The sequence below is a fragment of the Parachlamydia acanthamoebae genome (assembly GCF_000875975.1).
GTDB lineage: Bacteria > Chlamydiota > Chlamydiia > Chlamydiales > Parachlamydiaceae > Parachlamydia > Parachlamydia acanthamoebae.
The window spans coordinates 57,672-115,342 of record NZ_BAWW01000002.1 but is presented as its reverse complement, the minus strand read 5'-3'; the positions used below and the strand labels follow the sequence as shown (position 1 = coordinate 115,342).

General features: G+C 37.7%; 53 protein-coding genes, 1 tRNA gene and 1 pseudogene (2 of these 55 cut by a window edge). 26 read left to right on the top strand and 29 right to left on the bottom strand.

Annotated elements, in window-relative coordinates:
* The 4 genes and pseudogenes from mgtA to AOM43_RS00710 all read left to right on the top strand — a co-directional run.
* A pseudogene (gene mgtA / locus AOM43_RS14160) lies at positions 1-847 on the top strand (magnesium-translocating P-type ATPase); it begins 1,824 nt to the left of the window's first position.
* A gap of 198 nt (positions 848-1,045) precedes the next feature.
* Positions 1,046-1,264 (top strand): carbonic anhydrase, encoded by a 219-nt coding sequence (locus AOM43_RS00720; RefSeq protein WP_059358661.1) that lies wholly within the window; start codon positions 1,046-1,048, stop codon positions 1,262-1,264.
* Between the two features lie 99 nt (positions 1,265-1,363).
* The gene (locus tag AOM43_RS00715; protein ID WP_013925027.1) at positions 1,364-1,927 is read left to right on the top strand and encodes a hypothetical protein; all 564 of its coding nucleotides are present in this window, start codon (positions 1,364-1,366) and stop codon (positions 1,925-1,927) included.
* A 19-nt stretch (positions 1,928-1,946) separates the two neighbouring features.
* A complete protein-coding gene (locus AOM43_RS00710; RefSeq protein ID WP_059358660.1) occupies positions 1,947-2,171 on the top strand; it encodes a putative signal transducing protein in 225 nt (74 codons plus the stop codon).
* A gap of 29 nt (positions 2,172-2,200) precedes the next feature.
* Here AOM43_RS00710 and AOM43_RS00705 read toward each other — a convergent pair whose 3' ends face one another.
* The 5 genes from AOM43_RS00705 to AOM43_RS00685 form a co-directional block, all read right to left on the bottom strand.
* Positions 2,201-2,698 carry a hypothetical protein gene (locus AOM43_RS00705; RefSeq protein WP_006341759.1) on the bottom strand — a complete coding sequence of 166 codons (498 nt, stop codon included), beginning with the start codon at positions 2,696-2,698 and terminating at the stop codon, positions 2,201-2,203.
* A 99-nt stretch (positions 2,699-2,797) separates the two neighbouring features.
* Positions 2,798-3,676, bottom strand: a complete 879-nt coding sequence (locus tag AOM43_RS00700) for an SDR family NAD(P)-dependent oxidoreductase (protein ID WP_013925029.1) — start codon at positions 3,674-3,676, stop codon at positions 2,798-2,800.
* A gap of 450 nt (positions 3,677-4,126) precedes the next feature.
* Positions 4,127-5,416 (bottom strand): NTP/NDP exchange transporter, encoded by a 1,290-nt coding sequence (locus AOM43_RS00695; RefSeq protein ID WP_059358659.1) that lies wholly within the window; start codon positions 5,414-5,416, stop codon positions 4,127-4,129.
* A gap of 141 nt (positions 5,417-5,557) precedes the next feature.
* Positions 5,558-5,785, bottom strand: a complete 228-nt coding sequence (locus AOM43_RS00690) for a hypothetical protein (RefSeq protein WP_059358658.1) — start codon at positions 5,783-5,785, stop codon at positions 5,558-5,560.
* 73 nt (positions 5,786-5,858) lie between these two features.
* Positions 5,859-8,504, bottom strand: coding sequence for a protein kinase domain-containing protein (locus AOM43_RS00685; protein WP_059358657.1), 2,646 nt, complete (start codon positions 8,502-8,504; stop codon positions 5,859-5,861).
* Between the two features lie 139 nt (positions 8,505-8,643).
* Here AOM43_RS00685 and AOM43_RS00680 point away from each other — a divergent pair, with 139 nt between their 5' ends.
* The 4 genes from AOM43_RS00680 (at position 8,644) to AOM43_RS00665 (ending at position 12,621) form a co-directional block, all read left to right on the top strand.
* Positions 8,644-10,020, top strand: a complete 1,377-nt coding sequence (locus tag AOM43_RS00680) for a TolC family protein (protein ID WP_013925034.1) — start codon at positions 8,644-8,646, stop codon at positions 10,018-10,020.
* On the top strand, positions 10,017-11,294 hold the full coding sequence (locus AOM43_RS00675) for a multicopper oxidase family protein (RefSeq protein WP_059358656.1): 1,278 nt from the start codon (positions 10,017-10,019) through the stop codon (positions 11,292-11,294). The genes AOM43_RS00680 and AOM43_RS00675 overlap by 4 nt, the downstream gene beginning before the upstream one ends.
* A gap of 379 nt (positions 11,295-11,673) precedes the next feature.
* Positions 11,674-12,066, top strand: coding sequence for a hypothetical protein (locus AOM43_RS00670; RefSeq protein ID WP_226987339.1), 393 nt, complete (start codon positions 11,674-11,676; stop codon positions 12,064-12,066).
* A gap of 195 nt (positions 12,067-12,261) precedes the next feature.
* On the top strand, positions 12,262-12,621 hold the full coding sequence (locus tag AOM43_RS00665) for a hypothetical protein (protein WP_006341919.1): 360 nt from the start codon (positions 12,262-12,264) through the stop codon (positions 12,619-12,621).
* Between the two features lie 126 nt (positions 12,622-12,747).
* Here AOM43_RS00665 and AOM43_RS00660 read toward each other — a convergent pair whose 3' ends face one another.
* Positions 12,748-14,733, bottom strand: coding sequence for a hypothetical protein (locus AOM43_RS00660; RefSeq protein WP_059358654.1), 1,986 nt, complete (start codon positions 14,731-14,733; stop codon positions 12,748-12,750).
* A gap of 801 nt (positions 14,734-15,534) precedes the next feature.
* On the opposite strand from AOM43_RS00660, the gene AOM43_RS00650 reads away from it, so the two are divergent.
* Positions 15,535-16,746, top strand: a complete 1,212-nt coding sequence (locus AOM43_RS00650) for a cation:proton antiporter (protein ID WP_006341923.1) — start codon at positions 15,535-15,537, stop codon at positions 16,744-16,746.
* Positions 16,747-16,861: 115 nt separating this feature from the next.
* Here AOM43_RS00650 and AOM43_RS00645 read toward each other — a convergent pair whose 3' ends face one another.
* Together AOM43_RS00645 and AOM43_RS00640 are read right to left on the bottom strand one after the other, a co-directional pair.
* The gene (locus tag AOM43_RS00645) at positions 16,862-17,833 is read right to left on the bottom strand and encodes a quinone oxidoreductase family protein (protein WP_059358653.1); all 972 of its coding nucleotides are present in this window, start codon (positions 17,831-17,833) and stop codon (positions 16,862-16,864) included.
* Between the two features lie 32 nt (positions 17,834-17,865).
* Positions 17,866-18,585 (bottom strand): MgtC/SapB family protein, encoded by a 720-nt coding sequence (locus AOM43_RS00640; RefSeq protein WP_059358652.1) that lies wholly within the window; start codon positions 18,583-18,585, stop codon positions 17,866-17,868.
* 188 nt (positions 18,586-18,773) lie between these two features.
* On the opposite strand from AOM43_RS00640, the gene AOM43_RS00635 reads away from it, so the two are divergent.
* From AOM43_RS00635 to AOM43_RS00625, 3 genes are all read left to right on the top strand, one after another.
* Positions 18,774-18,989 (top strand): hypothetical protein, encoded by a 216-nt coding sequence (locus AOM43_RS00635; protein WP_059358651.1) that lies wholly within the window; start codon positions 18,774-18,776, stop codon positions 18,987-18,989.
* A gap of 349 nt (positions 18,990-19,338) precedes the next feature.
* On the top strand, positions 19,339-19,812 hold the full coding sequence (locus tag AOM43_RS00630; protein ID WP_059358650.1) for a hypothetical protein: 474 nt from the start codon (positions 19,339-19,341) through the stop codon (positions 19,810-19,812).
* Entirely contained in the window at positions 19,772-20,212 is a 441-nt protein-coding gene (locus AOM43_RS00625; protein WP_059358649.1) for an exonuclease/endonuclease/phosphatase family protein, read from the top strand. Before AOM43_RS00630 ends, AOM43_RS00625 begins: the two co-directional genes overlap by 41 nt.
* Here AOM43_RS00625 and AOM43_RS00620 read toward each other — a convergent pair.
* The 4 genes from AOM43_RS00620 to AOM43_RS00605 all read right to left on the bottom strand — a co-directional run bounded on the left by AOM43_RS00620 (position 20,209) and on the right by AOM43_RS00605 (position 24,252).
* Positions 20,209-22,119 carry an alpha/beta hydrolase family protein gene (locus AOM43_RS00620; RefSeq protein ID WP_059358648.1) on the bottom strand — a complete coding sequence of 637 codons (1,911 nt, stop codon included), beginning with the start codon at positions 22,117-22,119 and terminating at the stop codon, positions 20,209-20,211. The genes AOM43_RS00625 and AOM43_RS00620 overlap by 4 nt on opposite strands.
* 77 nt (positions 22,120-22,196) lie before the next feature.
* On the bottom strand, positions 22,197-23,057 hold the full coding sequence (locus AOM43_RS00615) for a DUF6492 family protein (protein ID WP_059358647.1): 861 nt from the start codon (positions 23,055-23,057) through the stop codon (positions 22,197-22,199).
* 92 nt (positions 23,058-23,149) lie between these two features.
* Positions 23,150-23,533 (bottom strand): VOC family protein, encoded by a 384-nt coding sequence (locus AOM43_RS00610; RefSeq protein WP_059358646.1) that lies wholly within the window; start codon positions 23,531-23,533, stop codon positions 23,150-23,152.
* An 89-nt stretch (positions 23,534-23,622) separates the two neighbouring features.
* Positions 23,623-24,252, bottom strand: a complete 630-nt coding sequence (locus AOM43_RS00605) for an LA_2272 family surface repeat-containing protein (protein ID WP_013925044.1) — start codon at positions 24,250-24,252, stop codon at positions 23,623-23,625.
* A gap of 76 nt (positions 24,253-24,328) precedes the next feature.
* Here AOM43_RS00605 and AOM43_RS00600 point away from each other — a divergent pair, with 76 nt between their 5' ends.
* Both AOM43_RS00600 and AOM43_RS00595 read left to right on the top strand, forming a co-directional pair.
* Positions 24,329-24,742: an acyl-CoA thioesterase gene (locus AOM43_RS00600; protein ID WP_059358645.1), complete on the top strand. Its 414-nt coding sequence runs from the start codon at positions 24,329-24,331 to the stop codon at positions 24,740-24,742.
* Between the two features lie 162 nt (positions 24,743-24,904).
* A complete protein-coding gene (locus tag AOM43_RS00595) occupies positions 24,905-26,509 on the top strand; it encodes a hypothetical protein (RefSeq protein ID WP_059358644.1) in 1,605 nt (534 codons plus the stop codon).
* An 82-nt stretch (positions 26,510-26,591) separates the two neighbouring features.
* On the opposite strand, the gene AOM43_RS00590 is transcribed toward AOM43_RS00595, so the two are convergent.
* Positions 26,592-27,188 carry a hypothetical protein gene (locus tag AOM43_RS00590; RefSeq protein WP_006341936.1) on the bottom strand — a complete coding sequence of 199 codons (597 nt, stop codon included), beginning with the start codon at positions 27,186-27,188 and terminating at the stop codon, positions 26,592-26,594.
* 206 nt (positions 27,189-27,394) lie between these two features.
* Between AOM43_RS00590 and AOM43_RS00585 the strand changes: the two genes are divergently transcribed.
* Positions 27,395-29,479, top strand: a complete 2,085-nt coding sequence (locus AOM43_RS00585; RefSeq protein WP_059358643.1) for a DUF3857 domain-containing protein — start codon at positions 27,395-27,397, stop codon at positions 29,477-29,479.
* A 52-nt stretch (positions 29,480-29,531) separates the two neighbouring features.
* Here the strand turns inward: AOM43_RS00585 and AOM43_RS00580 are convergent, their stop codons facing one another.
* Positions 29,532-30,185 carry a hypothetical protein gene (locus tag AOM43_RS00580; protein WP_039376922.1) on the bottom strand — a complete coding sequence of 218 codons (654 nt, stop codon included), beginning with the start codon at positions 30,183-30,185 and terminating at the stop codon, positions 29,532-29,534.
* A gap of 160 nt (positions 30,186-30,345) precedes the next feature.
* Here AOM43_RS00580 and AOM43_RS00575 point away from each other — a divergent pair, with 160 nt between their 5' ends.
* On the top strand, positions 30,346-30,840 hold the full coding sequence (locus AOM43_RS00575) for a GNAT family N-acetyltransferase (RefSeq protein ID WP_013925049.1): 495 nt from the start codon (positions 30,346-30,348) through the stop codon (positions 30,838-30,840).
* 785 nt (positions 30,841-31,625) lie between these two features.
* On the opposite strand, the gene AOM43_RS00565 is transcribed toward AOM43_RS00575, so the two are convergent.
* Both AOM43_RS00565 and AOM43_RS00560 read right to left on the bottom strand, forming a co-directional pair.
* Positions 31,626-32,417: a hypothetical protein gene (locus tag AOM43_RS00565; protein ID WP_152618830.1), complete on the bottom strand. Its 792-nt coding sequence runs from the start codon at positions 32,415-32,417 to the stop codon at positions 31,626-31,628.
* Between the two features lie 692 nt (positions 32,418-33,109).
* A complete protein-coding gene (locus AOM43_RS00560; RefSeq protein ID WP_148265736.1) occupies positions 33,110-33,298 on the bottom strand; it encodes a hypothetical protein in 189 nt (62 codons plus the stop codon).
* Between the two features lie 292 nt (positions 33,299-33,590).
* On the opposite strand from AOM43_RS00560, the gene bioB reads away from it, so the two are divergent.
* Genes bioB through AOM43_RS00545 form a run of 3 tightly spaced genes read left to right on the top strand, consistent with a single transcriptional unit; the run spans position 33,591 to position 39,311 of the window.
* Entirely contained in the window at positions 33,591-34,592 is a 1,002-nt protein-coding gene (gene bioB / locus AOM43_RS00555) for a biotin synthase BioB (protein ID WP_013925054.1), read from the top strand.
* Positions 34,570-35,871: a metallophosphoesterase family protein gene (locus AOM43_RS00550; RefSeq protein WP_226987338.1), complete on the top strand. Its 1,302-nt coding sequence runs from the start codon at positions 34,570-34,572 to the stop codon at positions 35,869-35,871. Before bioB ends, AOM43_RS00550 begins: the two co-directional genes overlap by 23 nt.
* Positions 35,868-39,311 carry an AAA family ATPase gene (locus AOM43_RS00545; RefSeq protein ID WP_006341947.1) on the top strand — a complete coding sequence of 1,148 codons (3,444 nt, stop codon included), beginning with the start codon at positions 35,868-35,870 and terminating at the stop codon, positions 39,309-39,311. The genes AOM43_RS00550 and AOM43_RS00545 overlap by 4 nt, the downstream gene beginning before the upstream one ends.
* On the opposite strand, the gene ispE is transcribed toward AOM43_RS00545, so the two are convergent.
* The 8 genes from ispE to AOM43_RS00505 form a co-directional block, all read right to left on the bottom strand.
* A complete protein-coding gene (ispE, locus tag AOM43_RS00540) occupies positions 39,277-40,149 on the bottom strand; it encodes a 4-(cytidine 5'-diphospho)-2-C-methyl-D-erythritol kinase (protein WP_226987337.1) in 873 nt (290 codons plus the stop codon). The genes AOM43_RS00545 and ispE overlap by 35 nt on opposite strands.
* A gap of 45 nt (positions 40,150-40,194) precedes the next feature.
* Positions 40,195-40,692 carry a 50S ribosomal protein L9 gene (gene rplI / locus AOM43_RS00535; protein WP_006341949.1) on the bottom strand — a complete coding sequence of 166 codons (498 nt, stop codon included), beginning with the start codon at positions 40,690-40,692 and terminating at the stop codon, positions 40,195-40,197.
* A 26-nt stretch (positions 40,693-40,718) separates the two neighbouring features.
* The gene (rpsR, locus tag AOM43_RS00530) at positions 40,719-40,976 is read right to left on the bottom strand and encodes a 30S ribosomal protein S18 (protein ID WP_006341950.1); all 258 of its coding nucleotides are present in this window, start codon (positions 40,974-40,976) and stop codon (positions 40,719-40,721) included.
* A gap of 13 nt (positions 40,977-40,989) precedes the next feature.
* A complete protein-coding gene (rpsF, locus tag AOM43_RS00525) occupies positions 40,990-41,334 on the bottom strand; it encodes a 30S ribosomal protein S6 (protein WP_006341951.1) in 345 nt (114 codons plus the stop codon).
* Positions 41,335-41,384: 50 nt separating this feature from the next.
* Positions 41,385-41,981, bottom strand: a complete 597-nt coding sequence (gene pth, locus AOM43_RS00520) for an aminoacyl-tRNA hydrolase (RefSeq protein WP_006341952.1) — start codon at positions 41,979-41,981, stop codon at positions 41,385-41,387.
* A 10-nt stretch (positions 41,982-41,991) separates the two neighbouring features.
* Positions 41,992-42,552 (bottom strand): 50S ribosomal protein L25/general stress protein Ctc, encoded by a 561-nt coding sequence (locus AOM43_RS00515; RefSeq protein ID WP_006341953.1) that lies wholly within the window; start codon positions 42,550-42,552, stop codon positions 41,992-41,994.
* Between the two features lie 102 nt (positions 42,553-42,654).
* The gene (locus AOM43_RS00510; RefSeq protein WP_013925058.1) at positions 42,655-43,617 is read right to left on the bottom strand and encodes a ribose-phosphate diphosphokinase; all 963 of its coding nucleotides are present in this window, start codon (positions 43,615-43,617) and stop codon (positions 42,655-42,657) included.
* A gap of 27 nt (positions 43,618-43,644) precedes the next feature.
* Positions 43,645-43,716: transfer RNA gene (locus AOM43_RS00505), tRNA-Gln, on the bottom strand.
* Positions 43,717-44,007: 291 nt separating this feature from the next.
* Between AOM43_RS00505 and AOM43_RS00500 the strand changes: the two genes are divergently transcribed.
* From AOM43_RS00500 to AOM43_RS00490, 3 genes are all read left to right on the top strand, one after another.
* The gene (locus AOM43_RS00500; RefSeq protein ID WP_226987336.1) at positions 44,008-44,616 is read left to right on the top strand and encodes a hypothetical protein; all 609 of its coding nucleotides are present in this window, start codon (positions 44,008-44,010) and stop codon (positions 44,614-44,616) included.
* Between the two features lie 194 nt (positions 44,617-44,810).
* Positions 44,811-45,419 carry a hypothetical protein gene (locus AOM43_RS00495; RefSeq protein ID WP_006341957.1) on the top strand — a complete coding sequence of 203 codons (609 nt, stop codon included), beginning with the start codon at positions 44,811-44,813 and terminating at the stop codon, positions 45,417-45,419.
* A gap of 91 nt (positions 45,420-45,510) precedes the next feature.
* Entirely contained in the window at positions 45,511-46,545 is a 1,035-nt protein-coding gene (locus tag AOM43_RS00490) for a hypothetical protein (protein WP_059358640.1), read from the top strand.
* Positions 46,546-46,748: 203 nt separating this feature from the next.
* Here the strand turns inward: AOM43_RS00490 and AOM43_RS00485 are convergent, their stop codons facing one another.
* Entirely contained in the window at positions 46,749-47,645 is an 897-nt protein-coding gene (locus AOM43_RS00485; RefSeq protein WP_059358639.1) for a DUF1259 domain-containing protein, read from the bottom strand.
* Between the two features lie 178 nt (positions 47,646-47,823).
* Here AOM43_RS00485 and AOM43_RS00480 point away from each other — a divergent pair, with 178 nt between their 5' ends.
* The 3 genes from AOM43_RS00480 (at position 47,824) to AOM43_RS12890 (ending at position 49,901) form a co-directional block, all read left to right on the top strand.
* On the top strand, positions 47,824-48,633 hold the full coding sequence (locus tag AOM43_RS00480; RefSeq protein ID WP_161792746.1) for a penicillin-binding transpeptidase domain-containing protein: 810 nt from the start codon (positions 47,824-47,826) through the stop codon (positions 48,631-48,633).
* Positions 48,634-48,977: 344 nt separating this feature from the next.
* Positions 48,978-49,217, top strand: a complete 240-nt coding sequence (locus tag AOM43_RS00475; protein ID WP_059358638.1) for an alpha/beta fold hydrolase — start codon at positions 48,978-48,980, stop codon at positions 49,215-49,217.
* A gap of 102 nt (positions 49,218-49,319) precedes the next feature.
* The gene (locus tag AOM43_RS12890) at positions 49,320-49,901 is read left to right on the top strand and encodes a pentapeptide repeat-containing protein (protein WP_079978221.1); all 582 of its coding nucleotides are present in this window, start codon (positions 49,320-49,322) and stop codon (positions 49,899-49,901) included.
* Positions 49,902-49,950: 49 nt separating this feature from the next.
* Here the strand turns inward: AOM43_RS12890 and AOM43_RS13575 are convergent, their stop codons facing one another.
* The 3 genes from AOM43_RS13575 to AOM43_RS00455 form a co-directional block, all read right to left on the bottom strand.
* Positions 49,951-50,988 carry a hypothetical protein gene (locus AOM43_RS13575; protein ID WP_226987335.1) on the bottom strand — a complete coding sequence of 346 codons (1,038 nt, stop codon included), beginning with the start codon at positions 50,986-50,988 and terminating at the stop codon, positions 49,951-49,953.
* 543 nt (positions 50,989-51,531) lie between these two features.
* Positions 51,532-52,224, bottom strand: a complete 693-nt coding sequence (locus tag AOM43_RS00460; protein ID WP_006341732.1) for an SAM-dependent methyltransferase — start codon at positions 52,222-52,224, stop codon at positions 51,532-51,534.
* Positions 52,225-52,242: 18 nt separating this feature from the next.
* Positions 52,243-53,742, bottom strand: a complete 1,500-nt coding sequence (locus AOM43_RS00455) for a magnesium transporter (protein ID WP_059358636.1) — start codon at positions 53,740-53,742, stop codon at positions 52,243-52,245.
* A gap of 348 nt (positions 53,743-54,090) precedes the next feature.
* On the opposite strand from AOM43_RS00455, the gene typA reads away from it, so the two are divergent.
* Positions 54,091-55,923, top strand: a complete 1,833-nt coding sequence (gene typA, locus AOM43_RS00450) for a translational GTPase TypA (RefSeq protein ID WP_059358635.1) — start codon at positions 54,091-54,093, stop codon at positions 55,921-55,923.
* Between the two features lie 22 nt (positions 55,924-55,945).
* Here the strand turns inward: typA and AOM43_RS00445 are convergent, their stop codons facing one another.
* Positions 55,946-57,671 carry the 3' portion of a protein kinase domain-containing protein gene (locus AOM43_RS00445; RefSeq protein ID WP_059358634.1) on the bottom strand. 359 nt of this gene lie beyond the right edge of the window, so the window shows 1,726 of its 2,085 coding nt (coding positions 360-2,085); its start codon lies beyond the right edge, outside the window; its stop codon occupies positions 55,946-55,948.

The following is a 57,671-nucleotide window of genomic DNA, read 5'->3' as shown; positions in this document are numbered from 1 at the left end:
CCCTCTACAAAAATCAAGAGTGGTCTCTACCCTCAAATCAAATGGTCACACAGTGGGTTTTCTGGGGGATGGAATTAATGATGCTCCAGCCCTTCGCGAGGCTGATATTGGCATTTCAGTAGATACTGCTGTGGATATTGCCAAAGAATCTGCTGATATCATCATGCTTGAAAAAAATCTCATGTTTTTAGCAGATGGTGTAATTGAGGGACGCAAAACTTTTGGAAATATTATCAAATATATCAAAATGGCTTTAAGCTCTAATTTTGGAAACGTATTTAGTGTGCTTGGAGCTAGTGCACTGCTGCCATTTTTACCTATGCTATCCGTACAAATTTTGCTTCAAAATCTATTATATGATTTTTCTCAAACAACCATTCCTTTTGATTGTGTAGATGAGGAATTTCTCATTAAACCACGTAAATGGGATCCACAGGGCATTGCTAAATTCATGATTTTCATTGGCCCAATTAGTTCGATATTTGATTATGTGACCTTTGCTGTCATGTGGTTTGTATTTGCAGCTAATACTGTCGAAAATCAGGCTATTTTTCAAACGGGTTGGTTTATTGAAGGATTGTTATCTCAAACACTCATCGTTCATATGATCCGCACACAAAAAATCCCATTTATACAAAGCCTAGCCTCTTTTCCATTACTCTTAAGTACTGTTGTGATTATGGCTATTGGAATACTTATTCCTTATTCTTTCATTGGAACTAGCATAGGATTAACAGCATTGCCTGGTAGTTATTTTTATTGGTTAGCTGCTATTTTATTGGCCTACTGTATTTTGACTCAGCTAGTAAAAAATTGGTTCATCAAAAGATTCCACTATTGGCTTTAGGTGTTCATGTGGTAACCAAGTAAGCCAAAATCCCTAAGAACTTCGCTTGATGATCAATAAAGTAGTTTTTGACCATTCCGCTTATCATCACCGTTGACGCAATTGTTTTTACAGATCTTTTAACAGGGGATAAAGTATTACATATAGCTTCCCAGATAAGTACCCCAAACTTGAAATGGGGATTTTAGCAGTCGTGAAATGCAGGCAATGTCGCAAGCCCTAAAGTTTTTGACTGTATTGAATATAGTTGCTGTAGCCGAAGCTAAACTTATTCTTGTGATGAGCCATACTTCCTGTGGAGCCGTTAAAGCTTCTGTTGATTTTGTATGCAATCACGAGACAGCATCGGAAGCGACGGGTTGTGTAAATTTGAATTCCTTTATTCAAGAAAATTTTCTTTCAGATTGCGCAAAATGAGCTTTCACTAAATAATAATTGAAACAATTTCAAATGTAGAATAGGCTACTTTTAAATTTACTCAAAAGTTTTCCTATCTAAAGCAGTTACGAGGTGCAAATGCTTTTTTCAATGAATTTTATAAAGAAATTTTCCATTTTCATCCTTCCTTTTCTTTTCCTAATTTCATTTCCTTTGCACGCTATCCATAAAGTTTATTCGATAAAAGGCTGTTACTCCATTGTTGCAGATAGTAATAAGTGGACTTGTGAGTACACACGCTATTATACGCGAGTTGTTGGCAAACATCGGCAAATACCTTTAGAATTTCATTTTTCTTTTACGAACTCTCCAAAAAATAAAGGCGGGAAATATGAAGGGATAAGTGCCGCTGAAGATATTTTAACTGCAGAAGCGATGCGAACAACAACAGTCTTTAGCGACATTTCTTTGGCGGAAGAGCGCGAATCATTTTTTCTTTTTACTGGAAACTATTTTGATAATGCATCATCAGGATATTTCGCTTTCTATCTTTTTAAAAATCCTAATGAAAATAATGAAAAAAACCAATGGTATGAAATGCTTGTTAAATTAGGAAATGATTCAATCAATGAAAGCAAAAGAAACGCGATGTTTCAAGATACATATCAGCTCATTAAATCTGTTGTAAACATTAAAAGTTGAAGAGGGATTGCTGATAACTATGAATAATTTTGTTTGCATCTATCGGACTTTTGATATTGTTCAGGCAAATTTGATCAAATCCCATTTCGAAAATGAAGATATCCTTTGCGTTCTAAAATCAAACGATGCAAGTAGGATTCTTCCTCATCTTGGTTTTAGCCAGGGGGGAATAGAAATTTTGATCCATGAGCAACATTTAGAAGATGGTCTAAAAATTCTACAAGAGATTACCATTAAGCTTTAATAATACAGGGTCGACATGGCCCTTCTATTCTAATCTTTTGGACTCTCATTTTTATCCTTTTCTAAACAGATCTTAATCATTCCTTCGTAAAAAACGGTCAAATCTTTAAAAGCCCCTCTGCTTTTTTTATAAGTACTAAAATTTTTCAGTACAAAAATTTCGATCATGTTGATCATTTTTGACATAGGAATAGAATAATTTTCTGCAAGCGACCTCACATATTGTCCTTTTGGCATCATCCCTATTGAAAATTCTTTCGAGGCATGCACGATATAAGACCGGACAACATGCTTAGCAAAGCTTTGTTTATTAACAAAGATCACTTGCCTCTCTCCATTAACAATGGCCTGAAATTTTAATGCAAAGCCAAATAAAGACATCGCCTTAGCCATCAAACCTGTATGAATTTTGAAAGAAGCTCCCTTTAAAACTAATTTATTGGGATCGCCGTTTTCGTGATAAAAAGGAATGTCATAATTCGAACTAATAATATACGCCCTGCCATTTGAAATTTCTACGCTTCTCATATTGTCTTACGAAATTGTAGTTTTAAATCGGTCAAATATAATATTTCTGAAGAAATTTCACTATCTCAAAATGATTGAAGTAAAAGGCTGCCGAATGATTCAAGAATAATGTGCACTATCCCCTGCAGTCACATCGTAGGTAGCTCCAGATACCATGCGAGCAGCATCCGAGGCTAAGAAGACGACAACTGGAGCAACATCTTCTGGCTCAATCCAAGGAACTCCAAGTGGAGTTTTATTGGCCAAGATTTTTTTAGCAATATTTTCATCAGCAAAGCTGCCCGTCGGCTCTTTTCCAGCATCTTCCAAGATTTGCGTGTACCTTTCCTCATGCCGTGTCAGAGGTGTATTAATTAAGCCGGGAACAACAGCGTTCACTGTAATTCCATACTCGCCCAATTCTTCTGCCGCGGATTTCATAAGTCCAATGATCCCCCATTTAGAGGCTGAATAAGCTGCTCCGTACTTTGTTCCATGTCGACCTTGTGTAGATGTCGTGACAATAATCCGTCCGCCTCCTCTTTTAATTAGATAAGGAGCAAAAGTGCGAATGACATTTGCTGTACCCGTCAAATTCACATCAATATGCGTCTGCCAATCTCGATCATCCATTTCAAGCAAAGGCCTAAATTCTTGAATACCCGCATTTGCAAAAACGATATCCACACCCCCAAATTCTTTTTCTATATGCAAAACAGCTTCTTTAAGAGCTGATAAATTTCTTTGATCAAGCTCCATACTCAGCCAACGGCTTCCCTCTTTTTTAACCTCTAAACCCGTCTCAATCAAATCTTGTGGAGTGGAAGCATCGACTCCGGAACGTGGACAAACCGACCCGCAAATGTCGATTCCAATCACATGTGCCCCTTCTCGAGCAAAAGCAACCGCCGTTGCACGACCAATTCCACGGGCAGCTCCAGTGACAACAGCAACTTTCCCATTTAAACACTTTCCAAAGCCTAGAATTGGCCTAACCATATGCATTCCTTACGCGAATCAAGAGTTAATAATTAAATGTTTTTTTTCATCTTAGGATGTAACAAAGATATTTCTCAATCGAATAAGAAAAGCTTTTGGGCAACATGACTTCATTCACATCTCAGGTTGTGAATTTTATAGGCACTCAACCAAGTTTGGTCTAAAAGTTAAAAAAAATTAAGTAGCTTTCAAACTTCAATCTTTTTCCTGAATCTCTTTTTGTTGATTCTTCAACAAGTCAATCTGAAGCTTCTTCATCTTCTAGAGATTTTTTAGTCCTTAGGTCATCACACAAATAATCACACATCTCTAGATCAGTACCCCATGCTGAAGCAGTAGAAGTAACTGCGCAACGAAGCTTAAACTTTCACAAAAAGAAAGGGAAGGATGCAAGAAAGCCCCTCCAAAAACCAAAGAAAAGAAGATTGAAGTCTAACAAGAACTGTCACCTTATTTTTCGAAATACCCTTTTTCGGCTTGATTGGCCAAACGCCAGCCGAGCCAGCCAGAAGCTGCAGCTAACCCAGCCCAGATCAACCCAAATCCCGCGACATTGACACCTAAAGCTCGAAATCCATTAATGGATAGCAGAGATAAAACGTCCCCCGCCCGCCAAACAACCGTATCCACCGCATTTTTCCCCTTATAGCGTAAATCACGCGGAACAAGTGTATAAAGCGTTTCACGTGCGGGCTGGATCATTCCATGCGCAAGCGCACGAGTCAAAATCAAAACGAACGCCAAATAGGGCATTGTACCAAAAATCGGCGCATAAGGATTGACTAGAGCCATGATTAAACAAGCACAAACAACGATGACTGTCCAGATGGCAAACACAGCCCCTGCTCCATAACTCACCAATAACCAACGCGTGGTTGTCAGCTGCACAACCACCTGAATGATATTTGACGAGAGGTCCATATTACTAGCAAACCGAGTCTGAGCAACCGCATCATTTGGAAAAGCCGCTCCTGAGTAATCTGTAATCAAAGCATAAGCAACTGTTCCGATAGCATCGTTTAAAAGCATCATAAGTGCCATGTACCCGATGAAAGGATTGGTAAAAATTTGCTTTAAACCATCGAGCATCCCCCCACCCACAGCGGCCTCACTAGCCACTTCATTTCTATGAAAGCCAAATTGATGCGCCCAATTCCCTAAAATAATCACACATAGAACAGCTATAAGCAGTAATCCCGCTGAAACAGCAAGTAACAAAGGCAGCCTTATGACCTCTACAAGAGTACGCGTAATCATTGGACCAACCACAGCTCCAAGCGTTCCACCTAAAGCGATAATAGGAAACAAGCGCCGGGCTTGAGCATCACTCCAAATGTCTGTCATAAAGCTCCAAAATACCGATACCACAAACAAATTGAATACACTGACCCAAACAAAAAAAATGAGCCCAAAAAACTGAGCTGAAAGCCAGGCTTGATGACCAAATAAGGGAATAAAAAGGAGCTGGCAAGCAATGAAAAATAGATTAACTACTGGCATGATCACACGGCGCGGCCAACGAGAAACTAACCAGGCAAATAATGGAGTTAATAGAAGCATCACGATAAAAGTCGCAGCAAAAAACCCTGGTAATTGAGCCGAGCCCACTTCTGCCGCCAGCTGATCTCGTAATGGGCGCATGATGTAATAAGAGCCTAGCACGCAAAAATAATAGATAAAGGAGAGAATAACCCCATACCACTCTTCAATTTTTATTTTTCTATCGAGATCATTTTTCATTACTAACCTGTCAATGGAAATGGATGAAGCGTTAACGTTCCTTTATCAAAAATGTCATATGGTTAACATGGAAAAATAAAAAAGAATGATAAAAAAAAGGCAAACTTCCCAGTTTGCCTCTCTGAACAGAGATTATTTGTGCTAAATCTTTGTACCTAGATTTGACAAATTTCTACGTCCTGCTTTGCCTGTTGCTTCGTCCGCAACCCCTTGAGCTGCTTGTTGACGAAGTGCTTCTTCTTGTTGTGTCTGTATTTGTTGAGCAAGTGCTTGTTGGGTGGTCGTAGTTGCTGTACTGGCAGGATTAACGTTTTGAGCTGATTGCGAAGACTGTACAGAACTTGCATTATTATTTATGGGAGATGTCATAATGCCTCCTAATTAAGAGGTTATCCTTTTTTAAAATAACATATTTTGATTTAAATTTCAATTAAAAAATTTACTAAAAAATTCCCTTTCCCATCCATGTTTCTCTCTCTAATACCCTATATCTTTGCTCTTTTTTTGCATCCTGAACACACTGAAAAAAAAGAATATAATCACGATAAATTTGTCTTTTTTCCCATAAAGACATCTCTTCACGGATTTTTGAAACCCCAGAAGGGACGTCTTCTCTCATATGGCGCAAACAGCTCATTAAAAAAGGATAATCGGCATGTGTTTCATTAAAATGCTGTTGAAGAAGCTCTTCCGCTAAATCCCATTGCCTATCCTGAAAGTAAGCTCGAATTTTTAGGTGAATCAATTTTAATTGATGCTCAGGTTGTAATTCATGTCTTTTGATCAATGACTTAGCTGTCTTAATCACAACATTGGTTTGCCGCAACAGCAGAAGTTCATTAAGAATATGAAAAACAGGTCGCAAATGCTGAATCGACAATTTCCAGGGGAGTTCTGATAAAAATGAGAGGCGGATATCCTCTTTACGATGAATGTTTATCGCCTCTTTTATCCATCTCAAATGTGCAATCGCTTGAACACCTAAAAATTGCTGCGATAGCATTTCTATTTTTTCCCGAGCACATTCCCAAAAACCTAATTCAATCAATGCCATGAGACCTTGTTCGAAGAGCGGCAGCAGGGTGTAAGCCGAGCTTATTAATGCAATTAGAATTTCATCAACTTGTTGCGGTTTGGCAAGTAAGAAGGCTAAATGGATAGCTAGAGACTGGTATTGATATGCGTCATCCGCCTCTGCTAACTCAGTTTCTTCGATAAAATAAAGGGGTTTTAAGCGATGCTTTAATGATCTGAAGAGATTTTTAAATTTTAATAATCGCTCTGTTGGAAGACAGATTAGAGCGATTAAGATAAACTGACCATGCTTTTGAGCATCAAAAATAGTCTCATGGATGCGGTCTTCCAAATGTTGTTGTAAAATGGCAATCAGAGGGTGATGCGAAAAAGCTGTTAATCCCTTTGTAAAAGCCTGCATTTCTTTTTCTAGATCATTAAGCCATTGATAAACAAGGGTATGCCCTAAGTATCCCAAAGGTGCAGCAGATGTCGCCAGCAACTTCTCAAATATCCTTAAAGCTTCCTTAACTTTTGAACTTTCATGATTTTTTGCTTCTTCCAAAAGCGTAATTCCGGCCATAAAACTCGCTTCATTTCCTATCTCAGAATTGGTATCTACGCTCTTATATTTTTCCAAGGCAGCTTGATACTGATGATGAGCTAAAAAATAATTTCCTAAGCCTAATGGATCCTCTGCAAAATATTTGCAATCCACAAAAAGTTTGATCTCATCAATAAAATCAGTGGAAGACAAATATAACCCCATGTGGGTGCCCTTTTGAGGTACATAATGTGCATGGGAGAGAAGAAGTCTATCATTCACATAAAGACATAAGCTTTCCTTAGTATTTTCTATGCGAAATTGATAAGTGACTTCTCTCTTGAGAGAGACCTCTGGATTTTTAAAAACAAGCTTAGGTAAATGCCAGAGCTCAACTGACTTATTCTGGTCATCACAAGAGATCCAGATGAAGTCGCAAGTATTGAAATTTTCTTTTTTAGGAGCTGCTATTCCAAGCAAAAAACCGATTCCATCCGAATCTTCATTGAGCTGAATCTGAGCTTCTAATTTGCTTTCCGTAAATAAAGGCTGAGAAATCACCAAGGATTTTACATGCCCAGCGATCGAAATTTCCTCTTTAATATCCCATACACTTGTTTCCATATCTGCAATTTGAATCCATCCTGGGCGCATCTGCAAATACATTTCGAGTGCTTCAATGATTTCTTCGACAGACTGGTATCTTTTCTCAGGGCTTTCAGCAAGACATTTCATGGCCATCTGGGATAATAGAGGTGGAATGTGCCGATTTACAGAAACGTACACAGGATCTACAAGACTCTCTTTGTACATGTTTTGGTAATATTCATGGAGATTTTCTCTATGAAATGGATAACGTAGAGTCAAAATCTCATAGAGAATTAACCCTAAAGCATAAACCTCACTTTGAATAGAAGGGGATCCTCCTAAAGCAACCTCAGGAGCTAGATAAATGATTGTTCCAGCAATAGTCTTTGTTTTTTTATGTGAAGACTTGATTTGTTTTGTCGAAATTGCCAATCCCCAATCGAAAACGCGTACATCTCCAAAAACTCCGATCAACACATTGGATGGTTTTAAATCGCAATGAAGAATCTCTTTTGAATAGGCATAGGCGACAGCTTGACAAATTTTAAGAAAATAGTGAACGAATGTGGTTACACTATGTTTGGCATTTAGCGGAAGTCCGTCGATCTCTCTTTGTTGAGCACTTTTTATCAATTCTTTAAGTGTTTCACCTTCAATATAAGGCATGGTGTAATAGACTTGATCCTTTTCATCCACAATCGAATAAATGCTAATAATAGAAGAATGGGAAAGCTCCGAAGTAAGGTGCGCCTCGTTTAAAAATTGCTTATAATAATGTGTATTTTTACTGGTTTTAAAAAGACGTTTTAGAGCAACTTTGCGTTTGTTAACAGGATCGTAAACAAGAAAAATGTCCCCTTTTTCTCCTTGATTAATGCTTTTTAGCACCTGATAGGGGCCAATTTGAAATTGGACTTCCTCTGTGTTAGGTTCTAAAACCATAAATTCCTTATAATAGATAATTTTGCAACCTGCTTGCAATATATAAAAGTTTTTTAAATTTTCTAATAGTTCCCTTTACAAAATTGTGCTCTCTTTGTATGGATTACCCCATAAACAGAAACGCATGGAGTTAATCTGAGTGGCAAGCTTTTGTTGCAATCTTATTCCTATAGCCATTTTATGCCTCGTTTTTGGCTGCCAAAAAATACAACGATCAGATGATGTGTTTGTTTCATCTGCACTCGAAAGACGTCTCGATAAAATTGTGACTTGGAATCACAAAAGGGATCATGCCAGTCAAATTGAAGAAAACATTCAGAAGCTTCTCCAGGAAGAATTAACCGTTGATGTAGCTGTACAAATAGCTTTGTTCAATAATCCTAACATCCAGGCAACGTTTGAAGAAATTGGCATTTCGACTGCAGACCTAATAGAAGCAGGATTATTTTCTAACCCCTTTTTTGATCTTTTCGTCCGCTATCCTGATAAAAGAAAATTTGTGCCAGATATTGAATATTCCGTCACAGCGAGCTTTATCGATCTCTTTCTCATTCCCCTGCGAGTAAAGGTAGCAAAAGTCGAGCTCGAACAAACTACGTTAAGAGTGACTAACGACATTTTAGATTTAGCTTTTGATGTGGAACAAACCTATTACGAGTTGCAAGCCTTTCAACAGGATCTCAAGTATACTTTATTGATTGTTGAATTGCTGTCCATTCAAAATGAAATTACCCTCCGTCAGAGAAATGTTTATAATATTAATCGTCTTGATTTCCAACTCATACAAAATCATTTCTTAGAATCAAAGCTAGAATTTGCCAGGGTTCAGAACGAAGTCATTCGATTAAGGGAGAAATTAAATCGATTGCTCGGTTTTTTTGAAGAACCGCAATGGACCATATCTACTGATCCTCCCCCTATCAATTGTAAAGGCTATCCAATTGGACAATTGGAAAGCACAGCTTTTAGTGAAAGGCTGGATCTACAAATGGCCCGCTTTGAAGTTCTGCGCTTATGCCAAAAATTAGGCATTAAACAATGGTGGGTGTATACAAACGGTCGAATCGGAATTTGTGGTGAAAGGGATCCTGACGGTCTAGATACACTTGGCCCGGCTTTCTCGGGGGAAATCCCCTTATTCAATTATGGACAAGCGGCACGGATGCGTCTTCAAGCAGAATTGCGACAGGCCCAAGACAGATTAGCTAGCTTAGAAATTCAGATTCTATCTGAAGTCCGCGAAGCACATAAACTAATCTTCAATAACTTAAAAATTATTGAAGATTACAGAAATCGGATAATCCCCACACAAAATCAAATCCTAGTCTCTTCAGAAGAACTCTATAACGTTATGGGGCTTGGCATTGATCGCCTCCTAGAAAATAAACGACAACAAATACTCGCATTTCGCCACTACATCCTCGCATTACGCAATTATTGGATGGCAAGAGTTCAGCTTGATAGAGCTTTAGGGGGCAAACTCTACAAAATTTCGAACTGCGGTGATACCAAATGAAAACCCATCTCATTTTTTTCACTTTCCTGTTCATTCATTCATTATGCGCTCAGTCTGTTATCACACCCAATGTCGCCACTTTACCTTGGATAATGGATGGAGATGTCAAAGTTTTTCATTTGATCGCCGAACCCATACGCAGAGAATTTGCTCCGGGATTTTGGGTTAACTGCTGGGGATATAATGGATCAAGCCCAGGCCCTACCATCGAAGCTACAGAAGGAGAAAAAGTTCGAATTTATGTAACGAATAGGCTTAATGAACCTACAACAGTCCATTGGCATGGCATTATCCTTCCAAATGGAATGGATGGGGTGACAGGACTCAACCAAAACGCAATTCAGCCTGGCCAAACTTTCAAATATGAGTTCACACTCATACAAAATGGAACCTTTATGTACCATCCCCATTATGATGAGATGACTCAAATCGCTCTTGGTATGATGGGATTTTTTATTATCCATCCAAAAGTACAGGAAGAACCTTCTGTCGATCGCGATTTTGCTATTTTTTTACACGAATGGCGGATTCCAATGGGAACAATGACTCCTATTCCTTTTGAAATGCTAGATTTTAACATTTTTACCTTCAATAGTGTGCTTTATCCAATGACTGAATCTTTGGTGGTAAAAACTGGAGATCGAGTGCGAATTCGCCTAGCAAATGTCATGATGAATAGTCATCCCATTCACCTGCATGGACATGAATTTACAGTCACAAGAAAAGGAGCTAAAAGATTGCCCCTCTCCGCTCAGTACACTGAAAATACTGTTAACGTAGCCCCCGGAGAAACACGAGATATAGAATTTATTGCCGACAATCCTGGAGATTGGGCCTTTCACTGTCACAAATCTCATCACATCATGAATCAGATGCAGCATGACCTTCCAAATTTAACTGGAATTAATAAACGAGGAATTGAAGAACGTATTCGAAAATTTTTCCCAGATTTTATGGGGCTCATGAACATTAATGGCATGGGAGAGATGTTTGAGATGCAAGGCGCTCATCACATGAAGTCTCCCGCTAATATCTCACCGATAGGAAATCCAGGTCCTTTTGGCGTAATTGAAATGGGTGGTATGTTCACAATCTTTAAAGTAAGAAACCATCTCACAAGCTATTTAGTTCCGGATTGGTATCAACATCCACCTCATACAACAGCTGAAGCTGTGCATGCCGATGAAATCCCTCCTCAACTCCGCGAAATGGAAAGATCCGAAAATTGGATGCAAAGCAATCCTAGTGGGAGCATGAGAGGACAGATGCATTGAAATACTTGGCCCCCCAATTGAGCTTGCATATAATAATAGTATTTCAATTGGGCAACGTCAGATCAACTTCTAAAAAAAACTTTATTTTTTGAGAACTTAACGCAATGATATATTCTGCCAACATTGTTACTAATGATAAAAGTTTCAGCTTTTCCATCTACCACACAAAGTTTGCCATAAGGCAAATTCAAAGCTCCAACTCTTTCAGTTTGGGGTAATAACTTTCTTTCATTAACTTTGTCTATTGAAAACAACTAAAAAAATATTTGTTATTCATTTTATGAGCTTTCTCATTTATGGTCCCACAATAAAAATTTGATCCTTCTACTTTATCTGGAAACGTATTTTTGCTTGACTCGATCAACAAATGCAGCTAAGAATGAGCTCAAACATCAAAAATAATTTAAATTTTAGGAGAGAATTCATGTACGATGTAACATTAGTTCATGCACCAGCCCCCATTAATCGAACAAGTGGTTGGGAAACAGTGAGAAGGACTGCGACTGAAACAATCAAAGTCATAATAGCTGTAGCTGCTGGTTCATTTGCTGGTATAGGGAGTGCAGCAGGCTCACTTTACGGCTGCGGAATAGCCACTTTTTTTATAACAAATGGATCAAATCTAATGCTCGCAGGTCCTGCAACAGCTATACACTCAATAGCCTATAATACCATTATAGGGGGCTTAATGACTACTGCATATACAGTACCACTGGTGTTAGGCTCTGTTGTGGCATTTAAAGTTGGTAAAGAAGTTTATAATTCTTTTTAACATTTTTTTTCTTGCAGTTGAGATAGTGAAAAGTTTTTTTTGTTCTCTATATTTCATAAACTTTTTCACTATGGTCTGCAATAAAATTTGATCCCTGTGCTTTATCTGGAAACGTATTTTTGCTTGACTCGATCAACAAATGCAGCTAAGAATTAGCTTAAATGCCTATGATTATTTAAATTTAGGGGAAAGTTTATGTATGATGCCACTCTAGTCCACGCACCAACGCCCTTTATTCAAACAAGCAACTGGAAAACCGTAAGAAAAATTGCATCTGAAACAATTAAAATCACAGCAGCCATAGCTGCTGGTTCATTTGTTGGTTTAGCGAGCGCAGTAACTTCTTTCTCTTACGCTGGAATAACAGCCTTTACAGTACAAGCAATCGTCACTGGAACAAATCTAATCATTTTCGGGCCAACAAAAGCTGTTGAGTCGACGGCTTTCAAAATATTCGGCATGAGTTTAATGACGTCTGTATGTACATTAGCTCCACTGGTAGCTGGTACTTTTGCGGCTGTTAAAGCGGGTTTAAGCGTTTATAAAAAATTGTGAAATCCCCCTTCTTGCACTTGGAAAGACCTTAATCTCTGCCTATCTTACAATACGCATTTCTTTGGCCTGCAAATAAAATCTCACCTCTGTCGCTATATCTAAAGCTATCGAAAAAAATTTGAAAACCTATCGTACAATAAAAAAGTGTATCCGGCATTTCTTTTGACCAACATCATTTTTAGGATCGCGAATCGTTACAATCGATCCAGTTACAGACTCGATATAACTTCCATCAGGAAAGATCTTTTTCAGTACTCCTGAAGGTAATTCAACGTGAAAGCGTTGAGATGGTAGCACAGGAAATTCAATGAACTGATCTCTTGCATTTGCAATGAATTCCTCAACCATTTCCTGTTCTTGAGGACGTCTTGTGAGAGCTCTATGGTAAGAAATCCATGCTGGATCATACTTAAAAGAAGGATTGAAAACGTTTTCCTTTTCGATCTTGTGCTCAAACGTTACTGTAGCTCGAAAAGTTTGCGCCCTTGAAAACAAGCCATGTTCAACCTGGCAAAGCAAGGCGATAGCGGGTTCATAGATTTGAGGAGCTTTTTCTCGCGGATAGCGCATGCCAAATAACCATAACACTTCATTAGCAGCCCAAGCAAAATTATGAACGATAAGACTTTCCTCATTGAGAATCGGGTGACTTTTTGTCTGATCAAACCAATCTGTCACACGGGAAGCAACACGAAAAGAGGAGGATTCTTCCAATTGCTGACGGATTGATTTTTCCGAAATAACAGGAGCAGGGGCAGTAATCTCCGTGGATTTTTCTTTAAACATTTTTGAGCTTGTACCAGAAACTTCAAATTCTTGAGTCTCTTCATGTTCTGGAACAACAAAAGAAGTTTGCCTTAACTTTTTCTTTTTCTTTTTTTGAGGAGGCTTTGCCGTGGAAGCAGATTGTTTGGAAGGAGATTTTGGCTTTTGAAAAGATCTTTGAGCATCTGCTTCCCATTTCTGAATTTTTGATAAAAGTGAATAATTAAGGTCATTTTGGCTAATAAAATCTTTGCTAGAAACAAATGTCTCAGCACATACAACAGGCAAAGGCAAATTTGGATGTATTTTTTGATATTGCACAGTTTTTTCATACATCGCTGTGTACCATTGATCTAGTACAGGTGCAATTGGTTTGGCACACTCGAAGATTTCTTTAGCCATCCTTCCGAATTTTTGATTTCCAAAAAGATCAAAGACGATATCATCCACTTTAAAAGTGTTTGCATCCCAATCAAATAATTTTAAATATTCCCTCAGAACCTGTTCTTCAATTTTGGAATTTTCAAAAAATGCAGTTATCTGTTCATTAAGATCGTTCATATCATCGATCACTTCAGCTCTTTTACCCATTAATTCCTGAATGATGCAAATGGACAAGAAGGCATGTAAATAATGTTTAAAATTGTGATCAGATGATTCTGCCTTCTTTTGAATGACTTCTTTAAATAACTCATCATTTTTTTCCCTTTTAGGATTATGGAAGCAAAATTGAAGAAAAAGGAAAAAAGAATAATCTTCAATCGATAACAAATGTTCATTTATATATAGATCAATTTTTACATTTGAATCACCAATTAATATCAGTTTAAGATTGGTAGGGCTCTTTTTCATTAATTCGTTAATTTTTTCAGAAATAGCCGCTATCTGATAAAAGCTACGTGCATATAAACGCTTATTCGCGATTCTATTCAAAAGTTCATATAGCAAAAAGTATTCAGCTTCTTGAATGTTCTCTAACTTTTTATCAAGAATGACATTTAAAGCTTTTGCCTCATTTCCAAAAAAATCCCTGCTTATGGATCGCTCTTTTTTTTCAATCAGAGCTTGAATTTTTTTCATGGTTCGATAGGCTTCTTTGTCCTTATCTGAATCAACATATTCCACTATAGCCGTTGTGAATTTTTTTCTGGCTTGCTCATCAACACTATAAATGGGAGCTTTCTGAAGAATACATAAATATTTTTCTAGAATTTCGCCTTTTGATAAAGCGGGTTTGTCAGAACTTGGAACAACTCCATTTTCGGTATAGACCCAACCTTTATTGGAAACCAAGTTAAGTTCAATTGACCATTTATTAAAATGGCTTAAACATGAAATAGGAAACATTTTCTACCCATAGTAAAATACATAAATTAATTTATTATACATTAAGGCAGAAAAAATATTAAGAACAAATTATCTAACAAACAATTTTTATATGTTTTTTAATTTCAAGATACCGAGATAATTCAGATAAATCTTCAACTACTAATCCATATAATAAAAACGTCCTTTCTGAAGAATACCTATTATTTAACATTTCAGAAGTTGGATTAGTGAAATAATTTCGAATCTCTCCCTCCAAAATAAATTGGCACTTTTCGATGACTTTTTTACTTTTGACATTAGCTTTATTGCAGCCAATTTCAACTCGGTCACATCTCATAAAATCAAAAGCAACACTTGTTAAAATTTTAGTAATTAACGTTGCAATATCCAATAGCCAATTTCAAAACATTTTTTATTTCTCGTTTTTGATGAATGCAAACTTTTGCAGAAATAGTTTGCGTCACTTGTACCTCTTTAAAAATGTTACATCTGCTTCAACTCATTTTGAAGCAGATCGGAAGCCATCTCCTATTTAAGAAAAGAATGTTCTTGGTATTTCATATGAACATTTTGCATCTCTAAGTTAAGATGCCAAATTGTTGTAAAAAAGGTTTTAGCCAATTTTTTTTATTTTTTTCGAACAAAGATTAGCTTTTCATTATCGTGATACCTTTAGGAATTAGTCACTTTTAGCCTTTAGAACCTTTTTCATTGCTTTTTGAGAAAAAATCTGTTTACTTGTGTCTAAGTGGCAACCTAGTGAGAACGTAGGATTTGTGCTAGATTTTTCCACTAAAATAAATGAACATAAAGTGGCATATGGAAGCACACACATTCTTAATTCAGCTTGTTTTAATCTTGTTTTCAGCTCGGTTGTTTGGTGAGGTTGCAGCCTACTTTCAGATTCCTTCAGTCATTGGCGAATTAGTCGCCGGTATTATCATCGGTCCAAGTGTTTTGGGATTAATTGAGATCAGCAATCCTATTCACCTCTTGGCTCAGATCGGTATAATCCTGCTTCTTTTTGAAGTTGGCATTGAAACTGATATCGGTCATTTATCTTCAGCAGGCGTAAAAGCCCTCATTGTTGCTGTGGGAGGTGTCGTTTTACCTTTTATACTGGGCTTTTTAATTAGCTACTACTCATTCGCTTTCTCCCTTTTGGCGAGTCTCTTCATTGCTAGCACTCTTACAGCTACGAGTATCGGGATTACTTTGAGAGTTCTGCGAGACTTAAAAAAGCAAAATAGCCAGGAAGCCCAGATCATCATCGGAGCTGCTGTTCTTGATGATATCATCGGAATCGTTTTGCTCGCGATGCTTTATGAATTTTCAGTCAGTGGAGAAATCAACTTACTGAGCACAGGGAAGGTCTTACTCTTCATTATCCTCTTTTTCTTTATCTCCCCCATATTGGCTAAAGCCGTTTCACAAATTATCAGAAAGTGGGATGAAAAAAGTGACATTCCGGGTCTTTTACCTACAACAATCGTTTCTCTCATCCTCTTATTTGCTTGGACAGCTCATTATTTAGGAGCTCCAGAGCTTCTTGGCGGATTTGCAGCTGGACTAGCCTTGTCTAGACAATTTTTTTTCCCATTTGCTGCGTTTTTACACGAGTCTAAAGAATTTAGTCATCGCGTTGAAAAGCAGATGAGACCTATTGTGCATTTATTCACCCCCATTTTCTTTGTGGCAATCGGTCTATCTTTAGACCTTAAAGCTGTAAACTGGCAGTCCATGTACATTTGGGCATTAACCGGTTCTTTGGTATTGGTTGCAGTCATCGGGAAGTTATTTTCTGCGTTTTTTCTCAAAGGAGAAAAACGGATCATGCAGTTTATCATTGGAACTGCCATGATTCCCCGCGGTGAAGTTGGCTTGATTTTTGCGAATGTCGGGCTTAATGCGGGTGTCTTAAAGAGCGACGTGTACGCAGCTATCATTCTCGTGATTACGATTACGACATTATTAGCCCCATTTTCTTTAAGATGGCTTTACAACTACTCTGAAAAAAGCACCGCTAATTAAAAACCTAATTTAGACTTTTAAATATTATCAAGCTAAAGCACACAAATGGGGATATTCGCTAGAAAATCCCTCATTTTTTTCACTGCATATGTGTTTTGCCATCGCGCGGATGCACTTATGCTTTGATCTTCAAAACAATTTTTCCTATTGTTTGACGATTTTCCAGCAATCGATGAGCTTCCGCAACCTGATCTAAAGGAATCACTTTGTCAATTGTCAGCTTTAACCATCCTTCTTGAATCCCTTTGATGACTGAGTGAGCTCGTTGAAGCATTTCATCTCGCGTAAGTAAATAATTCGGAAGACTACCTCCTGAGACTGTCAACGAACGAACCATTAGTGCATTTGGGGGAATAGGTTCTGCAGGACCACTTGCTGCCCCATAAATAACGATATGACCACGCAAAGCCGCGGCCTCTAAATTTCCCTTAAACGTTGTTTTTCCTACCCCATCAATGATGAGATCGGCCCCATGACCATCTGTTAAACGTTTAGTTTCTACCGCAAAATCTTTTTCATTATACAGAATAACGTCTGTAGCTCCAGCTTGGCGGGCAGCTTTTGCCTTTTCTTCAGTCGAAACAGTCCCAATGACTCGCGCTCCTAAATGACGTGCCCACTGAACCAGAAGCAGTCCCATTCCACCTGCTGCTGCATGGATAAGCACCACGTCTCCCTGCTTTGGCTTGCGAAATTCATGCAACAGATAATGGGCTGTCATGCCTTGCAAAGGGAATGCAGCACCTTGCTCTAAAGAAAAACTGCTGGGTAAAGGAATCAAACTTTTTGCATTAATAATACTTGCTTCAGCGTAAGCCCCAGGTTGATGCACATAAGCAACATGATCACCAACTTTGAAGTCTTCAACCCCTTCTCCTACTGCCTCAATAATTCCTGAAGCTTCAGAACCAGGAATATATGGAAGCGTTCTTGGATACGTTCCTCTTCGTTGGTAGATTTCCACAAAATTAACTCCAGCATAGGCTAATCGAACGAGCACCTGTCCTTTTCCAGGTTTACCTATGTCTGCATCTTGATAGCTTAAAACTTCAGGATCCCCATACTGACTGACAACAATAGCTTTCATCTCTTATTCCTTTGATTATTTTAGTTCATTTTTTACGAGCTGCTACCACTTTGTATATCGACTTTATCGCTTTCATAGGTTTCGATTTTTTCTATGCCAGGTAAATTTTTTAGAGCTTCTAAAATTACAATAGATTCAGAACCCAAATTAGAATAAAAAAATAAATGAATCACTTCTTTATCTTTTAAAATTTCCACCTGCAAATTGGCTAAACGCAAAGCCGATTTTTGTAAAATCTCATCTAAAGCAATAAGTGAAATTTTCGGTGCAATAGCAAATCTGATTTCGCTAATAAATTTTTTCTTAAAGAAAATTTTCTCAAGGGGTTTGATTCCAGCCAAGACAATAAAGATCATGATCGTCATTCCAACCCCTGCGAGGTAGAGCCCACCCCCGATAGAAAGACCTACGGCTGCAACAGCCCATAAACTAGCAGCTGTTGTAAGTCCTCTTATGGCATTTTTCCAAAACAGAATTGTTCCTGCTCCAAGAAATCCAATTCCACTTGCAACCTGAGCTGAGATACGCGACGGATCAAGGACAACAAGTTCTTTTTGTAAAATTCCATTAAAACCATATTGTGAAACGATCATAAATAATGTGGAGCCCATACACACCAACATATGGGTTCTTAAACCTGCAAACCAGCTTCCCCTCTCTCTTTCTAAGCCGATCATGCCGCCCAAAATTGCGGCAAGAAATAACCTTAAAAGAATCTCCACATCAGAAAGCATTAATTGCTGATTAAACATGTATCTTCCCCACCATATTGGCTAAATTCAGGATACTAATCTCAAAAAATATTTATGCTCAATAAAAATATGAATTATCACAATGTTTTTTTGATATCGTTAGTTTTTTGTATTTAACTGATATAATCATAAAAAAATCATCCAAAAATTAAATAATATTATAATAAAGGCTTACTATAGGAGGTTCGATGAGCTCTTCTTCCGATTTTTACATCTTAGGCATGAATATTGGAGCTGATCAAAGGGATTACACTTTTCTTCATCATACTATCCCGACCTCGAGAAATGATACAGTTGGCTCTCTAGCTGATGAATATCAAAAAAATATTGAGCAAATGGAAGGCTTACCTCCTGAGTCTAATGAGTTGGATAGGCTAGCCCAAAAAAAACAAGCCATTGAATAAAAACTTTTTTATCTTCTTGAGCAAGAAAGAAGTCCACAGTTTGACCCACAAAATCCCCTTATTGCAGAGCTGGTTTTTAATAAGGGCTTAGACATCCTTGAAGCTCGCATTAACAATCCTAAATTCGAAGAATTAATCAAAAATCACGAACCAAAACTCCATGAAGCCTTAAAGAAAAGAGTCAAGAACAGAGGGAGCCAAACAATTTAAAGAAATATTCCCTAAACTATATCGCCATTTATCAACTCATCACAAAGACCAACTTCCAAAACCATTTAAAATTCCCATCTATGTTAAGTTAGCTAACCTCTTTTTAAGCATTTTTCCCAAGAGAACGGAAAAAAAACCAGTGAATGACTTTCTTACCCCTCTGGAAAAACAGTTTCAGAAAATTAAAAATCGATTATCCGAAAGTTTTTTCCAAAAAGTGATCACTCAACCTAATCGACCTGCAGTCATCTCCCTTCAAGAAGTTCAATCTTCGAATCCGCACGTCCTGGATATTTTGCAACAAGGCAAATATACAATCATGCGCGCCTCTGAAAATTCTGACACAGCCATTGCCATTGAGACCCAACACTTTGAAGAATGCAAACCGCTTAATCTTTCTGCATATGCACAACAGCTAGACGATAATGTCGCAGTGTATGCTAAAAATAAAGAAACGAAAGAAGCATTTATTTTTCTTTCTGTCCACATCCCTGGCTACGAACTTGAATTTCCACGGGAAAATTTGAAAGATCATATCACAAGCTCTGAAAATAAGTTGGAATCGGTTTTCGATGTGGTTAACGCCCTCCAAATGTGTATTTCAAATACTTAAAGAAAAGTATCCAGATGCCAATGTGATTATTCAAGGAGATTTCAATACGTATCCTGAATACTTTAATTCGGATCTCAATCCTGAAATTTCAGAAAAAATAGAACGTCTAAATATATTTTCTCACTTAGAGCAAAAACAAGATCTCGAGGTATATCGAACAGATAAGCCAACCGAGCTCAATCGACAAGCTCAAGAGCTACAAGAACGGGAACTCGATTATGTACTGGTAAGCAAAAGTTTAAAGGGTCGAGTTCATATGTTTGAACCCGATGATCAAGAACTTAGTCTAGCAAACCTTGCGGAAGATACAGTCCACTTTGATCCAATGCTCCTTTTTTCAGATCACAGACCATTGTGGACAAAAATTTCAGGCAAAAAAGACAACAAAGAAAACTCTTAGGAGTTTTCTTCCTCAAAAATAGATTTCTTTAAGTATTCATCTAAAAACTCTAAAATAATTTTGGAAGAGGAAATCTTATTTTGTTTCTTTGTAAAACCATGCCCTTCATCTTGATAAATTTCGTAGCGATAGGGCGTCCCATTTTTACTAACAGCTTCGACAATTTGATCAGATTCTGCTTGCAGAACTCTGGGATCATTAGCCCCCTGTATTACCAAAAGAGGTTTAGTGATATTTTTTGCATGAAAGAGAGGTGAAATACTTTCAAGATAAGCCGTATCTTTTTCCGGATCACCAATTTTTTGATAGAGGCTCTCCCTTTGATATTCCCACCAAGCGGGAATTTTTTTCAGAGTGCTGATCCAATTTGACAATCCAAACAGATCCACGCCAACAGCCATCTCTGAGGGACGAAACGCAAGGGCGGCAAGAGTCATATAGCCTCCGTAGCTTCCTCCAATCATTCCAATCTTATCGGCATCGACATAACCTGTTGAAATAAGAAATTTCTTAGCCCAGATACAATCATCTAAATCGGCTTCACCATGTTTACGATCTGCAGCCTCATAAAATGTTTTACCATATCCGCTGCTCCCTCGATTATTAACAGCTATTACAGCATAACCATGGTTAACAAGATATTGAATGAGAGAACTGTATCCGACACAAGATTGCCCACCTGGCCCACCATGAACCCATATTAACGCAGGAATCTTTTGGCCTCTCTCAATGATTTTGGGTTTGTAATAGAGCGCCGGGATCATTAATCCATCGTAAGAAGGATATCGAATAACTTCACCCTTTACGAGATTTCTTTGATCGATATCGAGACTTAAAGAATCTGTAAATGGGTGAATGGATCCATCAGGCAAATGACAAACATATAAATTATTTGGTGAATCGCAATTATTCACTCCGAATAACATCCATTTTTCACTGCTTGAAATCTTGGCTAGCGTGATATTGCCTTCTGGCATTCCTGAAAATTGAACGGGTTTTTGTGCTTCCTGATCATAGACTTTTAAGACAGCGCATCCATCCTCATTTACAATCGTTACACGATATTTCCCATAATGAGAAAAGTAACAAGATTTGATATCCCAATCATACTTTTCCAGGATTTCAATATGTCCTGATTCGAGAGCATACGCGCAAAGAAAGTAGAACTCATCATTTTCATTTGTCATAAAGTAAAGGGTTTTAGAATCTAGACTAAATCCAGCACCTATTAAACAGAAATCCTCTGCATGAGGCATTATCGCCTTGAGCCCTTTAGTCGCTACATCATGTAAAAAAAGTTGATAGTTGTTATTTTTAATGATCTTTCGAACAATAATAGAGCGTTTATCCGGAGAAATACAATCGACCTCAAACCCTTGTTCATTTTTAAAGAGCAGTTTTGATGTAAAATCTTCTATCTCCATTTCATACAGATCCATATATTTAGGATCTCGATGGTTGGACAAAAAGAAAAAGCTGTTTAAGTCCTGGCTCCATCCCATAAACTCAGCTTTAGCTCCTGAATAAGGAGTTAAATCTCGCGAAGACTGCGCATTCTCCCACAAAAAAATGTGGTTAAGCTCATTGCCGGCTCCATCAGAGGTATAAAGAAATCGATCATCTTTAGGAAAGGTCGAAACGACAAAAATAGCACTGTCATCAGATGCTGTTAAGGACTTTAACTCCCCTTTGGGATTTTGAATGTCCTTAGAGTAAATATTAAAAATGCCGGTTTCATCACTTGAGAAGATCACTTTTGAATCATCAAAGGAGATCACTCCTCCTACATAGTTTTTTGTATTTAAGAATTGCTCAATACTATAGTGCTTAAAAGGACTATCCTCGGAAAATCCCGTTGCGAACTGACACGCAGAAAGAAAAATTAAAACAAATGTCACCCATTTCATAAACAATCCTTCGTGATTTTTCAGGAAATAATAGCTAAATTATTTTATTTTTGCAATTGGATGAAAATAAACTCTTACTAAATTCTTGACCATGCATGACAAGATACGTAGTGATAACCTTGTGCTTTATACTGAGATAAATGCTTCAAATTCGAAACATTTTTCCATTTCAAATGCCGCAACTTGACTTGATTCGTTCTAGAGAAAACAAAATTAAAATAGATCTCAAATTCGGATGCTCCAGACGCAAGTGTATAATCCTCACTCACGCATCGACAAAAAGCCTGCCATAAAGGCATTTTGTGATAGTTTTCAACGGCTGTGAATAATTCCTGCAAGACAGGTGCTTGAAAAAGCATGTGATGGGAAATTCCTGAATGTTCAGGATATAAACGTCTTAGCCCAGGAAGAAAACGATCGGCATGCTCAAAATAAGTTTTGTGATATTCCGTTCCAGGATTATACAATCCTCCAAAATCGGCTCTCAAAAACTCAACTGGATTTAAAAAAATGGTGTCTGAATCCAAAATTAATATGTTTGAGGAAATATCGGGAATCACAAACGCTGCGTAGTATTTCAACATCTGTTGATAATACCAACCCAACCTCGCAGGATCTTGTAGATAATACTGAGAAGCATTGGTATCTCCTTTTAAAAGATGAAATGCAATCTCAGCTTTATTGAAGGGAAAGTTTGCTTCATCAAACCACTCAGCCTGATCGGTTAAAGGATGCGAAGAAACAACAATGATACGTCGAATTTGAGCACAGTTTGCTTTGAGACCCGCAATGCAAAAATTCAGAATTTCTAAATCTTTCGCAGTACAGGGAATGACCACATCAATAGCTTCGTCTGTAAAAGAGTATTGTTGAGCAGGCAAGGAGCCCTGAATCAAATGGAAAAAAATAAAAATAAAAACATGGATAAAACGCTGCATGATGTCCAAAATTCCCGTCGCAAATTAATCAACACAGCTTTTAACACATTCGTAGGAATATTAGAAAATAGAAAAATTTTCTGAAAAGCATTTCAATTCAGGTAATTAGACATTTCGACTAAATTCAAATCGGGATCACGGATATAAACGGACAAGATTTTACCTCTAGCCCCAGTACGCTCAACAGGCCCTTCAATGATTTTAATATGATGCTTTTGTAAGTGCTCAATGATATCGACTAAGGGAGTTTTGACTATCAGACAAATATCCAATGAACCGGGAAGAGGATGGGCAGCTTTTGGTTCAAATTCCTTACCCATCTCGTGAAGATTGAACTTTTGCGCTCCACATAAAATTGCTTTTCGATTGTTTCCAAACGTGACTTCTTGCATACCTAGAATGGCACAATAAAAATGAAGACTTGCTTCAATCGACTTGACTGTCAATACAACATGATCGATTCCAACATAGTCCATGATGAGGTCCTTAGAAAAAAGGGGGCTATCATTGCACGCCCCCTGTATATTTATCCAAAAATAGTTTTTTTTGAAAATGATTTTATCAATTAAAAATTCACATTTAAGATGGGGAGAACTTTGACATAGCGTCGGTTTGTTTGAATATTCAAAATCCCAATCTGAACCCCTTTAAGAGAGTTTGTATAATTGACGATTCCCAATTGTAAGCCTTCAACATTGCGAGAAAAATTGAAAAAACCAAATTGAACGCCATGAATTTCACGGGCGACATTAATCCATCCAAGTTCAATCCCTCGTAGGTTTTGTCCAACGACATTGATAAGACCTTCTTGAATACCGTAAAAATCTCCTTTTACTTGATTGAACAACGCACGCTGGAAACCGTAGAAATCGCCTTTGACTAAATTGACAAAACCTAATTGTGCTCCAGCAAAATCCTTTTGAACAAAGTTCATTGCACCAATTTCAAGCCCTTTGACATCTCCATGGCAAAAATTCAACAGTCCGAGATCTAATCCCGTTACCCCCGCATTTTCTCCAAAAATTAGATTTAATCTCACACCCTTTACACAAGCTTCTTTCGGAGATGTTTGAATGGGCGAAAACAACGAAACAGAAAGAGGAACTGAGCATGCGCAGGTATCCGATTCGTCCGCAGACACATTTGTAAAACTAAAAAACAGGCAAGTTGCAAATACTATAATAATTTGTTTCATTTTATCTTCCTAAATGAATTATAAGGAGGAAACATTGTGATGCAGAGATAAACTACTTGTCAATCGGAAACATTTTATGAAAAAACAAGTTTACACATACCCCATTACGATTAAAGAAGTTTACCTTGACCTTTATGGTCATGTGAATAACGCCACCTATTTGACGCTTTTTGAAGAAGCTCGTTGGGATTTAAGCAATCAAAATGGCTATGGCGTGGAAAAAATTAAAGAAACAGGCCAGGATCCGGTTATCCTTGAAGTCACCATGCGTTTTCTAAAAGAACTTCGTCTAAGAGAGAAAATTAACATTGAAACATCAGTCGTTTCCTATGAAAAGAAAATAGGCAAACTTTTACAAAAAATGGTTCGAGAAAGTGAAATTTGTTGCACAGCCGAATTTACAATTGGCCTTTTTGATCTCAAAGAACGTAAACTCATCCCTCCTACACCCGAATGGCTAAAAGTGATCGGATACTCGGTCGAAACATAAAAATCATTTATTTTCATTTTTAATAAATGTAACAACACCTGTTTTTAATTTTTATTATCTATTCCATCTCATTTGCATATAATTCCGCAAAACAATTAATTATGTTTTTAATAAAAGAACTGATAAAATTTCTGTTTGAAACAAAAAAACAAAAGGAAATTTATGCAAATTATAAATTCTAATATTTTAAAAGGCGGGAATGAAGCAACCCCTTTAATTTCTTCTTCCTCTCCTTCACAATCACCTTCTCTGGCTATTTTCATAGAGACACAAGAAATAATCAAAAAAACCAAAAATTCTTCTTTGGATACACATCAACTCGTCTTGTCTTGTAATAAAACAGAACAAGAATGGTTAACATATTTTCAAGGAACAAACATCATTTTAAATCGCTCCGTTCAAGAAATTGGTCTCTATTTAATTCACTCATGGAAAGAGAAAAATCCCGAACAAGCGCTTCAACTTCTTCAATATGTCGCAAGAATTCAAAATGACTCAGCCGAAATCCTACTTAATTTGTTTGTCCAACTCTCGGATTCAACACCGAAAACTTCTCAAAATCTTAAAATTCGTTGCGAAATCTTACGTCAATTTGTACAAGAATGTGAAATTACAGATGAAGCAACAAAAGCGGTTTTAAGTAATCTACTCAAGCAAATTGATGAAGATCTGCAATTCATCAAAAAATCAAAAGAAAATTATAGCAACGCAGAATATATTGATTTACTCCAAGAATTTGAAAAATTCGAAATAAATAAAGACTATGCTTTAGAAATAATTAGCAAAAATAAAAAAGCATATACACAAAGATTAATAGAACAAGCACAGGACATCTCACAAGACCTCAAATTAGTAGATAAAATTGGCACTCCAGAAGGTAGAGAATATTTGCTTAATGCTATTTGTAAAAGAATGACTTACACAGAATTTTTAGAAGCACCGGCCTTAGAATTTGTTAACTATTGCATTAAATATTATACGCCTTCCTTATTTAGAGAATGCTTAGTATTCTTAAATAAATTCGAATCTCGACAAGTAGATAATTTAGAAATTAAACTACTAAATAAAATTAGTGAAATGTCCTTTTCAACTGCTGCAAGCTTAAATGAACGCCTTGGGCTCTATGTAAATGAGACTTATACAGAAACGTTACTTGCTTCGATTATATCTTCAAAAGAAAAAATCTTAAAAAAAGTATCTACCCAAAAAGAATCACAACAAAATATCAATTTAGATCCTCTCTTAAAAGCTTTCGTTCATGTCACTAAATTGTGCTTCAACAATCTTGAGAATTCACCCACTTTAAATTTGTGTTCTGAAATTTTTCTTGCAAAAATCAATTTTCAAAAAAATGAAAATGCAAAAAATCCTCTGAATGCACAGGATGCTAACATTGTTTGGAAAAGCGCATTTTTAGCTGTTTGCAGACAAAAATCAATGTTTCCTGATCCAAACAAAATTTTTGATGCGCTTTGGTTTAAATTTTTAGATTCTGATAAGAATAGAACTAATATAGATAAAGGGGAATTTCTATTAGAAATTTTTAAGGATTTAGAAAAAGATGATTTCTACATTGAAATAGTTTGCAAACACTTAAAAACTTTTATTGATTATTTACCTAAAAATTCTAAACTCCCCGAAAGCACCATAAATTACCTTAAATGTGCATATGAATATATTTCAGAGCCTACATCGCCAAAATTAAAAGCAATGACTTCTTCTCTTATGAAAAAGATCCAGAATTGCGTGAGATCTCGAAGCAAGTAAACCAACAATAAATAAAAAAGGCTCACGAAAGTGAGCCTTTTTTATTGACATATCTAAACTCGTTAAACGCGAGCTGATGAATTTAGTGTCTTGGTCTATATTGACCAGATTCCCACATAATTTCATCGAAATTTTTAGCTATCCAGGCAGAATGCCCATATTTCTTTTGAACATCAAAGTGTTCTTCAAATGAAGAATAAACAGGCAAATAAGCTTCTCGAGGATAAAACCCTTGTTTAATTCCTTTCGTCACGATTTCAGAAGCTTTTAAAGAATTGCAATATTCCACATATTCCACTTCTCTTACATAAGAAGATTTATTAATTTTTCCTGATGCTGCCAAATTATCTAAACGCTTTAATTCGCGTGTTGCAACTGCATTGTGCAATTCAAAAATAACAGATCCAATAATCTCACCTGCATCTTTGCGATTTCCACAGTTAACAAAGATTGTGCGATTATCTAGTCCCCAAAAAGCTCCGAAATCAGCTTCTAAAGACTTATTAACTTCGATTCTAATCGGACCATCTTTTAAAGCTGTGTTGATTAATTCACACGCTTCTGGAAGTTGGCGGATTGTTGTAAGAACTGGGCGTAATTGCGGATCGCAACTAATGGATGCCTGTAATGGTTGAAAAATACAAAACAATGAAACAACAGAAATTAATAATCTAAACATTAGACCTCCAATTATTATTAATTCATCAAGCATAAGTAATTAATAGATTAAATAATAGCGTAAAGTTTTTATTAATAAAGACCTAGAAAAATAAATATTTTTTTTAGATTTCAGAGTGGGTTTAAGGCCCCTTTTATTGAAAATTCTTCTTTCAAAAAAAATTATGGATAAGAGATAATCGAAATAATTTTTTTTGAGGAAATCACATGTTAAAAAAACGACTCGTTACAATTATTTTTTTTATTCTTTCAATTTCGACCTTCTCTTTTGGTGTAGAATTTGCCCCCAATTGTTCAATTGACATACAGCCAAACTGGGTCAAAGAAATCCCTCTTGAAAATGGGGAGATCCTTGAAAAGGGACAAAATTTTGAGCTTGTACTGAAAGACCAGCAAATACACCTTGATGAGGAAACTCGCTTTACACACTTTGCAAAACGTCTTTTAAATCAAAATGGCGTGCAGCAACATTCTCAAATTGAAATAGAATTTGATCCTTCTTTTGAGTCACTTGTCCTACATAAAATTCATGTGCATCGAAACCAAGTGACTTCAGATCGCATTTCTTCTTGTCACATGGAAGTTATCCAGCAGGAACAAGAATTAGATTTTCAGCTTTATAACGGCCGAAAAAAATGGGTCATTTTTCTTGAAGATGTACAGCCAGGCGACATCATTGAATATGCCTACTCGAAAAAAGGAAAAAATCCTATTTTCAAAGGCATTGCCGATGGAACCATATGGCTAGAGCATGAAGAACCTATTTTATACAGCTATTTTCGGATGATTGATGGCAGTCAACGCTCTTTATTTTTCAAAACGCAAAATACATCTTTAACACCGACTCTTCTAACTTTTCCTGAGCACCAAGAATGGACATGGGAATTGAAAAATATTGTACCAACCCAATTCGATCCTTTATGCCCCCATTGGTTTTTGGCAGAACCTGTTATACAAATTAGCGAGTCAAAAAATTGGGCAGAAGTGGCGCAATGGGGAACCAAAATTTTTGAGGTTCTAGAGGCCCCTTCCCAAGAGATCAAAGAACTAGTGGATAACTGGAACAACCAACCGATCTCTTCAGAAGAAAAAATCTTGAAAGCCATTCGATTTGTTCAAGATGAAGTGCGCTATTTAGGGTTTGAAAGAGGAATTCATACACATATGCCCACTCAACCAAATATCGTTTTTAAACGTCGTTTTGGAGATTGCAAGGATAAAACATTACTACTTAAAACCTTCTTAGAACTAATGAATGTAGAATCTTATCCTGTCTTAATCAATTCCGGAATCCGAGACCATCTCTCTGATTGGCATCCGAGCCCTCTCATGTTTGACCACGTGATTCTTCAAGTGTGCTTAAATGAAAAAAAATATTACGTGGATTCTACACATCTTTTTGAAGGGGGAAATCTCGAAAAACTACAGTGCAATTTATTTCAAAAAGGGCTCATCCTTAACGAGAAAACCACTGATCTTACAGATTTTCCAAAACTTTCCCCTGCGCCTCTTATTGTCACATCAACCACTTTTGAACTCGCCAATTCTAAAGATACCGTCATTTGCAAAATAAAAAAGGATTTCAAAGATTTTGAAGCCAATTATATGCGTAATCTCTGCACCCAAAATAAGCCTAAAGAATTTGAAAAATTCCTTTGCGATTTATATGCGAAAAAATACGGTCAGCTAGAGGTCATGGAACCTTTAAAAATTCAAGATGATAGAGAAAATAATCAAGTATCCCTCGAAATGGCATTTGAAATCTCTAATCTTTGGAATCTCGACGATGAAGAAACAGTAAAATCTTTCAAATTTTCCCCGGTTTATATTTCGGACTCCTGCGAACTGAATTTTTCTCTGATGCGCAAATCTCCTCTTTATTTGGATTATCCCTGTTATACCGTAGAAGATTTCTATTTCATTAATCCTGAGCAAGAATGGACTCAAGAATCCTCTCAAAATAAGTATGAAAGTGATGAAATATCCTTCTTTACCGAAGTGGCACCCAACAAGCATCAGCTGCACGTGCATTTTGAGATGTCGACGAAGAAGGACCACGTCCCTTTTGAATCGTTGAAAAACCATCGATCCATTTTAAAGAAAATTGAAGATCAACTTTTTTTATCTCTCTCGTTGCCAACGGAAGTCGCTTTAAAGAATGCTGAAATCTCAGACGGAACTTACACGCTTTTCAAATGCCTTTTTGTCTTTATATCGCTGGCAAATCTAGGTTGGTATTTTACTAGAGAATATCGAAAACGCAAAATAGGTGCCCTCGTAAATCAAGGGTAAATGGAGGAAATGCTGGAAAGCTTCAAAGGAGACTTTCCAGCTAATGAAACAATTAGTCTTGTGCCTCATCTAGAAGCATATTTCCCCATTTTAAACGCAATCCCAACTTATCTCCATTTGCACGAATAATTTGAACTAAACTGATTCCCCCTCTTTTATTTTCTAAATCAGGTGCAATCCTGATAGGTTGCGCTTCATGATAAATGACATCTGTCTCTAGTACTTCCTGCACACAAGTCGAACGAATTTTTAAAATTTCCCCTTCTTCTAAACCTTTACACTTAAAAAAATACGTCGTTGGAAATACACCTAAAAGTTCCGCCTCAATTGAGAAAGTCTTTTCCTTACTCTTTTTGCGAATCGGTTTCGGAATATAAGAAGCTTCAGTAAGAATAGACCCATTAGGATGACACACACGACATTTTACCCGCTCTCCTCGAGCTATTCCGTCTAGATTAAGACCGTACCCCTCTAATTTTCCTTCTCCATCAATCGAAATCATTCCCTTTTCATCAATTTGGATTTTTTCTAGGAATTGATAAACATGTGGGTCCAACTGCAATCCCCGAGCAAAAGATACGGCGAGATCCTCATTGATAGGAAAACCGTCCATAATCATCATATGTTTGGCTGCACCCGCTGACCTTTGCTGAGAAGTCGTCGCAACAATCTTTGCGAAAGGCATAATCTTTTCGATGTTTTCCATACCATTGCAGACTCCTGTAAGAAAAAAAACAATCCCATATATTATCTTGATAAAATTTTTCATGATCCTCTCTCTTTTATTCGTTTTCTCTAAAAAAATATTTCAAAAATACCAAACGTGGGAGATGATAAAATTAGTTTGAAAAAAAATAAAGGAATATATGAAAAAATTTTACTTATGGTTTCTCATATTACTGAGCATGAGTGTTGCCATCTCCGCACAAGATGTAAAAACCTGCACATATCAGATTGTCAAAGAAGAACATGATAATCCCTACGTGTCTCAAAAAATTTTGCAAGGATTGCAAAACCACATGCATCCTTTCTTTAAAGAAAAAAAATCACAATTTTTTATGGTTTATGCCCGTGATGCAAATGCGGAAGTCATAGGGGGCCTTTCTGGAGATATTTTAGGATCCAGCGCATGCATTGATTACATGTGGGTGGATGAAAAATATCGATGTCAAGGTATTGGCACACGTTTATTAAAAGAGTTGGAAGCTTATGCCAAAGCAAAAAATTGTACGCACGTGCAACTGTTTACCTACGATTTTCAGGCAAAAAAATTTTATCAAAAGCTAGGATTTCAGTGCGTTAGCTCCATTTCAAATTGGGTAGAAAATTATGAGCTTAATTTTTTTAAAAAAAAGATCTAGATACAATAAAGAGCCACTGCTCGATCAAGTGCAATGTTGATAAACCTAAAACCATTAAGAATCGTCTTTATCTGAGTGTTAAAAAAATTTTATTTGTGGAAGCATAATAACAACATGATCTAGCAAGGTCTTTAAAAAAGCTTCCAAAATCAAACTCTTCGTGTGTTGATGACGTAATTTTAGAAGCTAGAATGAGAGATTTTCTGTTTCTAGATTTTTATCTTTAAGAAGGATCGGATGATTTTACTAATTAATTCCCCATTCGCAAAGACTTTTGAAATGATCCCAGATGATTTGCTTTTTCTATCCACATCATCAAGATGAAGTGAACGATAAAAATCTGCATTGTCTTGTGTCTTTAAATTCGCTCGATCATCAATAAAACGCATGGAAAGCTTTAAGCGCCCATTGAGCTATCCAAAATTTTCGTTCTTTCTTTACTTTCTTTAGCACAGACAATAGATTTGACCTTGCACCTTTGGAGCAGGTCAACAATATAAGCTAAGAAAAATACGCATTCATTTTTCTATAATAAAAGCAAATAATGCAAGCGCATAACACACCTATGTGCATGTGCACATAAGATTTTCAAAAATGTAGTGCTCCCAGACCCCCTAGCTGCTCCCTTAGGCATAGGAGCATAACTAGTTATGACTAATAATAAATTTATTATGTCAACAGAAAGACGAAGATTTTGATTGAGAAGAAAAACTAATCCAGACATTCTGGAGCTCAAATTGTAAGGAAAATATCGAGTAGAAACAAATCATTTCACAAAGTTATTTCTATTCTGGAAGCATATCCAATATTTCCAAGACGCTAAAAATTTCTTTTCGATTAAACTTACCTTCCTGAACTAATTCAAGTATTCGTTTTTGAATAGCCATGAAGGCTGAAATATCAAACTCCATATTCGTTGCTTTGCTTCCGAAGTTTCCCCAATCCTCTTTTGCTTCCTCAAAATAGTCTAATCGAAACCCCGTAAATGGCCTACACGGAATTAAAGGAACTCGGCCAGTTTGGTGAATGACAAATTTTTCTAATACCGGATCTTCAGAAAGATTTTCGGGATATTGTAATGTTTCTAAAGCTTCTGCCTCTTTTACATTCAACCCTCCTTGTTTAAGAAAGCAGATAGCTGAATAACAGTCTTTAAATGCTATGCCCAATTGAATGATTACAGCTAAGAATTTCATGAATGCAAAACCAACAGATCTCCCCTCCTCCATTCCTTCTATTGTGATCGGTTCAGTGATTGTAATACAACGTTCACCACGAATAGGTAGTCTTGCATTATATGCATTTACATCATCTTGTGTGACATCTGGCAATATGCTTTTGACAATCGACAAAACAGAACACGATTTACTCATAACCAGATGCTTTACAAAAGTCGCTAATATTTTAGGTAACACAGATAAACGTTTGTTCCATAATATCCTTCTTTTGTTTTGCAACATTCTTTTATAAATTAAAGGGGATGTATGAAATGCCTTTCTAACATAGTTGAACACCATGTTATTAGGGTCATCCTCTAAATGGTGGAGCAACCCATTTTTAAAGGATATATTAAACATTTTGCAGCTATTGACAATGGCACATCTATCTCTGAAAGGAAGTAGATGAAAAAATATGATCCATAAGTTCAAAAGGAAATTTCAGCAGGTTATTTTGTTTAAATTGTCTACATTTAAGTGCGCTATTAGAACGAGAATTGGTAAGACTGAGATGAGCGGGCATCAAAAGTTTATTTACTCTACTAGCAATCAAAATGCAGGTGCTTCCTAAGATTCTGTCATATATAACGGTGGAACTATAACCAGAGCAATTGCAAAAGACAGAATATCTTCCGCTCTTTCTCTAAAATCTGTTCGATTACTTTCTTGGCAGTTAAGCATTTGCTAATCCAGGTTTAAGAATGACATCATTTGGACCTTTCATTTTCTAGCCATTAAAAAATAAGCCGGATCAATGTTTTGATAAAACCTTAATATTGGACAAATCGAATAAATACAATTTAATTTTTTGTTGAAAATAAACCCCGCTTCAAATTTTTAGGTTAGACCTGCTCCAAAAGCTCAATTTATTGACATGCTATAATAAAAAAACAGTTAATACCTCTAATTGGAGGAAGACATGAATATCGATAATCATTCTTCATTGGGTGGGAAATACACTATCAAAATAGGGTAAAAACAGCTCTAGGTAATATAGGCATTGCGAAATTGTCAATACCTTTGCAAAACCTTAGTTTAGAAAATCATATTCATCATCGGCCTGCTCTCCGGTAATTTGTTTCTTCTTTAGAAGTGACTTCTTTTTTCGCAGCAATTTCATTCTTTTTGTTTTGGAAAACATTAGTGATTTTTTCCACTTTTACATCTTTTTGGAAATTCTTTTTTATGATTATCTTCATCGGGATTCCATAATGAATTAGGGCATTTTTATTACCAACCATGTTCATATTAAAATTCCTTTTTTATTGATTTATTTAAATACTCTTAGTTTGATCAACTGTATTTTAATGCACATTCATTTTGCATTTCATGACTGATTCGTACGACTCTAATAAGGGACAAATCATCAATGGCCTTTTGGGATACGGCGCATCTTGCTTCAACTTTGGCATCCGAATTATATGTCATAAAAATAAAATAAAGGCTATTCCATGGCAATCATGAAGCCTTCGGAAATTGGTTGAGTGAATCTCTGCGATTCAGTACGATTTTATCCTTATCAAGGAGCAATCTATGCCATATCCAATTCGTCATAACTGGTCTCGTGAAGAAATTTCATCGATTTATCATTCCCCTCTACTAGACCTTATTTTTGAAGCAGCTTCTGTCCACAGAAAATTTCATGCTTCAAGAGAAATTCAATTGTGTACACTTTTATCCATCAAAACGGGCGGTTGCCCTGAAAACTGTTCTTATTGTCCTCAATCTGCCCGTTATAATACAGATGTTAAAGCAGAAGCCCTCATGCAGCTGGAAGAAGTCTTAGATGCAGCAAAAAATGCAAAAAATGCCGGCAGCACCCGTTTTTGTATGGGAGCAGCTTGGAGACAAGTGCGAAATAGTCCCGACTTTGAACGTGTTCTGGTTATGGTGAGAGAGGTCTCACAACTAGGCTTAGAAGTTTGCTGCTGTCTTGGCATGCTAACGGAAGAACAAGCTAAAAAATTAAAGGAAGCTGGACTTCACTCTTACAATCACAATGTCGATTCAGGTGAAGAATTTTATCCGAGCATTATCACATCCCGCACTTATCAAGATCGCCTGAACACATTAGAAAATGTCAGAAAAGCCGATCTTTCAGTTTGTTGTGGGGGCATTATTGGATTAGGTGAAAAATCCGAAGATCGGATTAGCATGCTCCACACCTTAGCGACTTTACCTACACATCCAGATTCTGTACCGATTAACATGTTAGTCTCAGTGAAAGGAACCCCGCTTCAAAATCAAGCCCCAATCCCCGTTTGGGAAATGTTACGCATGGTCGCGACAGCCCGGCTGATTATGCCACAATCCATGGTTCGCTTATCTGCTGGGCGACTTTCTTTGTCAGATGCTGAGCAAGCTTTGTGTTTCATGGCTGGTGCAAACTCAATTTTTACTGGCGATAAGCTTTTAACCACACCTAACCCCGATTTTGATCGCGATCAAATCATGCTTAAAACACTGGGTTTAGTCAGCAAACCCGCCGAAAAATCCGAAGAAGAAGAAACATGTGAGTGTACCACTCATGCCTAACTCCGTGCGCTTGCTTTGCTTAGCAGATTTGCATCTAGGTCGCAGCTCTCCTCCTCTTCCGGAAGGCTTGACGGCGACACAATTTACATCTCGAGCGGCTTGGGAAGCGATTGTACACTATGCTGTGTCTCCTGAAAATAAAATTGACGCGGTATTGCTTTGTGGGGATGCTGTAGATCAAGATGACCTCTTTTTTGAGACTTTTCACGTTTTTGAAAAGGGTATCAGAGCACTAATTGATGCCAAAATTCCCCTTATCGCCGTGACAGGAAACCATGATGCCTCTGTTTTTCGAAAACTAGCCCAAACCATATCGTCCCCTTTCTTTCATTTATTAGGCAAAGACGGAAAATGGGAATCGCTTCTTCTCACTTTAAATTGCCGCAATATTCGATTTGATGGATGGTCTTTTCCTGAAAATCATGTGTCTTATAATCCCCTACAACGCTATCACAATGACTTGCCCTCGATAAGTTCGACAGACCCTGTCATCGGCCTCTTACATTGTGACTGCCCAGGAACAGCTTTAAGTCGATACGCTCCTGTAAAAGTGCAGGATTTTGATGGATTGCCTCCATTAGCTTGGGCTTTAGGACATATTCATAAACCGACTACTCTTTATCAAAATCCCTTAGTTTTTTATTGTGGTTCTCCTCAAGGTTTAGATGCGAGTGAAAATGGTGACCATGGAGCTCATCTTTTAGAAATTTTGCCAAATCATGAAATCAAAAAAAATTTCATTTCTTTTGCCAAAATTCGTTGGGAAAATATCCAATTATCCATTTCTCAAACGGACATAGATAACTTTGAAGAAAGACTCATACGTGAATTTTCTGCATTGCATGCATCCTTTGAAAACCACTCTCCGTTTTTGCAAGCTGTAGGATGTCGTTTGACTTTGATAGGCAGTCATTCCGCTTATAGGCAAATCCCCACCCTGATCGAAAAAATGCAAAACCGCGTCCTTTTTTCCATCAACTCGGTGGAGTATTTCATTGAACATACGCAAAATTACACACAGCCCTCTTATGATTTAAAACAGTTAAGTGAACTTTCTGATCCAGCGGGTCTACTGGCCAAGCAGTTGCTTGCACTAGAAAATAGCTTGCCAGATGTTCAGTCAATTTTGCAAATGACACGAGCACGCCTTTCTTCTGCGCAAGAAAAGTATGCATACTTTTCCCAGTTCGAAGTTTCCGATGAGCAAATAAAAGCATGGTTATTGCAATCTGGCTATCAAGCCCTCGATCTTCTGCTCAGTCAAAAGGAAAAAGAATGAAGCTAAAATATCTCGATATTCGACGCATGCCGGGTTTTCTTCATCAAGGCCTACGCTACAAGCAAGAAGATTTAGCAAAGTCTAATTTGCATGTCGTGATTGGAGCTAATGGTGTTGGTAAAACAACGACCTGTAAAGCCATTCGAGCTCTGTTATGGCCCTCTCTTTCTCACTTAGAGCCAACCTCCTTGCATAGCATTTGGATTACAGAAGGAGAAAAAATAGAGCTTTCCTTAGAAGGAAAACATTGGAAATGTACACCCGCCAATCCTGAGCTACAAAAACAATTACCTCCACCTTCCTATGCTTCTTGCTATACATTAACGATTGAAGATCTTCTGTCTTCGGCTTCTGATCAAGACTTTGCTGCAGAGATCGCAAAACAGGCTCGTGGAGGCTATGACCTTAGCCATGTTCGTAATCATCCTTTTTTCACGATTGGACGCTTCAAAGGCAAATCAGATAAACAAGATCTTGATCTAGCTCTAAAGAATCTGCGTTTAGCAAAAGAGCAACAACGATCTCTTAAACAAGACGAAGAGTCCCTTTTTACAATTGAGAAAGAGATTGAGGCAGCGAGTCATTCTCAGAGCTTACTTCCCCTCTTAGAAGATGCATTGCGCTGGAAAGAACTTGATGAAGGGATGCAGGCTTTATCTATGCAAATACGTGGTTATCCCGCTCAACTTGAAAAATTTCGAGAAAATGATCAGGAGATCTATCAACAGCTTCGCATGCAAAAGCAAGAATATGGCCTACGTCTTAACAAAATTGAAAAAGAGATGACCAAAGAACAAGAAGTGCTTAAAGGGCTTCCTTTTTCACATCTTTCTTTACCTTCTCCACAAACTTTAGAGAACATTCAAGCCTTACTCGATCAGCTAAAAGAAGTCCAAGATGACAAAAATCATGTTAAACAAGCTTTGACCCAGGCAAACCAATCTTTAAGTAAGTATCGAGCTTTTATTCATTTATCCCATACGGATACTTTTACTTTGGAAGAACTCTCGCGGGCTCAACAATGGACGCAAGATTATGAGGTGCTTAAACAAAAACGAGAGATTATACAAACCCGTATACATATCCTTGAAAATTCCTCTACGGTCATCTATCCTCCTGAAACACTACGCGAAGGCACAGCCCTTTTAAATTTGTGGAAGGCCACACGTACCTACAGTCCAAATCAACATTGGGTAGCCTGCTTATTTACCTTACTTTTAAGTTTGTTTTTTCTGATCATACCGTCTTTGTCTAACTTTCCTTGGGAATGGGCTCTCATGGGGTCTTCATGTGGATTAATGACTCTTTTTCTATGGTTATGGAATCATCCTTACGATATTGTTAAGCAAGCCAAAGAAAAAGTTCAAAATCAATACAAAGCCCTGCAGCTTCCGCTTCCACATGCATGGAGCGATGAAGATGTTGCACACACACTAAATGCAATCGAAAGCCATTGGGGACAAGCTCTTCGTCATCAGGAAGATACTGGTCTTCGTCAAGAATTATCCTTTCATGCTGAAAGCTTAGAAAAGCAATGGGACCATCTGTGTGCAGCATTGGAACTTTATCCCATGGAGCAAGAACGTATTTCATATCCGATTCTTTATGACTCGATTAAGAATGTGATTCTTTTACAAACGAGTATTGAAAATCATGAGCAAAAACTTGCATTGCATGTCGATGAAGAAAAAACCATTCTCAAAAAGCTATGCGCATTTTTTCATGTTTTTACCGAACAAGAATTAACCCATCATGCGCGCGCTTGGCAGCTATTTTTAGATGTTTGTCATCAATTCGAACAAATTCGTACTTGTCAAAGTCATCTCTCCCATTTACAAGAGCAATTTGATCATCTTAAGCAAGATCTGAATGTTTTGCAAGAAAACATAGACGCCTTGTACAAACGCTGTGAATGTACCTCCGAAGAGATTTTGTTAGAATGCTTACATCTATTTTCTGCTTACCATCAATTGCGTCAAACCTACCAACACAAACAAATTGAAGCAGAAGTCTTAAAGCAACGGTTAGCACAACATCCAAATCTTTTAAATCTTTCACATGTTGAGCTCCAAAATTTGAAAAATACCTCTTTGCTCATGGCAAAAGGCATAGAACGATGGATGGAGAAAAAAACCGCAATCAAACAAGCTCTTCAGTTCGCTGAAAATGCTTATCAACTCGAAGATGCACATACACAAGTGCTGGAAAAACAAGCAAAGTTTGAACGTGTATTTGAAGAATTTGGGCTAGCGATTGCTGGTCAGACCCTTCTAGATAAAATTGAAAAGGACTATCAAAGAGAGAGCCAACCCGAAGTCTTTTCGATCGCCAATGAGTGGTTTTCGCGCTTTACAAAAGCACATTTTTCCTTAATTATTCCTGAGCAAACGACAAATGGATTTGAATTTTTAGCTTACGACACAAAGTCTTGCGAAATCAAAAAACTCCATGAACTTTCTCGAGGAACACAATCTCAGCTCATCTTGGCTGTTAGATTAGCGTTTAATCTCTTCATTGAAAAAGAGAAAAAACCCTTACCCTTTTTCTTAGATGAAACCCTCAGTGGGTCAGACACGGAACGTTTTTATGAAATAGCAAGATCTCTCTGTGAAATCGCTGCTGCAGGCAGACAGATTTTTTATTTTACCTGCCGTGAAGCCGATATGCACGCTTGGGAACAGGTTGTAAAAGATCACAAAGGTTTAACTTTCAATCGGATTGATCTTTCATCGATGCAACCATTAGAAAAAATAGTCCCCAGCATGATCCCTATGCAAACTCGACAGCCATTGCCAGAAGAAACTCTTGTAGATTATGCGGCCTTTTTTACAATCCCCCAAATCATTCCGCATCTAGGGAAGGGACATGTGCATGTTTATCATCTTTTAGAGGAAGCCGAAGAGCTTTATTATTTGCAACATTTGCACATCCAAACGTACGGCCAATTGAAGCAACAGATGGAGTTAGGTAAAATCCAACGTTCTTTTGGAAATGAAAAGACTTGGAAAAAAATTGCCTCAAAGGGACTCATCCTAGAGCAATTTTTCGCATGCTGGAATGTGGGAAGAGGAAAAGCTATTGATGCCGAAATTCTAACGCGTTGTGGAGTGAGTGATAAATACCTTGAGCCCATCTTAGCCATCGCAGATCAAACTCATTACAACAGTTCTAAACTGCTTGAAATCTTAGCAGCAAAACAAGATGAGCGATTAAAAGGTTTTCGTCTGCAAACATTGTCTAGGCTAAAAGAAGTACTTATCGAGGAAGGATATGTGGATACACGAGAACCCCTTTCATTAGAAAGTTTTCAAATCGAGCTTCTGCAAATTGCAGGCCCCTCCATTCAAGCAGGGATTCTCACTCCTCAGGAAACAATACAGTTTATCAACCAACTTGGGGACAGAATTAAAGCGTATACCAATTTTCTGCAGAGCGATTAACAAAGCTTGTCTGGCAACTAAAGAGGTCTGTCGGAAGTTCTTTTTCAGATTGACCCAAACAAAAAAATGCAGAACCACTCCCAGACATCAGAACAGATTTAAATCCTGATCGCTGCAATTGCCGCTTTAAATCTTCCAGCTGAGGCAAACAGCCGAAGGCGGGTTTCTCGAGATCATTCACCAAAAGAGGAATCTGATTGGGATACATAAACGAATGGAGCAATCGTTCGGAATTCTCTTTGCAAGTATCATTCAAATCCAATTGACCGTAGATCCTAGCTGTCTCCAATCCCTCTGTAGGTTTAACAATTGTAACGGATTCATTTTGAAAAGGAGGGAGTGCTTGCACAATCTCTCCGCGCCCTGTACAAAAGGCTGTTCCTTTAGAAAAAAAGAAAGGGATATCCGAACCTATTTTTCCACTTGCTTGCATCAGTTGAAATGTCGATAATGTTTGGCCAGTGAGTTGGTTGAGAGCCCATAGCGTGGTAGCGGCATTGCTACTCCCTCCTCCCAAACCAGCTTGATGAGGGATTTTTTTTTCCAAATGCACTCGAATTCCAACGGACAAACCACTTATTTCACGAAACAGCTTGGCTGCTTTTAAAACTAAATTTGATCCATCTGTAGGGATGGAAGGGTCGGTACACGTTAGCTCATCTTGATCCGCAAGCGCAACATGCAAGGTGTCGGCTAACTTAATGGTTTGCATGAGGGTTGCCAAACGGTGATATCCATCATCTTGACGCGAAAGAATCTGTAAGAAAAGATTGATTTTAGCTGGAGAATAGAGGGTGAGCATGCCAGAAACTCCAAGGAGAGAAAATGAATAAACCACAAAGATCACATTGCTGTGCTCTTTGTGGTAAAAATAATCGCGTAATTATTCGCTTTTTTCTGCGCTTTCAGCCTCTGCTGCCTGACGGCTAGCTTCTTCTGAAATCACTTTCAACGTAAACGATCCTGTCACACCTTCTTTTAATTTCACTGGAATTGTGTAAACTCCAATTTCTTTAATAGGATGCTTTAGACCAATAGAACGCTTCTCTAATTCAACTTGCTGAGTAGAAAGTAAATGAGCAATATCTGCAATTGACACGGAACCATACATATGTCCATCATGGTCAACTTTCACAATAGATGTCAAAGTGACTTCAGCCAATTGAGCTGCAATTTTTTCTGATTCAGATCTGTCCACAGCAGCTTTTTTCTCACGTTCTTCTTGTAAACGTGCTCGCATTCTAAGAGAACGCTTATCTGCAGGAACTGCAACGCCTTGAGGCAAAAGGAAATTACGTGCGTATCCAGGCTTAACTGATACGAGATCTCCGCTTCGTCCAAGATTTTCTACATCTTCAATTAATAGCAATTTGTGTGCCATGAGACTTATCTCCTAATCTGTTAATCTTATACTTCAGCCACAAACGGCAACAAAGCGATATGACGTGCTCGCTTAATGGCTTCTGCTAAACGTTTTTGGTGATAGGCTGAGACACCAGTAATACGACGTGGCAAAATTTTACCTCGCTCGGTAATGAACTTGCTGAGGGTACTCACATCTTTGTAATCAATTTCTGTGATCCCAGCAGCAGTAAAAGGACATGTTTTACGCTTACGCGCACGCTGATCTCTTGGATGTGCACGCTTTGTGTTTCTTGTTGACATACTTAAATACTCCTTACTGTGCTTCAACCAAAGATTTAAACTCAATTTTTTCCATTACTTTATCTGTGCGTAGAGTAATGAAACGGATCAGATCTTCGTTTAAATGATAATCATGCCAAAGTTCGGAAATAGCGGCAGGATCGACACTAAAATAAAGTAAATAATAGTACCCTTCGCGGTGTCCATCGATTTGGTAGGCCAATCGACGTCTTCCTTGGTCGTGAACTTTAAGGATTTCTCCCCCATGTTCAGTGATTCCATTTTGAATCTTTTCAAGGGCTTTCTTGCGTGCCTCATCGCTTAGTGTCGCGCTGATGACATACATCCCCTCGTATAAATGCTTTTGTTTTTCACTCATTGCTTATTCTCCCGGCCATGTGTGATGGCCTCATAAAGTTAGTGAAATGCCTAAGAACTCTTATTGACGACATTCATGGCTGCTGCCAGGTCTTGCGTCAGTAATCTCTCTAAAATGTTAGCCCCTTGTTGTAAGAAGGAGGCTAAATGAGGCATCTCATTTTGTGAAAAGTTATCTAATACATAATCTGCTAGGTCATCCAGTGAACTTTCTCGATCTGGACGGCCAATTCCCATTCGCAAACGTGCAAATTGGGTAGTTCCTAAGTGGCTAATAATGCTTTTAAGTCCGTTATGCCCACCTGCACTCCCCTGCGATCTTAAGCGTATAGCTCCAAAGGAAAGATCGGCATCATCCACAACAACCGTCATAGATGAAATGGGAATCTTGTAAAAATCGACATAACGTTTAACAGCTTGCCCGCTTTCATTCATAAAGGTGGCAGGCAGCAAAAGATGAACTTCTCCTGAGTGAAATTTCTTTTTTGCTACCGTTCCCTTAAATTTACTATCTGGTGCAAGTGTAAATCCAAACTGCTGAGCATAGGCTTGAAGGACGAGAAACCCAATGTTATGTCGAGTCATCTCATATTTCTTGCCAGGATTTCCCAGTCCTACAAAGAGGTGTTGTTTGGATACTTCTTCCAAAATTCAATCCTTAACGTTTAACGATGGCAACAGCAACTTCACTCAAATTCATCAAAGGACGGAGTGTATTTGCGATTTCCAAATCAGAAAGACGTCTTGATTCGCCGAGGGACAAAGTTGAAATGTCAATCGGGAATGAAGCTGGAATATCTTTTGGCAAGCAGCGTACTTTCAATGAACGGATAACCTGACGTGGAACGCCACCTAATTTAATTCCTGGGCAATCAGCAACGCCTACGATTTCGATTGGCACTTTCACATTGACAGGTGTTCCATCAATTAATTCTTCAAAATCCAAGTGAATCACATCATAATTTGTGACGTTGTATTGGATTTCTTTAACAATGACTCGTCTTTCAGCACCATTTTCATCTTCAAGAATAAAAATTGTTGTTGAAAGATGGCCTGGCTCAACTTTACGGAGAGCTGCTGTAAACATGATACTGTCTACTGAAAGTTCTTCACCAGAACTTCCTTTTTTATAAATAACCGCAGGAATTTTTCCTTCGCGACGTAGCTTATTGACGTTACATCTTTTTTCAACATTTCGTTTAAAAGCTTTGAGTTTCATGGATCCTCCAAAAACCTAAGTTAAGTGAAAAGCAGACAGGGTTCACATGTAAATTTCTGAGCCTGCTGCAAGCAAAGCGCTAAGTTTAGCTATCGCTCAATGCTACGCTTCGTTAATTTCGTATAGGGAAGAGATGGACTGCCGTGATAAAATACAGCTGATTGCCTGACCTAAGAGACTTGCGACAGATACGATTTTGATTTTAGTCGATTGACTAAGTCGATCTGTGTAAGGAATTGTATTACTTACGAGCACCGTTTCAATGGGACTTTTTTCAATTCTTGCAACGGCATTTCCAACAAATAAACCGTGCGTAACTGCAGCAAAAATCCGACGGGCTCCCTTCTCTTGGCACGCTTTCGCAGCTGACACTAGCGTTCCAGCGGTGGAACACATATCATCAGCGAGAAGTACATCTTTTCCTTCGACATCCCCAAATAGAGTTGCAATTTGCACATCTGATACACTCGTCCGGTGTTTACTTGCTATTGCTAAATCCACTCCGAGTTGATGTGCATAATCTCTTGCGAGTTTAACACTTCCCACATCAGGGGCTACAACAGCAAAATTGCTTGGCATCAGATCATTGAAGGCTTCTCCTAGACGGAGACGCGCTTGCAAATTGTCAACAGGAATATCAAAAAAACCTTGAAGTTGCCCTGCATGCAAGTCCATCGTTAAGATTCTTGTTGCTCCGGCATCTACTAAGAGATTGGCCACCAACTTAGCTGTAATCGGAACACGGGGTTTATCTTTGCGATCTTGCCGGCAATACCCATAATAAGGGATGACGGCTGCTATGCTATGGGCTGACGCTCGTTTAAGAGCATCAATCATTATAAGAAGCTCCATCAAGTAGTTGTTTGGGTCGAGAGCAATCGGTTGAATAACAAACGTGTCTCGTCCACGCACATTTTCCAAAATTTGAACGGAAATTTCTCCATCTGGAAAACGCTCTAACTGAACTTGACCTAGCTTAACTCCCAGATAGTCGGCCACTTGTTGAGCTAATGTCGGATGTGATGACCCGGAAAACAAAAGCAAGTGTGATGACGGACTGGGCATTTAACTATTCCAGTATTTAAGTCGTAATTGGGGTGGAAGGATTCGAACCCTCGCATGGCGGTACCAAAAACCGCTGCCTTACCGCTTGGCGACACCCCAGTAATGTCGTACACGCTTAATTTAAAGATGAGATCTTATACTGAAATCGATTTTTTGTGCAATACCTAAATGAAAAAAAAGAAAATTTATGTATTTTTTTTCTGCAAAATCCTCTCGACAATGATGAAAGCTAATGCTTTTCTTCATTTAGCATTTTACCTCTTTGAGTCATTATATGCATATTCCGATCTTTCATGATTTGTGAATCTATAATCACTAAAAAATCGCGGTAAAATGTTTTTTTTCGCACAATCTTTCTTATCACAAAAACACACAGGCAAAAAGGTATCTATGGATCCCATCGGAATAGCAACAGATCAAATAAAAAAAATAAATGAATCTATAACACCATCTTCGCATCATTCTGAAGTAACCTCTTTAGCCCAAAATATATTTTCAAAGTACCCTTTGGGCTCTATGGTGACAAAATTAACTTCAACTTTTGAAATCAAACAGACCTGGCTGTATAATGAATGGTCGCCGGAATGTCAGTTTTCAAAATATATTCGACCAACATTCCCGAAACGAGCCGATCTCAGCCCTAAAAATGAAAATCCAAACATTGCATTGATTGAATCCATTTTTCAATCTGTAAGAGGTCAATTTCAGCTCTGGAAATCTGAAAGAGAAGAAGCCAGGTGGAGAAAAGTCGAGATAAATGCCTTGGAAATCGATTGGATGCTAAAAAATGTTGAAATCCTTTTTCCAAGTGAAGAACAGTTTCAGGTTTCTGAATTAAGAGGTATAGTTCTGTGGAAGAATCCATCTCCTACAGCCCTCAAAAGATACCAACTTTATGAAGGAAACCACCGAATTTCAGCCTGGAAAACTTCTCAAATCCCAAAAAGACTACCAGCGACTATTTTTATAGGCAAACCCAAAAAAGAGATTTCTCATTAACTCTTGCGCCCCTTTGGAAACCCAATTGGAAATCATTGGATCGCAGAAATCTTATAACCTCATCTTGATTACAAAACATGCGAACCAGTATTATTCTTCGGCATGTAAAAAATAGCCTTTCTAAAAAGCAATGATGACTACTCTATTCAGGCTATCTTTCAGATCTATTAACCCCTTTGTACGCAGAGACTCACATGATTGACCGTTTTGATTTCTTTAATTATCAAGATAAGTCACGCATCCTGCGTTGGGCTGATTTTCACAATCAAGGGGTCTATGCCTTATTTGGGGGAAAGCGCGTTGTCTTTTTTCATGATTTAAATGGTGATGAAAAATATAAATACGCCACCTCCCGATCTCTGGGCTTAGCTATCGCGATCAGTTTGATTTCACTTCCGATTTTACTAGTCACCATTCCGATTAAAATATTTAGTTTAGAAAATACACAAGCTATCACTCATTTAAAGAAATTAAAACAGCAACAGCTAGTCATGCAAAAGCTGAAAAGAACAATAGCCGCGACAAAAATCCAGAGAGCTTTTAGAAAACACATAGCACATAAACAAGCTCAAAAACCAGCCAACTGGAAACTTGGGAACTTCATGGGCTTTGTACGACCTTATTTGCCAACTTGGAATAGTAGCGTTCGATTTGCCCAAGAAATGGTTGTAAAAGGTGCTACAGAGATGTTTGTGATTGGAAGCTGCCAAATCCTTGGATGCGATCCAAGCGAAGTTAAGATGCTTAACAAAACCGAAAATTTCTGTGCGAAACTAAATAATCCTGTCCCCGGCTGCTTTTAATTGATTCAACCAAATGCATTAAAAGATTGCCAATTAATCAATCTAATAGATAAACTTATGCGGATTATTTCATGAATTTACCAAGTGTTTTATGAACAGATTAGATACAGCCTCTTATTATCTTTCTTACACAGATTTTGTACCTATAATCAGCATTCCTTCTGGCATCGTGCACTTAATCTGTGCCATTCGAGATCGCGCATTCGGAACTCCCCCCTCAAAATCGAACGACCCAATTAACATTTTCAGCTTAACAAGACGCAAGTTGGATAACTGGTCTCATGTCACAAAAGGTGTGTTGGCACTCATTCCCTTCTTAGGCAATTTTATTCTTGTATGCAAATGGTTAAAAAGACAAGACGACTTTTCAAATGTTTCACTATTTCTTAATGGCCATAATGCATTCTTAAAACACTTTCCTAAAAAATTATTTAGTGACAAAGATTTTTTGCACGCTCTAATCCAAATAAAGCCCTTTTGTTTCAATGAAATTTTTAAGCGAGTTCCAGATCATATCAAAAATGATAAATCTTTTATTCTAAGTTTGATCAATGATAAGCATATCAGCTTTCACGAATATGGAGTTTTACCAAATTTATTAAAAGAAGACAGAGACATCGTGGAAGCCCTCATTGCAAAGGATCCAGACTGTTATCAATATTTTCAAAAATTGCCAAAAACTTTTCAAAATGACTTAGACATTATTAAAAAAATCTTTGCCATCGCTAAAAAACGTGATAGTTCCTATCCCGCTTTTATCAAACATGTTCCGAATAAGAATATTCTTAAAGAAAATGAGGAATTATATATAACTGCTGTTAGCCATGGGATTTTCAAATTTAAAGAACTCGATACCGCTCGTCAATATCTTTTGCAGTATGGAATAGCTGCAGTTTTACATGACCATCATCAATGGCATCATCTTCCTGAACACCTTAAAAAGAATAAAATTTTATTGGAACAGCTTATATGGTTTGCTATTTGCAATACGAGCGTTTCGTGGGAAGCGACGACTAATGAGCCTTGGTTTAAACAATTTTGGAATAAAGAGGCAGCACCGCCACCTAATCGGCAAGAAGCGAAACATATGCTTGAGCCCAAAATGCAATTGTTGCTCACTAACTAGAGAATAAATCTTTAATTATGTTTAATAGTGGTAAGGCTATAGAGCAAAGCAACAGAAAAAAATGCTTAAGCTCGATTTGTTGAACACCACGTCTCGCAACCCCAAACAAAATAAAATCATGCATTAGGGTGATCGAAATTTTTTTTCACAAACCATACGATTCGCCAGAGTTTCTCATGAGTCAACTTCACATTTTCTTTATATCACTTTGTTAACTTTAAAGCCTCTTTAACAGTGTTTGCGAGATTTTTGGCATTTCCTCGTCCCCAATAATGAAGAAATATCATTCTAGGATGCTCCAACGTCATGTGTTGATGAATGGCAACAATATTGATATCACCTTTCCTCAGAGCTTTCAGAACAGATTGTAATTCATTTTCTAAAACGGCAAAATCACCATCTATAATGGCATTTTCGTTCGTTCCAGCAAAAGCTGCCCACGTATTAACCCCCATATCACCGCCGAGAATAACATCACCCATTTTCACTGATCTTCCAAAAACAAATTTTGCCATTCCATCTTTACTTTGTCCTTTCGTGTCGAAAATTTTCTCTAAGCTTGAAATGTCGATGGAATTCTGGCTAGAAATGTGGACACCTCCAAAATTTTTTGATGGATAACTATTTTTTATTCTGATGTCTTTAACCACATCTAACGCCTTTTTTACACCACCAGCTAAATGAGCAAGAGGCCCTTCTCCCCCAATATGCATGAAATAAACTTTAGGTGTATCGTAGAAGAAGTGATTGTGAAGAGCTGTAACATCGATATTGCTGTTCAAAAAAACAGTCATCACTGGATTGACTTCATCTTGAAAGAGAACAAAATCCCCCATCACCATAAATTTGTTCTCTCCAACAGAAGTGAAAGCTGACCAAGAAGTTAATCCCATAAATGGATCTAATTGAGTGTTGTCCACGGAGATCTTAATATCATTTCTTGGAAAAATGGCTTTGAAAACTTTTTCTTTTTCATTATATGTACCCTTTAATCTTGTCAACGATTCATATTTATCTTTAGATAACTGGGAATTACTGTAGAGATTGGAAAAACCAAAAATACCAATTGCAAGACAGATTAAATATTTCAGCTTATTCATCAAACTGACTCCATTGACTAGTTATTTTAATTTCATCGATTTGCAAACTAAAAATAAAGATTACATTCTGTGGTATACAGCAAAACTTAATACAACGCCAGGCATTGTATAAAAAACTAATTCCCTAGCTTACAAAGCATTTATTCCATTAGAATCCTTGCAAAAAATGAGGTTTTCAATGGATCGTCGATTATTTTCAAGATTAATAATTTATTTTCTACTCTTTTTTCCTAGCATGAATGTTTTTTCAACTGAGGAAAACTTTCTTCTCATTAACGGCACCACCAGTAAAATCGTGCACGAACTAGGCCCTCACATCCATGAACGCGTCACGCCTTGCTCTACTTTTAAAATTGTTTTGAGCTTGATGGGATACGATGCAGGAATCTTAAAGGATGAAAAAACACCTATTTGGTTTTTTCAAGAAGGTTACGATGACTTCTTAACATCATGGAAAGAACCACAGAGCCCACACTCTTGGATGAAAAGCTCTTGTGTCTGGTACTCTAGGGTATTAGCGACAAAACTTGAAATCGAAAATATTCACCATTATTTAGCCATGTTAGAATATGGGAATCAAGACATGTCAGGAGGACTGACAAAAGCATGGATAAGCTCTTCTTTGAAAATTTCCCCTAAAGAACAGGTTGATTTTATTCAAAAAATGGTTCAAGAAAAGCTTTCCATTTCAAACAGTGCCATACAGATGACTAAAGTGCTCTTATTTGTCAGCGAATTACCTGAAGGATGGAAGTTATTTGGAAAAACAGGATGGGGTTCTATCGTTGAACAAAATCAAAAAATTTCAGAAGTTGGTTGGTTTATTGGATGGGCCGAAAAAGATCAGATCTTTTTCCCGTTCGCCTACAGCATTCGCGATGAGAAAATAAATCTTGCTCAAAGAATACCAAGAGTTAAACAGCTCTTAGCTGAATCTAATGCAGTGTATAAATCCAACAAAGATACTGCGCTTCATATAATGCCATAAAATATTTAGATAGGGGTATTTAAAGGGCTTTTGTCCTTTTACCCCTTTTCTTACCACTAACCACATGAAACGTGGCCCCATTGTCGTTCTTATGCCTCAATTCGATATAGAAAATGCTCCGACTCCACACTTGCAACAATCAATTGGTCGGGAGCTGGCGACTGGTCATGGCGTGAAGAACTTTGGGCTTTTTTACAACAATTGCTTTTCGACAACCCAGAATGCCTCCACCATACCAAACTCAGTAACTGTAGCATATGTGTAGATCAAATCAACTCGCGAGAACGTTATGACATACATATGGAAGCCATTGCATATAATCCAACTCCCGATCAATATTTTTTATGGATGACCTTCAAGTATCATGCAGATGCTCTGCTTTTTACCAAAAAATTCACACACTATTTTTAGTTGTTGCAGGAGCTGAGGATACGATCATACACTCAAGGGATGCTTTTTTCATAAAAGCAAAGAATGCAGATGCTAAAATCACGTACCTGCGTGTTGAAGGGATGGATCACTATGTACGTAAAAGACCCGACATCATCAACCAATCCTTTGAATGGCTTAAGAATCAATTATAAGCTCTACTAAGCCGCCACGCATTGACCTATTCATTGAATTTTGGGGAAAATTCCTATACAATAGTTGCATTCATAAACTTGCAGTTAAAACGGCTGGGACAAATGATAGAATCTTTCAAAGCACCTATTGAGAAACAGATTTTTAAGTCTGAAGATTATTCAAAAAAGTCGTTTGAGTATCATACTTTTATCAATTGTTCGTTTAATAACTGCAATTTTTCAGAAAGTCTCCTGCGGAATGCAAAATTTTGTTCCTGCACTTTTACCGGATGTAATTTTAGCCTTGTAAAGCTGGATGGAAGCCGTATGCAAGATGTTCAATTTATCGATTGTAAAATCGTCGGAGCCGAATTTTTTAAATGTGAAAGAGCTTTCTTTTCGACATGTTTTAAAAATTGTCTATTGCACTATTGCAATTTTTCTGACCTTAATATGAAAAATACAGCCTTTACGGAAAGTAAGCTAAAAGAAAACTATTTTACTAATGCGTCTTTAAATGGTGCCGATTTTAGTGAAACCGATCTTTCAGGAACGATTTTTCACAACTGCGATCTTAGTAAAGCAGACTTTTCGAGTGCAAAGTGTTACGACATTGATCCTCGTACTAACAAAATCAAAAAAGCAAAATTTTCTCTTCCTGAAGTCGTTGGATTACTAAGAGGCCTCGATATTATAATCGTTTAGAAGTTTTTCAAATTCTACCTGAATAAGCTGTCCAGGTGGAAATTGAGAATCATCCTTCAAGTCCCGAGTGTTTCAAAATGACACGGTCCCTTTGATCGATTAAAACGTCTCTCGAAAGCTTATCTACAACTGAAATTGCATCGTCAATATCTGAGCCAATTAAAAGATGGTTTTTTAAACTTGTATCTTTTTGACAAAGACGTCCGTAACTATTTGCATCCGCATAAAAATTCACTTCAAGCCTAATGTTAGCGGGTTTACTCACTTCCATCCAACGAATAAACGTTTCCATTGCATGGGAAGATTTCACGGATGGAACACTTAAATTGCTCACTTGATAAGCCGTTGATAACAACGCTTTCTTTTGCGCTTTTAATTCTCGTATCTGCCGACCCATTTCAGCAAATTTTGAAGCGATGTAAACAGCACCACTCACCCCTCCAAGAGCTACAACCGCGGAAACTCCTGTCATAGCCTTGTCTTTTCTTCGCAATCCTTCAGCTGTTCCAATTCCTCCAACAACAACAGCGATGACTGAAAGAATCACTAAACCCAAAGCTGATTTTTTTTGAGAACTCTTAAGTGATTGAATTTCCTTCTTAATTTGGCCTATTGTTTTTAATGATGATAAGACTTGTCCTTCATTTGAGGTATATCGAAGATCGATCAAGTTTAGACAAATTTTCCCATCCCACATCAGGTACTGCTTTTGTAATTCACTAAATAACCGCACCATCAGACTGAATTCGCCAAATAAGTCGCCCGAAGCAAATATACTCACTTTGATCTCTTTCGATGTATTGGCCTCTCTAAGCTGATTGTATACCATTGTCAGAACTTTATCTATCACACGATTCTCATAGCCTCTGCGAAGATTCGGCTGGTCCATTCTAGAAAACGAATCACATGAGCATTCAGCCAAAGTGCCCATCCAAGGATGTGTAAACATGAAGGAACAGTTACCCATCACGTGGTCTGAGTTTTCACATCCTTTAGCTCGCCAAAGCATTTCCTTATACTTTCCTGCTAAAATAGAATTAAACACACTTTGGCAGGCACTTAATAAAACAGGGTCTTGATTTGTCACGATGTCCGAATGTAAGCAAGACATATTGTGTTTTTTTACATGCCAAATCAAATTAGAATTCGGTCTGTGAAATGGCCGAACTGCCCGATTAAAGTCAGAGATTGGATTTGCAAGGCCTTGCTGTATCCCCATCATTACCTCATTGTTTTTATTTTAAGTAATAATGACAGCTTATTCAAAATCTTCTATTTTTTATATTATTTTTTTTCCAATGGGTAATGAGGTGTTTTTTGAAAATGCTAAAAACTTTTGTTCCCCACTTTATCGCCTATCTAGATGCCAATTATTGAAATCCTCAAACAACAATTGTCACATGAAAAAAAACAGCTATTTTTAAACGTTTAGTCAAATTAACCATATTGCCAGGTATCACACTGGACAGGAATGCGACAGACCGCCTTGGTGGTACTGCTCTACATGTATTTTGTAAAAATACTTTTGATTTTGATACAGGAGAAAAATTAGTCACACAAAACAATACTCACATGAAAAGTCATGAGGGAAAAACACCAAAATGATTGTCATAGAAAATAAATCCGATTTTTATTTCGAATTTTTTACTTCTTGAATGTAAACAATCCCCTCACCCCATGTAAAAGGTACAGAAAGAGTCCTATGAAGATTAAAACCAGAAGAGTAATCGCTTAATGGATAGCTTACTGTCATAATTTTTGTACCTGATGGCAATTGCTTGAATTTTTTTATGAGTTTTTTAATTAAAGAATCCTCCAAGCAAGTGCCATAGAGATAAAAAACTGTTCCACCAGAAAAATCGGATTTTGACATGTCCTCACAACGAAAGTCGATAGCTTCAAGATCACATCGCTTTCTTACCTTCTCAGCTTTTTGAATAAAGGAGGGAACAAAATCAATCCCTACCACGCGGCATTGATAAAAGCAATGCAGCCAAAAACACCCTCGTCCTCGCCCGCACCCAAGTTCATACACCACATCTTTTGGAGTTATTTGACAAGCCTCGGCGATTTTTGCCAGACTCGTTAAAGGGGTCTCTCCGTAAGCATGCACGTTCTTCTCGCCATGACGAATTAAAAATTTTTTGCTAATGGCAAAAGGATTTTGCCAAAGGTACTCTCTCAAGAGTAGAAGATCGCACTGACAGAATTGCCGGTTCTTGTAAAAGCGCCTAACAATGGCACAAAATTCTTTGAAATTGCGGTATTTAACTTTAAAATTTAACTTCAGAAGTTGCCAATAGGTATCTGAATCTTCATCCATGCCAGTCTCTCTCTAGACTTAAAATAAAGACTCATTTGTGGCATAATAAAAGTGAGAATACAAGATATTTGTGACTCTTGCAACGAGGAAAAACATCAAGGTTGATAACACATCGTTAAAAGCTGTCACAATAGGTCCAGAAGCCACAGCCGGATCAACACCGACGCGCACAAAGAAGAAGGGAGATAATGTCCCCAATACCGTTGCAGTCAAGCATGCTCCCAAAACTCCAAAGCTGACGGTCATACAAAGCATAAAGGGATCTGTTCCGAGATCATGAAATCCAAAATGATGCAGCATATAAACAACAGTTCCGCAAAGCAAACCGAAGATGGATCCAATCAGAAGCCCAATTCCAATCTCATTGCTAATTGCTTCACCACGTGTCCCGGGCGACAATTCCCCTGTCGACATCCCTCGAACCAAAATTGTACTACACTGAATCCCCACATTTCCAGACATTCCCGTAATAAGAGGCACAAAAAACGGCACGAATGCAAACCAAATCCGATCATTAAAATGGGACATTGCTGTAGCTGTTACTAATCCTGCGCAAAGCGTCACTAACAACCAAGGTGCACGCCACATAAAGCGTTTGAAAACGGGTTCATGCTCGCTCACACTTTCGGCGGTTCCCGCTATGCTAGCGATGGTTTCATCGGCAATATCTTCCATTGCTTCGACAACATTGTAATAAGTGATCACACCAACTAAGTGGTTATCCTGATTCACAACGGGCAATGCTGGGATCTTATATCTTTCTACAAGGTCAACAACCTCATCGCGGGGTGTATCGACTGTCACTTTATGGAGAACAGGCCCCATGATTTGTCTAAGCTGAACTTCATCGGGATTAATAATCAAATTCCTGCCCGGAACAAAGCCCGCTAACTCGCCGGTATCATTCAAAACAAAAATGCTGCGTGAAAATTCAATTCCTGGATTATTCCGAATACAAACGGCGACCTCTCCAATTGTTGTATTCATATGAAAAGCAAAAAACTCATTGCTCATCAAACGTCCAGCACTATGACGATCGTGTTTTTGTAGTTCTCGTATCCGTGCGGCTTTTTTGGAATCCAGAAGATCCAAAATTCTACGAATACGGCGATCTGACATATCGTCTAATATCCAAACAGCCTCATCGGGAGGCATACCAGAGACTAATTGCAAAATTTCTTCATCATCAATTTCCCGAAAAATAATCGATCGCGTGCTACTGCCCGTATTAATCATAAAAATGATCTTGGCAGCTACATCTGGCAAATTTTCGTAAACAACCACGCGTGCATGGGGAGGGAGGCGACTTACTGCATAAGCTAAGTCAATAGGATCATGCTCGCTCGCAATTTTAGCGACATCGTGCAGGAGAACTTGAGCAGTTTCTTTATGAAAAGCTCTTTCCAATTTTTCATTCAATACGTCGTCTAAATGGCTGACTTTAGTATCGAGAAGATACCCCTGGGGATAATAAGGCGCACCTGTTTTATGCTCTTGGTCATGATTCTCTCTATTCATCTAAACCTCCATAAAACAATCAACTTATGCACCTTACTTAATCTGAACTAACGGCTCAACTTCTTGAGTGAAGAGAAGGGGTCAATTTGAAAAAGTTCAGATTTTTAAACTCTGGACAAGAGGAGCTTAGCCTTTTTCTTTTCTTTTTTCAAGAAAATTAATTGTTGAAAAAGTAATTTAGTTAATTCTTGATTTAAATGTTATATAAAGATATTCTAAACAATCCAAAGAAATTATTTTTAAGTTCCTATCCTCTTTCATGCGGCTTGATAAGATTTGAAGTTTTGAAAAAAATCAATTCACACGCTGAACAGGATAGATTCAAAAACATTCAACCCATAGAGATTCATGTTTTCACCAGAAAAAATTCGAAATATCGCAATTATTGCCCACATTGACCACGGAAAAACAACATTGTTGGACAGCCTGCTTCGGCAATCTAATATTTTCCGTGAAAATCAGCATGTCCCTGATCGTGTTATGGACAGTTATGATCAAGAAAAAGAACGTGGTATCACGATCTTTGCAAAACACACTTCCCTATATTTCTTGGATGACGAGACTAAAGAAGAATATAAAATCAACGTGATTGACACTCCTGGTCACGCGGACTTTTCTGGTGAAGTTGAGCGTATCCTCGGAATGGTTAACTCTGTGCTTTTACTTGTAGATGCGCAAGATGGTCCCATGCCACAGACACGCTTTGTGCTTTCAAAATCTCTTAAAATGGGACTTCGCCCCATCGTTGTCTTGAACAAAATTGACCGTCCACACGCAAATCCAGACGGTGTTCTAGACAAAACTTTTGATCTTTTTACAGAACTTGGCGCAACTGATGACCAACTCGATTTCCGTTATTGCTACGCTTCCGGTCTCTCAGGTTTTGCGATGCACCATCTCAGTGAAAAAAGCACAGACATGAAGCCTCTTTTTGAGCTGATTGTATCTGCAGTGCCAGCACCTCAGGGCAAATTAGACAATCCATTTTTAATGCATGCTGCGACCATTTCTTACGATGACTATGTGGGAAGACAAGCTTGTGGACGTATCCTAGATGGAACAATTCATAAAGGTGATTCCATTATTCACATTGATGAGCATGGTACAGAATCCCGTTGCACAGTTACACGTATTGAAGGCTATTTAGGCCTAGAAAAGATTGAAATGAATGAAGCTGGTGTAGGCGACATCGTATGTATTTCAGGTATCCCTGAAATCACTATTGGCGATACATTATGCGATCCTAAAAAAATTGTGCGCCTTCCAAGAATTAAATTGGACGAGCCAACTGTTTCTGTTGACTTCACTGTTAACAATAGCCCGTTCGTTGGACAAGATGGAAAGCATGTCACCATGAATAAAATCCGTCAACGTCTAGAAAAAGAGAAAAAAGCAAACATCTCCTTGCGTATTACAGAATCGCAAGACGAACAAGATAAAATTACAGTTGCTGGACGTGGCGAACTTCATCTTTCCGTTCTAATTGAAGCGATGCGTCGTGAAGATTTTGAATTTAGCGTTTCAAAACCACAAGTTATTATTAAAGAAATCGATGGTGTCAAACACGAACCAATAGAAAGAGTCCATATCGAAGTACCCGAAGAATATTCTGGAACTGTGATTGAAGAACTTTCCAAACGTCGTGGTGAAATGCAACATTTACACACTAATGAGCATGGCATTACTTCGATTGAGTTTTTAATTCCTATGCGCGGTTTGATGGGCTATCGCAATGACTTTTTGACAGTGACACGTGGACTCGGCATTTTGACGTCTGTGTTTGAAGATTTTGCTCCATGGAAAGGTGCGATTCCAAGTAGACACCGTGGTGTTTTAATTTCTATTTGTCCTGGTAAAACAAACGGCTACGCTTGCTTTAACCTACAAGATCGGGGAGTTCTCTTTACAAGCCCAGGCGACGACGTTTACGAAGGGATGGTTGTCGGTGAAAATAGCCGTGAAAACGACCTCGTCGTTAACGTGATCAAAGGAAAGCAGCTAACAAACGTGCGAGCTTCTGGCAGCGATGAAAACATCATTCTGACACCTGCACGCCGCTTTACTCTTGAGCAAGCCATCGACTATATCCAAGATGACGAACTCATCGAAGTTACACCTCATTTTATTCGCATGCGTAAACGTTTGCTAACAGAAAACGAACGCAAAAGAAAAGGTAAATAAGCCACAAAAGCTCCCGGCTTCACTAAAGCTGGGAGCTTTTTTTAAATTCATCTAATCTATCTTTTACCTCTGTCAAGCAAATCCTTTTTTCATAATCCAGATTAGTCATTGCCGCAATGATCTCGATTAACTCTTCAGGCAGAGATTCTAACACTTTACGATTAAATTCGGGACCATCAAGAGTAGGCAACGGAGGAATTTTCCTTTCTGGAAAGTAATCTGCTCGCAAGACATATTGTTTGGGGTCGTAAGGAATTTGCCCATGAGAGAAAAACTCATATAATAAACAACCCAACGCATACACGTCCATTTTATGAGCAACTTGGTTAAAAAAGCCTTGATTCCCCTCTTGTCTAGCAGAAAAAATCGCATTTAAATCTCCTTCAGGAAGGTACTGTGGAGCCGCTATTGATTCCAAATGAAAACCTCTTTTCTCATCCAAAACGGATGCACCTCCAAAATCTGCCAAAAAGAGTTGAACCATGCCTTCTTTATCGACTTCATAAAAAACATTTTCTAATTTGATATCTCCATGATGTAACAGTTTCGTGCGATAAATACGTTCAAAATTGCAAACCAACTGATAAATGGCATTAAATTTCTTGCCAAACGTTGTGAAAATATCATGCTTTATAGGCTTTAATTTTTTATTTAATCCTGCTGCTTGTAAAAGGTTTCCTTCATACTTATGACATAAAAATGCGTAGCGTGATTTTTGCTCAGCCTCTATTTTCATTCTAAATAGCATTTGAGGTGCTTTTTGCAAACCATGCTCTCTTCCATATCCATGAAAATGTTTGAGCGTATAATATTCATTTTCCAAAATATAATCTGGCATGCCACATGCTATTTTAATCACTTTTAATCGATCTGATAAAAAACTTTTGATTGTGTAAATTGTCCCTGCTGCTCCTTTGTTATAAAAAGTTAAGCTCGCAAGATCTAAAAGAAGGAGTTTTTTTTCGTCAGAAAAGCCACAGGCAATTTTCCAGTCATTTATTTCAATAGTCTGTAGTTTTTGGATATCTTTTGAACCCTGCTTTAAAAAACCCTTTTTTACTAACAATCGAACGATCTTCATGAGGACTGCAGGAGATAAAATCTGCTTTTCCAGCCCTTGCATTTTTTTCAAAATTCTCTCGTAGTAATCAATGACAACATCCATGTTGAGTACTTTTTTATCCATATATGCATTTAAGTTTCCTTTTCCCGCATATTTTTTTATTCTAGATAGCGAGAGATGTAAACGGCGGCTAAGATCTGTAGCATCAACGTTAATAAGCTCATTCTCCTCATCGTCGCATAACACTTGCACAGTATTTTCTGATGCCTCTGATAAGACTTTTAAAGAAAAACGAGGATCATTTTGCCATTTATCAAAAACAAGTCTCTTTTCTTCCTGAGTGGTACCAGGAACGATTTCCCCTTTTTTATTGTAGGTTAGACGACAGATCAAAATATTTTTTATAACGCCAGGTATAATGGCTGGTAAAGGTTTGTTTATTTCTACAGGATTTTCTTTAGGCTTTGTTTGCAGTTGCTGTTCTTCTGACTGCTTTTTAATAATTGCATTCGCATGTTCTTGGACAGTGTATACCAATGCTTCATTACCCTTTAGATCTGGATTTAGAGGAATCTGAACACTTTCCATCCACTTAATCAAACTTTTTCTTCGAATATGAACCGTTTTAAGGCGACCATCCACGATAGCCAAAAATGTCACGCTACGAAAAAAAAGCCGGTCAATC

Bases quoted from the DNA above. Each gene is read 5' to 3' on its own strand.
- AOM43_RS00635 (WP_059358651.1), top strand. From the start codon at position 18,774: ATGAGCTCTTCTTCCGATTTTTACATCTTAGGCATGAATATTGGAGCT.
- AOM43_RS00715 (WP_013925027.1), top strand. From the start codon at position 1,364: ATGCTTTTTTCAATGAATTTTATAAAGAAATTTTCCATTTTCATCCTT.
- AOM43_RS00650 (WP_006341923.1), top strand. From the start codon at position 15,535: ATGGAAGCACACACATTCTTAATTCAGCTTGTTTTAATCTTGTTTTCA.
- AOM43_RS00545 (WP_006341947.1), top strand. From the start codon at position 35,868: ATGAAGCTAAAATATCTCGATATTCGACGCATGCCGGGTTTTCTTCAT.
- AOM43_RS00560 (WP_148265736.1), bottom strand. From the start codon at position 33,298: ATGGTTGGTAATAAAAATGCCCTAATTCATTATGGAATCCCGATGAAG.
- AOM43_RS00460 (WP_006341732.1), bottom strand. From the start codon at position 52,224: ATGGATGAAGATTCAGATACCTATTGGCAACTTCTGAAGTTAAATTTT.
- AOM43_RS00675 (WP_059358656.1), top strand. From the start codon at position 10,017: ATGAAAACCCATCTCATTTTTTTCACTTTCCTGTTCATTCATTCATTA.
- AOM43_RS00510 (WP_013925058.1), bottom strand. From the start codon at position 43,617: ATGCCCAGTCCGTCATCACACTTGCTTTTGTTTTCCGGGTCATCACAT.
- AOM43_RS00705 (WP_006341759.1), bottom strand. From the start codon at position 2,698: ATGAGAAGCGTAGAAATTTCAAATGGCAGGGCGTATATTATTAGTTCG.
- AOM43_RS00610 (WP_059358646.1), bottom strand. From the start codon at position 23,533: ATGGACTATGTTGGAATCGATCATGTTGTATTGACAGTCAAGTCGATT.
- AOM43_RS00565 (WP_152618830.1), bottom strand. From the start codon at position 32,417: ATGTTTAATATATCCTTTAAAAATGGGTTGCTCCACCATTTAGAGGAT.
- AOM43_RS00620 (WP_059358648.1), bottom strand. From the start codon at position 22,119: ATGAAATGGGTGACATTTGTTTTAATTTTTCTTTCTGCGTGTCAGTTC.
- AOM43_RS00490 (WP_059358640.1), top strand. From the start codon at position 45,511: ATGAACAGATTAGATACAGCCTCTTATTATCTTTCTTACACAGATTTT.
- AOM43_RS00695 (WP_059358659.1), bottom strand. From the start codon at position 5,416: ATGAAAAATGATCTCGATAGAAAAATAAAAATTGAAGAGTGGTATGGG.
- AOM43_RS00580 (WP_039376922.1), bottom strand. From the start codon at position 30,185: ATGGAAAACATCGAAAAGATTATGCCTTTCGCAAAGATTGTTGCGACG.
- AOM43_RS00575 (WP_013925049.1), top strand. From the start codon at position 30,346: ATGAAAAAATTTTACTTATGGTTTCTCATATTACTGAGCATGAGTGTT.
- AOM43_RS00595 (WP_059358644.1), top strand. From the start codon at position 24,905: ATGCAAATTATAAATTCTAATATTTTAAAAGGCGGGAATGAAGCAACC.
- AOM43_RS00495 (WP_006341957.1), top strand. From the start codon at position 44,811: ATGATTGACCGTTTTGATTTCTTTAATTATCAAGATAAGTCACGCATC.
- AOM43_RS00720 (WP_059358661.1), top strand. From the start codon at position 1,046: ATGCAGGCAATGTCGCAAGCCCTAAAGTTTTTGACTGTATTGAATATA.
- AOM43_RS00585 (WP_059358643.1), top strand. From the start codon at position 27,395: ATGTTAAAAAAACGACTCGTTACAATTATTTTTTTTATTCTTTCAATT.
- AOM43_RS12890 (WP_079978221.1), top strand. From the start codon at position 49,320: ATGATAGAATCTTTCAAAGCACCTATTGAGAAACAGATTTTTAAGTCT.
- AOM43_RS00700 (WP_013925029.1), bottom strand. From the start codon at position 3,676: ATGGTTAGGCCAATTCTAGGCTTTGGAAAGTGTTTAAATGGGAAAGTT.
- typA (WP_059358635.1), top strand. From the start codon at position 54,091: ATGTTTTCACCAGAAAAAATTCGAAATATCGCAATTATTGCCCACATT.
- AOM43_RS00625 (WP_059358649.1), top strand. From the start codon at position 19,772: ATGTGGTTAACGCCCTCCAAATGTGTATTTCAAATACTTAAAGAAAAG.
- AOM43_RS00615 (WP_059358647.1), bottom strand. From the start codon at position 23,057: ATGCAGCGTTTTATCCATGTTTTTATTTTTATTTTTTTCCATTTGATT.
- AOM43_RS00660 (WP_059358654.1), bottom strand. From the start codon at position 14,733: ATGTTTCCTATTTCATGTTTAAGCCATTTTAATAAATGGTCAATTGAA.
- rpsF (WP_006341951.1), bottom strand. From the start codon at position 41,334: ATGAGTGAAAAACAAAAGCATTTATACGAGGGGATGTATGTCATCAGC.
- AOM43_RS00485 (WP_059358639.1), bottom strand. From the start codon at position 47,645: ATGAATAAGCTGAAATATTTAATCTGTCTTGCAATTGGTATTTTTGGT.
- AOM43_RS00640 (WP_059358652.1), bottom strand. From the start codon at position 18,585: ATGTTTAATCAGCAATTAATGCTTTCTGATGTGGAGATTCTTTTAAGG.
- AOM43_RS00600 (WP_059358645.1), top strand. From the start codon at position 24,329: ATGAAAAAACAAGTTTACACATACCCCATTACGATTAAAGAAGTTTAC.
- AOM43_RS00665 (WP_006341919.1), top strand. From the start codon at position 12,262: ATGTATGATGCCACTCTAGTCCACGCACCAACGCCCTTTATTCAAACA.
- AOM43_RS00480 (WP_161792746.1), top strand. From the start codon at position 47,824: ATGGATCGTCGATTATTTTCAAGATTAATAATTTATTTTCTACTCTTT.
- rplI (WP_006341949.1), bottom strand. From the start codon at position 40,692: ATGGCACACAAATTGCTATTAATTGAAGATGTAGAAAATCTTGGACGA.
- AOM43_RS00645 (WP_059358653.1), bottom strand. From the start codon at position 17,833: ATGAAAGCTATTGTTGTCAGTCAGTATGGGGATCCTGAAGTTTTAAGC.
- AOM43_RS00500 (WP_226987336.1), top strand. From the start codon at position 44,008: ATGGATCCCATCGGAATAGCAACAGATCAAATAAAAAAAATAAATGAA.
- AOM43_RS00710 (WP_059358660.1), top strand. From the start codon at position 1,947: ATGAATAATTTTGTTTGCATCTATCGGACTTTTGATATTGTTCAGGCA.
- AOM43_RS00685 (WP_059358657.1), bottom strand. From the start codon at position 8,504: ATGGTTTTAGAACCTAACACAGAGGAAGTCCAATTTCAAATTGGCCCC.
- bioB (WP_013925054.1), top strand. From the start codon at position 33,591: ATGCCATATCCAATTCGTCATAACTGGTCTCGTGAAGAAATTTCATCG.
- AOM43_RS00605 (WP_013925044.1), bottom strand. From the start codon at position 24,252: ATGAAACAAATTATTATAGTATTTGCAACTTGCCTGTTTTTTAGTTTT.
- AOM43_RS00455 (WP_059358636.1), bottom strand. From the start codon at position 53,742: ATGAATAGAGAGAATCATGACCAAGAGCATAAAACAGGTGCGCCTTAT.
- AOM43_RS00475 (WP_059358638.1), top strand. From the start codon at position 48,978: ATGGATGACCTTCAAGTATCATGCAGATGCTCTGCTTTTTACCAAAAA.
- AOM43_RS00515 (WP_006341953.1), bottom strand. From the start codon at position 42,552: ATGAAACTCAAAGCTTTTAAACGAAATGTTGAAAAAAGATGTAACGTC.
- AOM43_RS00690 (WP_059358658.1), bottom strand. From the start codon at position 5,785: ATGACATCTCCCATAAATAATAATGCAAGTTCTGTACAGTCTTCGCAA.
- rpsR (WP_006341950.1), bottom strand. From the start codon at position 40,976: ATGTCAACAAGAAACACAAAGCGTGCACATCCAAGAGATCAGCGTGCG.
- AOM43_RS00670 (WP_226987339.1), top strand. From the start codon at position 11,674: ATGAGCTCAAACATCAAAAATAATTTAAATTTTAGGAGAGAATTCATG.
- AOM43_RS00590 (WP_006341936.1), bottom strand. From the start codon at position 27,188: ATGTTTAGATTATTAATTTCTGTTGTTTCATTGTTTTGTATTTTTCAA.